We start from the raw sequence: 55,459 nt of genomic DNA on the forward strand, positions 1-55,459 counted from the left end.
GCTCCTCGACCTGGGCTCGAACCAGGGACCTACGGATTAACAGTCCGGCGCTCTACCGACTGAGCTATCGAGGAACAGCAGTACAACTTGATCTACATAAAAAAGCCCGTCTTGGTTAACGGGCCTTTGCAATTCTTGGCTCCTCGACCTGGGCTCGAACCAGGGACCTACGGATTAACAGTCCGGCGCTCTACCGACTGAGCTATCGAGGAACAGAACAACAACAGCAGAGAAACGGAATTGTAGGAGCAGCTTTCGCACCTGTCAATACTTCGCGTTCATCTCGATTTGGCTGAAACGGCCGCGTACCGACAGCGCCGCAACGCTCAGCGCACCAGCAGCGCGAGCTTTTCCTTGACGTCCTTGAACTCGTCGGCTTCCGGCAGCGGCGCCTTCGTCTTGGTGATGCTCGGCCAGTTCTTGGCGAGATCGGCATTCAACTCGATGAAGTTCTGCTGGTCGCCCGGCACGTCTTCCTCGGCGTAAATGGCGTTCACCGGGCACTCGGCCACGCACACAGCGCAGTCGATGCATTCATCGGGGTCGATCGCGAGGAAGTTGGGACCTTCGCGAAAGCAGTCCACCGGGCACACATCGACGCAGTCGGTATAGCGGCACTTGATGCAGCTTTCGGTCACAACGTGAGTCATTCAGGCAGCTCCTGCATGCGGAATCAGAAAGGCGCAAACGCCAAAAGCGCTATTGTAACGTAACGTCAAGAGGCGCATGCGGCATCACACAACGCCTTTTATATGTTTTCGTGATTAGTTTATTGCGCGCGAAAACAGTATCCCGCCGACGGCAAGCGCCGCCGCGCGGGCCGCGGCCGGGAGCCTGAAGGCCGGCGCATTCGGGTAACATGCGTCAAGCCGGTGCGCACGAGGCGCGCCGTATGCATGGGTTGAGTCACGCCTCCCGTACTTCGCAGTCCCGTTCGCACCATCATGATTATTACTTCGCTGCTCGACACCGATCTGTACAAGTTCACGATGATGCAGGTGGTCCTGCATCATTTTCCCGCGGCCAACGTCGAGTACCGCTTTCGTTGCCGCACGCCGAACGTCGACCTCGTGCCGTACATCGGCGAAATACGCGCGGAAGTGCGCAAGCTCTGCAAGCTGCGCTTCACCGACGAGGAACTCGACTACCTGCGGCGCATGCGTTTCATCAAGGGCGATTTCATCGAGTTTCTCGCGCTCTTTCATCTGAACGAGAAGTACATTTCGATCGAGCCTTCGCCGAAGAACAACGGCGAGATCGACATCGAGATCAAGGGTCCGTGGCTGCACACGATCCTGTTCGAGATTCCCATGCTCGCTATCGTCAACGAAGTCTATTTTCGCAACACGCAACAGGAACCGGACTACAGCGAGGGTCGCGGACGCCTCGTCGAGAAGATGAAACTTCTCGGCGCGCGGCCGGAATTCGCCGACTGCAAGATCGCCGACTACGGCACGCGCCGCCGCTTCTCGAAGCAATGGCACGAAGAAGTGATCCTCACGTTGAAGGACGGTCTCGGCGAGCAGTTCGCCGGCACGAGCAACGTCTTTTACGCGATGAAGCACAGCCTCACGCCGCTCGGCACGATGGCGCACGAGTACTTGCAGGCGTGCCAGGCGCTGGGTCCGCGGCTGCGCGATTCGCAGATCTTCGGCTTCGAAATGTGGGCGAAGGAATATCGCGGCGACCTGGGTATCGCGCTCTCCGACGTGTACGGCATGCAGGCGTTTTTGCGCGACTTCGACATGTACTTCTGCAAGCTGTTCGACGGCGCGCGTCACGACTCCGGCGATCCGTTCGATTGGGGCGAGCGCCTGCTCCAGCACTATGAAGCGAACCGTTGCGATCCGCGCACGAAGATCCTCGTGTTCTCCGACGCGCTCGACATTCCCAAAGTGCTGCAACTCTACGAGCGCTTCCGCGGACGGTGCAAGCTCGCGTTCGGCGTGGGCACGAATCTGACCAACGACCTCGGCTATAACCCGCTGCAGATCGTCATCAAGATGGTCCGCTGCAATGGGCAGCCGGTGGCGAAACTGTCGGATTCGCCGGGCAAGAACATGTGCGACGACAAGGCGTATCTCGCGTATCTGCGGCAGGTTTTCGGCATCGCGCAGCCCGAGGAAGAGCCCGCGAAGTAGCGGGTTTGTAGCGCGTTTGTCGCGTGTCCGATGTGTTCCTATGCCGTTTGGCCAGGGTGTTCGCGCGGAGGGTGGCCGGTATAATTCCTCGCATGCACGCCCCGCATCTCGCATGGCCATGCACACGAGGACTATCGAGGACTTTCGCATATGGACACATCGATTGCCCGCCGCAATATCCTGGCGCGCATCCGCGCGGCGCAAGGCCGTCAGCCCGAGCCGTCCGCGTCCGAACGCGAGGCCGCGGCGGATTATCTCGCGCGCCATCCGCCGGGTCCGCGCCCCGACATGCCTGCGGATCTCACCGCGCGCTTCATCGAAGAAGCGCAGAAATTGTCCACCACGATCGACACGGTCGAGTCGCTGAGCGACGTGCCGATCGCCGCACATCGCTATCTGGTTGAACATGCATTGCCGTTGCAGGCGATCGCGTGGCAGACGCTGCAGGATCTGCGTTGGAGCGACGCGGGCCTCACCGTCGAATTTCGCAAGCCGAAAGACGGCGACGTGGTCGGTCTCACCGGCTGCTTTTGCGCGACCGCCGAAACCGGCTCACTCGTGCTGCTGTCAGGGCCCGAGACTTATGCGTCGGCCGGCCTGCTTCCGGAAACGCACATTGCCATCGTGCCGGCTTCGCGCATCGTGGCGGGACATGAAGAAGCGTTCGCGCTGATTCGTAGCGAGCGGGGCGAGTTGCCGCGTGCGGTCAACTTCGTTTCGGGGCCTTCACGCACCGGCGATATCGAACAGACCATCGTGCTGGGCGCGCACGGGCCCTATCGGGTGCACGTGATCGTCGTACTCGGCGCCTGAGCGCGGCGGCGGCGATTCGCCGATGTACGCCGGCTTGCGCCGTCAGTTGCCATTTCAAAGAACCAGGGAATCTGTTGCATATGACTAGACGTGCCGCTCCGGCGAGCATGGTGCTCGCTGCTGCATTGACGTTAATGAGCTGGCCTCAACTTGCGTGCGCCGCGACATTGGATGGCGCAACGCTTTCCGCGCTATGGGGATTGCCGTTCGCCGGCGTGCTGCTTTCCATTGCCGTCTTTCCGCTCGTCGCGCCGGCTTTTTGGCATCACCATTTCGGCAAGATCGCGGCGGCGTGGGCGCTGGCGTTTCTGGCGCCGTTCGCGTTCGCATTCGGCGCAGACGTTGCCTTCGCCACGCTCATCCATGCGTTACTCGAAGAGTACATTCCGTTCATCGTGCTGCTTACCGCGCTCTACACGGTCGCGGGCGGTATTTGCGTGCGCGGCAATCTGCACGGCACGCCGCGGCTGAACGTGACGATCCTCGCGCTCGGCACCTTGCTCGCGAGCGTGATGGGCACGACCGGCGCGGCCATGCTGCTGATCCGGCCGTTGCTGCGCGCGAACGATAATCGGCGGCATGTCGTTCACGTCGTCGTGTTCTTCATCTTTCTGGTGGCGAATGCCGGCGGCTCTTTGTCGCCGCTGGGCGATCCGCCGCTGTTCCTCGGCTTCCTGCAGGGCGTCGACTTCTTCTGGACCACCACACATCTCGCGTTGCCGATGCTGTTCGTGTGCGCCGTGCTGCTCGTCGCGTTCTATTGTCTCGATTCGTATTATTTCCATCGACGGGAAGAGGAGCGCTCGCTCTTCCTCGATCCGACGCCGGATTCGCCTCGGCTCGGGATCGACGGCAAGATCAATTTTGTGCTGCTCGGCGCGGTGGTCGGCCTCGTCCTGATGAGCGGGCTATGGAAGCCGGGCGTGAGCTTCGACGTGTTCGGCACGCACGTGGCCCTGCAGAATGTCGTGCGCGACGTTGCGCTCATCGGCGTCACGGTGCTTTCGATTCTGTGGACGCCCCGTGCGGCTCGCGCAGGCAACGACTTCAACTGGGCGCCGATCGAAGAGGTCGCCAAGCTCTTTGCCGGCATCTTCGTGACGATTGCGCCGGTCATCACGATGCTCCGTGCGGGCGAAGCCGGCGCGTTTGCCGGCATCGTGCATCTGGTCAACGATTCCGCAGGCCAGCCGCACGACGCGATGTACTTCTGGGCGACGGGCCTGCTATCTTCGTTTCTCGACAACGCGCCCACCTATCTCGTGTTTTTCAACCTGGCCGGCGGCGACGCACAGTCGCTGATGACCACCGGCGCGACCACGCTGGCCGCGATCTCGGCGGGCGCGGTCTTCATGGGCGCGAACAGTTATATCGGCAACGCGCCGAACTTCATGGTGAAGTCCATCGCGGAGTCGCGCGGTGTGCGCATGCCGAGCTTTTTCGCTTATCTCGGCTGGTCAGGCGCGGTGTTGTTGCCGCTTTTTCTCGTCACCGGCTGGCTGTTTTTCTGACACCGGGCCTGCTGCCGAGGCCGTCTTACTCGATTCGCTACACGGAGAATTGCAATGCAGAAGATCCTCGTCGCCCGTCCGATTTTTCCTGACGTGATCGAACGGCTTCAACAGTATTTCGACGTCGACTGGAATCAGGGCGACGTGCTGCCGGCGGAAGAACTGAAGCGCCGCCTTGCCGACAAGGACGGCGCGCTGACTGCCGGCGACCCGATCGGCGCCGACGTTCTCGCGGCCGCGCCGCGTCTGCGCGTGGTGTCGAATATGGCGGTGGGCTACAACAACTTCGACATGGCCGCGTTCAACGCGGCGAACGTGCTCGGCACGAACACGCCGGACGTGCTGAACGAATCGACCGCCGACTTCGGCTGGGCGCTGATGATGGCCGCGGCCAGGCGCATCGCCGAATCGGAGCACTGGCTGCGCGCGGGCAAGTGGCAGAAGTGGTCATACGACGGCTTTCTCGGCGGCGACATCCACGGCTCGACGCTGGGCGTGATCGGCATGGGCCGTATCGGTCAGGCGCTCGCGCGGCGTGCGCGCGGGTTCAACATGCAGGTGATCTATCACAACCGTTCGCGCGTCGCGCGGGAAATCGAAGCTGAGCTGAACGCCGAATATGTGTCGAAGCAGGACCTGTTGCGGCGTGCCGATCATGTCGTGCTCGTTTTGCCGTACACGCAGGAAAACCATCACACGATCGGTGCGGCCGAACTCGCGCTCATGAAGCCGACCGCGACGCTGACGAATATCGCGCGCGGCGGTATCGTCGACGATGCGGCGCTCGTTCAGGCGCTGCGTGCAAAGCAGATCGCCGCAGCCGGTCTCGATGTGTTCGAAGGCGAGCCGAATCTGAACCCGGACCTGCTCACAGTGCCGAACATCGTGTTGACGCCGCACATCGCGAGCGCGACAGAAGCGACGCGCCGCGCGATGGCCAATCTCGCCGCGGACAACCTGATCGCCGGTCTTGGCGAAGGTCCGCGCGCGGGTCAGCCGCCTAATCCGATCAATGCCGAAGTCATCGGCCGGGCGCGTGCATGACGATGATTCTGATCGCGGCCGTCGCGGTGCTCGCGGTCGCTCTCGTGCTTGCTTTGGCGTTGCTGATGCGCGGCCGAGGCCGCGCCGGCGAACAGGAACAGTTCGACCTGCTGAACGAACGCATCGACGCGGCAGCCGATGCGCAGGCGCACGCGTATGAGCGCCTCGAGCGGCAATTGCGCAACGACATCACGGAGACCGCGCGCGTTTCGCGCACTGAGCAGAGCAGCGGCTTTGCGCATTTCCAGCAGACGCTGGCCGCGCAATTCAGCAGCATGACGACGGTGCAGGGCGGCAAGATCGACGGATTCGCGCAACAGCTCGACGCGGTACGCCACAGTCTGCAACAGCAGGCGCAGCAGGCGCGCGATGAACAGGGGCGCTCGCTCAAACAGTTCGGCGATACGCTCAGCCTGCAACTCGGGCACCTCACCGAGGCGAGCGACCGGCGCTTCGCCGAAGTTCGCGCGACCATCGAGCAGCGGCTGAAGGACATCGAGGCGAACAACGCGAGCAAGCTGGAAGAAATGCGCCGCACCGTCGACGAAAAACTGCACGCCACGCTCGAACAACGCCTGGGCGAATCGTTCAAGCTCGTGTCCGACCGGCTCGAGCAGGTGCATCGCGGCCTGGGCGAAATGCAGACGCTTGCGGCCGGCGTCGGCGATCTGAAGAAGGTGCTGACGAACGTCAAGACGCGTGGTACCTGGGGCGAAGTGCAACTCGAAGCATTGCTCGAGCAACTGCTCACCGCGGACCAGTACGCGAAGAACGTGGCGACGGTGCCGAAAAGCGCGGATCGGGTGGAGTTCGCGATTCGCTTGCCGGGGCGGGTGGAAGCAGGTGTGGCGGGCGCGGCCGGTGCCGCGGGCGGCGCGGCGGCGCCAGTGTGGCTACCAATCGACGCGAAATTTCCACGCGAAGACTACGAACGCCTGATCGACGCGCAGGAAAGAGCCGACCCGCTCGCGGTAGAAGAAGCGTCGCGCGCGCTCGAAGCGCGGATTCGCGCGGAGGCACGCAGCATCGCCGAGAAGTACGTGTCGCCGCCGCACACCACCGACTTCGCACTGCTGTTCCTGCCGACCGAAGGCCTGTACGCCGAAGTGCTGCGTCGGCCGGGGCTCTCGGATCTGCTGCAACGCGAGTATCGCGTGACGATTGCCGGTCCCACCACGCTGACCGCGTTGCTCAACAGTTTGCAGATGGGTTTTCGCACGCTTGCCATCGAACGGCGCTCGAGCGAGGTGTGGCAGGTGCTCGGCGCGGTCAAGACGGAGTTCGGCAAATTCGGCGATGTGCTCGCGAGGACGAAGGCGCAGCTCGAAACGGTCACGCGTTCCATCGAAGCGGCGGAGACGCGCACTCGCGTAATGAACCGCAAGCTGCGCGACGTGGAGGCGCTACCCGGCGAGGAGGCGAATGGTTTGATAGGCGGCGGTGCAGTGCCGGGCATCGAGCCCGATGAGCAGTGAGGTAACAAGAGGCTGACGCCACGCGTGGACATCGGCGGTCCGCGCCTGCTGCCCGACCGGGCCCGCGCTCGCGGGCTCGGCAGCAGTGACGCGGAACGCAGCGCGCGTCATGCTTCTTCGGGTGCGTCGGTCAACTGGATTTCAATGCCGCCGAAGCGCGACGCCACCCAGTTGTACGCGTGGCAGGCGATCCACAGCAGGATGAAGCCGAGAATCGCATTCAGCAGCAGCGCGCTGAACACCGTGCTCAATTCGACCGAACCGTAGCGCACGAACGCGACCAGCACGCCCAGCAGCACGATAGGCACGGAGAACGTCAGGTAGACGAGGATAAGTGCTTTGGCCGTTTGTCCCGGTGCAATGAACGAGATCTGTTTTTTCATGTAAGTCAAACCCGCATGTCGTAGTGGTAATGGGTAAAACAAATGTGCCGGTGATGACAGCGCCGGATCGCGAATATTCGACGAACCGTTAGATCAGGCCGTGGAACAGCATGATACTGACGCGCTCGCCCTCGGCAACGTCGCCGTCTTCATGGCCGAGCACGATGAAACAATTCGCCTCGCTCATCGAACTCAGCACGCCCGAGCTTTGCGACTCTGTCGGCGTGACCTGCCATTGGCCGTTTGCATGCTGGGCGGCGATGCCGCGCTGAAACTCCGTGCGTCCGGGGCGCTTGCGGATCGAGCGCAGGCTTGCCGCGTGGATCACCGGCAGCGGCTGCGGCGTGGCGCCCGACATGAGCAGCAGAACCTCGCGCACGATCTGATAGAACGTCACCATGACGGCCACCGGATTGCCCGGCAGACCGAAGAATAACGCAGGCAGTCCGACGCCCGGCCGCTCGCCGGACCAGATGCGGCCAAATGCGAGGGGGCGGCCGGGGCGCATGGCGAGACTCCAGAACGCGACGTCGCCGAATGTTTGCAACAAGCGCCTCGTCACATCCGCCTCGCCGACCGAGACGCCGCCCGAGGTCAGCACCACGTCCGCGCTCGCCGCGGCGCTGCGCAACGCGGCTTCGAGCGCGGCGGGTTCGTCGCGGATCACGCCGAGATCGAGCGTGTCCACGTTCAGGCGCCGCAGCATCGCAAAGAGCGTGTAGCGATTGCTGTCGTACACGGAGCCCGCTTCGAGCGGCTCGCCGAGCGAGCGCAACTCGTCGCCGGTCGAAAAGAACGCGACGCGCAAACGCCGCCGGACATTGATTTCGCCGATGCCGAGCGAAGCCAGCAAGCCTAAATCGGACGCGCGGATCACGCGGCCCGCGCGCAACGCCGCATGGCCGCGGGCGAGGTCCTCGCCGGCCAGGCGCCGGTTTGCGCCGGCCTGCACGGCGTCGGCTGCAAAACGGATCGACGCAGAATCGGCGCTGCGCTCGACCAGTTCCTGCGGCACGACCGTATCGCAACCGTCCGGAATGCAGGCGCCCGTCATCACGCGCACGCATTGCGCCGTTGCTTCGACGCGGCCCGCGAACGGATGGCCCGCCAAAGCCTTGCCGACCACCGCGAGTTCGACGGACGGCGCGCCGCTCGTCAATGCGGCGCGATTGAACGCATAGCCGTCCATCGCGGAATTGTCGTGCGAGGGAACGTCGATCGGCGAGACGATGTCTGCGGCGAGCACACGGTCGAGTGCATCGCGCAATGCCACGCGTTCGACCGCGGCGACGGGCGTGGCCCACTCGCGAGTAATCGCCTGAGCCGCCGAAACAGGCAGCGCATGAGGATCGTACTGCGCGACGCAGCGGGAAAATTCGTTTTGCGTGGTCATGAAGAAGCGGGACGTCGCGGCCGGCGGCGGGCGTGGCGCTTGCCGTGCGGCGGAGCGGGATTTCAGCCGGGACCCCGATGACGCTCGAGGTCGGCGAGTTCTTGTAAAGAATTGATATTGTAAAACGCGCGCTCGTCGGTAAAGGCGACTTCCACGGTCGTGTGGCGCGCGTACCACGCGCGGACCTTGCGCTCGCCGGCTTCGAGAAAATCCGCGAGGTCGTCGGCGAGACGGGTGCGCAGCAGCGCGAAGACAGGGTGGAGCGATACGTTGCCGCCGGCGTCCGAGGTCGTGACGGTGGCGATGTCGGCCGCGCTCGACTCGAGCGCTTCAGCGAGCCGTGCACCCAGATCCACGGGTAGCCACGGCGTGTCACACGGTGCGCTCAGCAGATAATCGCTTTGGGCCGAGCGCAAACCGGCGAGCAAACCGGCCAGTGGGCCAGGAAAGTCGGGCAGCGTGTCGGCGACGATCTTTGCGCCGAACGGCGCGCCGAGTGCGGCGTAAATGTCCGCGTGACGATTCGCGCTGATCAGCAGCGCGGCGGTTTGTGGCGCGAGGCGCTTCAACACATGCGCGGCGAGCGGTTCGCCGTGCAGTGGCTGCAAGCCTTTGTCGACGCCGCCCATGCGGGTGCCGCGCCCGCCCGCGAGCACGAGGCCGGTGATCCGTTCGCGTGTCGGCCGCCGGGTTGGCTCCATGCGCCGATCAGCCGCCGATGTACGACATTTCGACGCGGCGGGCATCCTGCGCGCCCGGGTCGGCCGCGTTGCTGCCGCGCAGTTGCGAGTAGCGGTCGCCGCGGCCTTGCCAGATTTCGGCGACGGCGGTCGCGATGTCGGCGTCGCTTGCTCCGGCGCGCAGTAGCGCGCGCAGGTCGTGGCCCGCCGATGCGAACAGGCACAGGTACAGCTTGCCCTCGGTCGAAAGGCGCGCCCGTGTGCAGCTTGCGCAGAACGCGCGCGTGACGCTGGAGATCACGCCGATCTCGCCGCTTCCGTCCGCGTAACCCCAGCGTTGCGCGGTTTCCGCGGCGCTATGCGCTTCGAGCGGCGCAAGCGGGAAATGCTCGGCGATGCGCGCGACGACGTCGGCGGAAGGCAGCACTTCGGTCATGTTCCATCCGTTCGACGTGCCGACGTCCATGTACTCGATGAACCGCAGCACCGTGCCCGAGCCTTTGAAATGGCGCGCCATCGGCACGATTTCGCTGTCGTTCGTGCCGCGCTTGACCACCATGTTGACCTTCACGGGCGCGAGTCCCACAGCCTGCGCGGCGGCAATGCCGTCGAGCACGTCGGCTACCGCGAAGTCCGCGTCGTTCATGCGGCGAAACAGCGTGTCGTCGAGCGCGTCGAGGCTGACCGTCACGCGAGTCAGGCCAGCGTCTTTCAGGCTGCGGGCTTTGCGCGCGAGAAGCGAGCCGTTGGTGGTCAGCGTCAGGTCGAGCGGCCGGCCGGCCGGCGTGGTGAGTTGCGCGAGCCGCTCGATCAGGAATTCGAGGTTCTTGCGCAGCAGCGGTTCGCCGCCCGTCAGACGAATTTTCTCGACACCATGCGCGACGAAGAGCCGCGCAAGCCGTTCGATTTCCTCGAAGGTCAGCAACGCGCTGTGTGGCAGGAACGCGTAGTCCTTGTCGAACACGGCGCGCGGCATGCAGTAGACGCAGCGGAAATTGCACCGGTCCGTCACCGAAATGCGCAGGTCGCGCAGCGGGCGCGCGAGCGTGTCATGCAGCGCGCCGCTAGGCGTTTGCAGCGGACCGGAGATGACCGGCGCCGCGCTGAGATCGGCAACAGGGATGATGCGTCGGGACATGGGTTGCTTGGGTTGCGCCAAACCGGGAAGGCGAGTTCTTCATTCTATCGGAAATGCATGTTCCAGCAGGGCGAGGGCGGGCGCCTTCGGGGTTTACGGGGATGGCTACTGGCTGCGGGCTGACTGCGGTTCTTCGGGCGAAAAAAAGCCCGCCGGTGAGGCGGGCTTTTCGAAAGCGGCATCGCAAACTTACTGCGGATGCCTGTTGGTTTCAACTTGCTGCATCGGCGCGCTGTCGGTCGGCGGTAACGGCTTGCGTTCGCGCACGACGCGCGGCGGCTTCACCGTCTGCGCGGCGGCTTCCTGCGCGGCGCGCAGCTTGTCGGCGTCCGTATTGACCCAGACGAGACCGGCTTTCTCCAGCACGGGCTTCAGCGCTTCCGCCGAAACCCCGCCGTTGAACGACGCCTGAGCCGGCCTGGCCGCATGCGACACCTCTGCTGCCTGCGTGGCTTGCACGGCTTGCGACGGCGCTGCAATCGCCGGCTCCACTGCCGGCGCGGATTCGTCCTCGGCCGGTTTCGGCTCGACGATTTCGGCTTGCGGCGCGGGCTCAGCGACCGGCGCGGCGACTACTTCGGCCGGAGCGGCGGGCTCGACGTGAGCCGGTGCTGCTTGCGCTTCAGCGGCGGGCACAACAGCCGGTGCCTCTTCATGAACGACCGGTTCTGCAGCCGGCGATACCGTTTCCGCAGCCGCGAGGACTGCCTGAGCCGGTTCGGCGGGCGCGGTGGGCGCGACCGGCGCTTCGGCAACCGGTTCGACGGCAGCCGGAGCAGCCGGCAGTTCCGCGACCGGCACGATCGTTTCGGTCTTCGCAGCCTTTTCGGCGGCGAGGGCCGGCGTTTCCGTGGCCGCGTGCAGTTCACTGACGACAGCCTTTTCGGTCGCGACAGCCGCAACGACGACTTCCACCGGCGCCACTTCATTCGCTTCGTTCGCTTCCGGCTTGCGTTCCACCGGCTGCTGGGCGACGCGCACGGGTGCGTCCTCGCTCACGTTGGCGTTGTCGCCTTCCGCTTCCGCGACGTCCGCAGCCAGATTGCCGTTGACGTCTTCCTCACGCTCACGACGACCGCCACGACGGCCGCGACGGCGACGACGACGCTCTTCGCCCTCACGCGCCACCGCTTCCTGATCGACCGGCGCAACGTTTTCAGTGAGGGCGGCCTGGTTTTGCGCCACGTCCTCTGCGATCTGGGTATCGGCTTGCGTCAACGCGTCCGCGGTTTCCGTCTGCGGCTTGCGACGCTCGCCGCGCTCAGTACGTTCGCCACGTTCACGACGCTCGCCGCGTTCCTGGCGTTCGCCACGCGGGGTGCTTTCGACTGCCTCGGCACGGTCGGCGCCGCGGGTGTCGCGGTCGCGGCCTTCACGGCCTTCGCGTGCTTCGCGCGGCTCACGGTTCTCACGCGGTTCGCGGTTGCCACGCGGTTCGCGTGCTTCCCGTGCCTCGCGCGGTTCACGGCCTTCGCGTGGTTCCCGAACCTCGCGTCCCTCGCGTGCTTCACGCGGTTCGCGTTCCTCACGACGCTGCGACGGCTGCTGGCCTTGACGGCCGCCGTTCGCACCTTCACCACGCGCTGCCACGTCACGGCCGCCCGCGCCGCCACGGCGATTGCGGTTACGATCGCCGCCGCGTTCGCCGGTACGCTCACCGCGCTCCGTGCGTTCGCCGCGCTGCGGACGGGCCTGCTTTTCTGTCGTAGCCGGCGCAACCGGTGCCGGCGCCGCCGGCTGTACGCCGAACAGATTCTTCAACCAGCCGATGAAGCCGCCGCTCGCCTGCGTCACCGCAACCGGAGCCGGTGCCGCGACCGGACGAACCGGCGCGCTCGGCGCCGGCTTCTCAGGCGTGATGCCCTTGACCGCCGCTTCCTGCTTCGGCTTCACTTCCTCGGTGCGCTTGCTGTAGCCGGTTTCCGACTCGAGCTCGCGAGCCGCTTCCTCGGCCATCTTCCAGGACGCGCGCGGCTCGTCGAGGCGGGCGTCGTCGTGACGCAGACGTTCCAGCTTGTAATGCGGCGTGTCCAGATGCTTGTTCGGCACCAGCACGACGTTGACCTTGAAGCGCGACTCGATCTTGTTGATTTCCGAGCGCTTTTCGTTCAGCAGGAAGGCGGTCACCTCGACCGGCACCTGGCAATGGATCGCCGCGGTGTTTTCCTTCATCGCTTCTTCCTGAATGATCCGCAGCACTTGCAGCGCGGACGATTCGGTATCGCGGATATGACCCGTGCCGTTACAGCGCGGGCAGGTCACGTGGCTGCCTTCCGACAGCGCCGGACGCAGACGCTGACGCGACAGTTCCATCAGGCCGAAGCGCGAAATCTTGCCCATCTGGACGCGCGCGCGGTCGTGCTTGAGCGCGTCTTTCAGGCGCTGTTCGACTTCGCGCTGGCTCTTGGCCGACTCCATGTCGATGAAGTCGATCACGATCAGGCCGCCCAGGTCGCGCAGACGCAACTGGCGCGCGACTTCGTCGGCGGCTTCGAGGTTGGTGCGCGCGGCCGTTTCCTCGATGTCGGCGCCCTTGGTGGCGCGGGCCGAGTTCACGTCGATGGCGACGAGTGCTTCCGTGTGGTCGATCACGATCGCGCCGCCCGACGGCAGCGGCACCGTGCGCGAGTACGCCGTTTCGATCTGATGCTCGATCTGGAAACGCGAGAAGAGCGGCACGTCGTCGTGGTAGCGCTTCACCTTGCTGACGTTGTCCGGCATCACGATGTCCATGAAGGCGCGCGCCTGGTCATGGATTTCGGTGGTGTCGATCAGAATTTCGCCGATATCCGGCTGGAAATAGTCGCGAATCGCGCGAATCACGAGGCTCGATTCGAGGTAAATCAGCATCGGCTGGCCGGCCGAACCGCTTTGCGACGCGGCTTCGATCGCGCGCCACAGCTGCATCAGGTAGTTCAGGTCCCACTGCAGTTCTTCGGCGCTGCGGCCAATGCCGGCCGTGCGCGCGATGATGCTCATGCCTTCCGGCAATTGCAGCTGCGCCATGGTTTCGCGCAGTTCCTGACGGTCGTCGCCTTCGATCCGGCGCGACACGCCGCCGCCGCGCGGGTTATTCGGCATCAGCACCAGATAACGGCCGGCGAGCGAGATGAACGTGGTCAGGGCCGCGCCCTTGTTGCCGCGCTCTTCTTTTTCGACCTGAACGATCAGTTCCTGACCTTCCTTGAGCGCGTCCTGGATGCGGGCGGAGCGCATGTCGACGCCGTCGCGGAAATACTGGCGGGCGACTTCCTTGAACGGCAGAAAACCGTGGCGGTCTTCGCCGTAGTTGACGAAACAGGCTTCGAGCGACGGCTCGATGCGGGTGATGATGCCCTTGTAAATGTTGCCTTTGCGCTGTTCGCGCCCGGCGGTTTCGATGTCGATGTCGATGAGTTTTTGCCCATCGACGATGGCGACGCGCAGTTCTTCCTGCTGCGTCGCATTGAACAACATGCGTTTCATTGAACGGCTCCAGAGCGGCTCGGCCGGCCTCCGCTCCGCGGTTGTCAGGCGCGAGAGCGGGAGGCAGCGGCATGCCGCGCCTTATTGTGTTTTCACAAGCACGCTGGAGCGGGAAGAATGGCGGGAGAATTGCCTGAGAGGGCCCGGCTCCACAAACAAAGGAGCGCGGTGCCGCAGGGCACATGCGAACACGGCTTCAAATAACGACCCGACACGCCGCGGGTTCTGCCGGCAGACCTTCATAAACCCACGTCCCCCTCGCCGGCGCGCCGACTGGGCGCGGGACCGGAGGGTCGAAGGCTGCGGTCATGCCGCAACGGGAAGTTCGCGCAAGAGGCGCGTCTTTTCCTGCTGGGGGTGTCTCGCCTCATTTTGACGTCGCCAAGTCTTGCACTTTCTACAAGACGCCACGGGCGCACGCCGTATTTTCGCAACCTGCAGCTTCGTACAGCCGGGCGTAACGCCGCCCGATACCGAAGCTGGAAGTTAAATTCTTTTTTACCAAAATTCCGTTACCGTCGAAGCCGACCTTGACCGAACGCGCCTGTGGGCGCCGTCCCTGCCGGGTACTGACTTCGTGCGTGCAACTTGTTGCATCTCATTTTCAGGGCGAGCAACCAGCCCCCGGCACAAGTAAAATAACGATTTACGCTTGCACCTGCGCAGTCCGCCCGAATTCCGGACACTGCGCCGGCCGCCGCAGACTGCTGGGCAAATTATATTCAGAATGAAAGAGTTAGGCAAAATATCCCAGAAATCGGTAACAAGCGCGGTCGCGAGCGACCAGGTCTCCGTCATCGAGATCGACGACAGTGCGGCCGGACAGCGCATCGACAACTTTTTGTTACGCGTCTGCAAAGGCGTGCCGAAAAGCCATATTTACCGCATCCTGCGCAGCGGGGAAGTGCGCGTCAACAAGGGCCGGATCGACGCGCAGTACCGGCTTGAACTCGGCGATCTGGTGCGCGTGCCGCCCATCCGCGTCGCGCAACATGACGAAACGGTGCCGTCAGCGCCGGTTCCGAGCGCCGAATTCAGGATCATTTTCGAAGACGAGCATCTTCTTGTCATCGACAAACCGGCCGGCGTCGCGGTGCACGGCGGAAGTGGCGTCGCCTTTGGCGTCATCGAGCAGATGCGCCAGTCGCGCCCGCAGGCGAAGTTCCTCGAGCTCGTGCATCGGCTGGATCGCGAGACGTCCGGCATCCTCATGCTCGCCAAGAAGCGTTCGGCGCTCGTCAATCTGCACGATCAGATCCGCGAGAACCGAATGGACAAGCGGTACTATGCGTGCGTCCACGGCGAATGGGCGAGCGACTGGGGCCGCCGTCGGGCGGTAAAGGAGCCGTTGCACAAATATCTGACCGCGGACGGCGAGCGGCGCGTGCGCGTGCAGGCCGACGGTCTGGCGTCGCACACGGTGTTCAACCTGATCGACCGCTGGCCGGACTACGCGCTGCTGGAGGCGGAGCTGAAGACGGGCCGCACCCATCAGATACGCGTGCATTTGCAGCATCTGGAGCTGCCGATCGTCGGCGATGCAAAATACGGCGACTTTGCGCTGAACAAGGCGCTCGCCCGCTCGAACGCGAAGCCGGGGCTCAAGCGCATGTTCCTGCACGCTTACCGCCTGAAGCTCACGCATCCGGCCACTGGCGCGCCGCTGCAACTGGAGGCGCCATTGCCGGCCGAGTGCCGCAATTTCATCGCGCAGCTCAACGAATTACGAAATGGGTCATACCCGGAGACGGCACCGCATGGCTAGAGAGCAATTTGACCTGATCGTCTTCGACTGGGACGGGACGCTGATGGATTCGACTGCGCACATCACGCGCAGCATTCAGGCGGCGTGCCGCGATCTCGGTTTGCCCGTGCCCGCGGACGAAGCGGCGAGCTATGTGATCGGCCTCGGCTTGCGCGACGCGCTGCAGATCGCGGCGCCCACGCTCGATCCGGCCGACTACCCGCGGCTCGCCGAGCGCTACCGGTTTCACTATCTGGTGAAGGATCAGACCACGGAGTTGTTCGCCGGCGTGCGCGAGATGCTCCAGGAGCTGCGCGATCAGGGTTATCTGCTGGCGGTCGCGACCGGCAAGAGCCGCGTCGGCCTGAATCGTGCGCTCGATCAGGTGCGGCTCACGAGCCTGTTCGACGGTACGCGCTGCGCGGACGAAACCTTCTCCAAGCCGCATCCGGCCATGTTGCACGAACTGACGCGTGAACTGGGGCAGGACCCGGTGCGCACGGTCATGGTCGGCGATACGACACATGACCTGCAGATGGCGATCAACGCGGGCGTCGCGGGTATCGGCGTGACCTACGGCGCGCATCCGGCGGACTCGCTGAGCGCGCTGTCGCCGAAATATATGGCGTCGAGCATCAGCGCGCTGTCGGGCTGGCTGAAGGACAACGCATGAGTTCGGCGGAAGAGCCCGGCGGGCGGGCAACCGAGGCGGCGCAGGCCGTGCGCGTGTGCCGTTCGGAGGAGTTGGTCGACGGCGGCAGCGGCGTTCGGCGTGCCGCGCGAGCCGGCGCCGAAGAAGTCGTGGTGTTTTTCGTCCGCTACGACGGCCGCGCTTACGGCTATCTGAACCGCTGCGCGCACGTGCCGATGGAGCTGGACTGGGCAGAGGGTCAGTTCTTCGAATCGTCGGGTTTATACTTGATGTGCGCCACCCACGGGGCAATTTACGCGCCGGACACCGGCAAATGCGTAGGCGGTCCGTGCCGCGGCGGGCGGCTGCGAGCGCTCCAGGTCGACGAACGCGATACCCCGGAAGGCCGCGCCGTTTTCTGGCTTCCCGACGGCGAACTGCGGCCCATCGAGTCCTGATCGGCGTCGCTCCGTCTCTCTCCCTTACTGAAAAGCCTGAATGTCCGACAACTTGACGCCTGAATCCAAAGAGCCGTCCACGAACGGCCGCGCTAACGCCGAACCCGGCTGGGAGCGCGCGGCGCTCGAGCGCATCGCGCTTGCCGCGGTCAATGAACAACGGGCCGCGCGCCGCTGGAAAATCTTTTTCCGTCTGCTTTTCCTGGCCCTGGTGGCTTTCGTCGTCTGGACCGTGTTCGATTTTTCCGGCGACAAGCTGGCGGCTTCCGGCCGTCACACGGCGTTGATAGCGCTCGAAGGCGAAATATCGGCGAATACGCGTGCGAACGCCGAAGATATCAGCGCCGCGCTGGAAAGCGCGTTCGAAGACTCCGGCACGGCGGGCGTCATTCTCCGCTGCGACAGCCCCGGTGGCAGCCCGGTCCAGGCGGGCATTATCTACGACCAGATGCGGCGTTTGCGCGCGAAACATCCGTCAATTCCGCTTTATGTGGTGGTCGGCGACATGTGCGCGTCGGGCGGGTACTACGCCGCGGCGGCGGGGGACAAGATTTATGTCGACAAGGCGAGCATCGTCGGCTCGATCGGCGTGCTGATGGACAGCTTCGGTTTCACCGGGCTGATGGACAAGCTCGGCATTCAGCGCAGGCTGCACACCTCGGGCGAGAACAAGGGTTTTTACGATCCGTTCTCGCCCGAAACGCCGAAGATGGACCAGCACGCGCAGGAAATGCTCGACCAGATCCACGCACAGTTCATCGAAGCAGTGCGTCAGGGCCGTGGCAAGCGTCTGCATGAGACGCCGGATATGTTCTCCGGCCTCTTCTGGACGGGCCAGAAGAGTGTCGAGCTCGGTCTCGCCGATGGTTTTGGCGACGCGAACTACGTGGCGCGCGAAATCATCAAGGCGCCGGATATCGTCGATTACACGGTCAAGGAGAGCATTACCGACCGCGTCGCGCGTAAATTCGGCGCGGCCGTGGGCAATGGCGCGGTGCACGCGTTGGCGCTTGGCGGGAAGCTGGGTTTGCGCTGAGGCGAGGCGGCCGGAAAGGCTTGTGGGGCTTGTGCCGCGCGCCGGGACTAGCCGCGCGGTCCCCGTCTTCACCCTTCAGCCGCCCTCATCTCACGCCGCCAATATCAGAAAAATGGCGGGCCGCTTGTGCAAGTCGAGCGCCGGTTTCTTCTTCCAGTCCGCCACCGTGTGGCTGCGGATGGTTTCGGTGTCCAGCGTCAGGTCGACTGCGACGCAAACCAGCGTCGAAGGCGCGCAGGTGGCGAGCAATGTGTCGAGCAGCGCCCGGTTGCGGTACGGCGTCTCGATAAAAATCTGCGTCTGCTTGCCCTTGCGCGATTGCATTTCAAGATCGCGCAGACGTTTTGCCCGCTCTGCCGCATCGACCGGCAAATAGCCGTGGAATGCAAAGCTTTGTCCATTGAGCCCCGAAGCCATCAGCGCCAGCAAAATCGAGCTAGGCCCGACGAGCGGCACCACCTTCACACCGCGCTCGTGCGCCCGACGCACCAGCAGCGCGCCGGGGTCCGCTACCGCCGGGCAGCCCGCTTCGGAGACGAGGCCCGCGTCGGTGCCGGCGAGTAGCGGCGCGAGCAGTTTGTCGATTTCGCCGGCCGGCGTGTTGACGTTCAGTTCGCGGATCTCGATGTTTTGAATCGGCCGCTCGGTGCCCACTTTCTTCAGGAACGCGCGCGTCGTCTTCGCGTTTTCGCCGATGTAATACTGCAGCGCCGCGGCGCGGGCGCGCACCGGAGCGGGCAGGACAGCGCCGAGCGCGTCCGCGTCGCCTTCGCCTAGCGTGTTCGGAATCAGATAGAGCGTGCCGCTCATCGTGCCCCCAATAGCGGATAGCCCACCGTCAACAGCATGCCCGACAGCGCGATCAGCGGCAGGCCGATGAGTGCGGTCGGATCGTCGGAATGGATTGCTTCGAGCAGCGCAATGCCGAGCCCCTCGGACTTCGCGCTGCCGGCGACGTCATACGGCGTTTCGGCGCGCAGATAGGCTTCGAGCGCCGCATCCGGCAGGTCGCGAAACTGCACGCGAGTGACGACGTCGACGGTCTGCGCGGCCCCCGAGCGGCTGTCGAACAGGCACAGCGCGCTATGGAACAGGACCTCGCGGCCCCGCATCGCCTGCAATTGGGCGAGCGCCTTGTCGTGCGTGCCGGGCTTGCCGATTTGCAGGCCGTCGTAAGTGGCGACCTGGTCGGAGCCGATCACGAGCACCGCCTGATCCGGCGAAAATGTCCGGGCCACGGCGCGTGCTTTCGCCTCGGCGAGCCGCAAAGCGGTGGCCTCGGGCGTTTCACCGGCATGCGGCGTTTCGTCGATCGCGGGCACGGCCACGTCGAATGGAACGCGCAGGCGTTCGAGCAACTCGCGGCGATACGGCGAACTCGACGCCAGAATCAGGCGTGGCGGGCTTTTTGGGGAATCTGGCATGGTCGATCAACGGCTTGAAGGGCGGGGCATACAGGGTTGCGCGAAGGCCACGCCGGTACGGGCTTAAGTGTTTGACTCGAAAAGACAAAACGGATATGATTTTGGGCTTTTCATCGGTATGCTTGCGTCAGGCGGGCTCGGTGCGTGCTGAAGCAGATCGAGAGCAAATCAAGAACTGCCGGGCACATTGCCGAAGTTACGCGGGCATTCTCGCAACTGATTTACCCCGCGATTTGGCGGCGCGAAACAAACAAACGTCGACCAACAGCAAAAAGCGGCGAAACCTTTGCCGACGCAGGAGCGCACATGACTCAACATCCTGGCAAACCTGCAGGTCTGTCCGACCCGCATGAACTCGATCTGTTCGAATTTGCGCGGAGCGGCCGGCAGGCCGCGGGTGTCGTGCGCGTCTCGCAACTGCCGCGCATGTTAAACGAAGTCCCGGCAGAAGCGCCAGACCGCGATACCGGGTTCACCTGGCAAGCCGAAGGGTCGACGCAGCCGGAATTGCAGGACGACGGCACCGAGGGTCCCCAGCCGTATTTGAGGCTGGCGATTCACGGCGCGGCATGGCTCGAATGTCAGCGGTGCATGACCCCGTACTCGCAGGCCTTCAATGTCGACGCGACCTACCGGATCGTCAGCACTGAGGCGGAAGCCGAAGAGTTTCCGCTCGACGAAGATGAAGTCGAAGTGATCGTGGGCTCGCGCCAGTTCGATCTCATCGACCTGATCGAGGAAGAGTTGCTGCTTTCCTTGCCGCTTGTGCCCAAGCACGAGGTTTGTCCCGAGGTGCACGAGAGTCTCGTCTCTGGTGCGGCCGGTGCCGAGGGCGAGGGCGACGAAGCCGCGCTGGACGAAGCTGGCGAGGGCGAAGAGCCCGAGCCGCCGAATCCGTTCGCGGCGCTCGAAAGTCTCAAGCGCGGTGAGCCGGGCGACAAGAAGCACTGAACAGTTGCATGGGAGCGCGAAGCGGGGCGCATAGGCCATTCGGCCAGTGGCGGACACCGTGTCGGGCTGTGTTAGAATTCGGAAAATTTTTAGGAGTTAGTCATGGCAGTTCAACAAAACAAGAAGTCGCCGTCGAAGCGCGGCATGCACCGTTCGCACGATTTCCTGACGGCAGCGCCGCTGGCCGTGGAACCGAGCACGGGCGAAGTGCATCTGCGTCACCACGTTAGCCCGAACGGCTACTATCGCGGCAAGAAAGTCGTCAAGACGAAGAACGACTAATCGTTTCACTGCGTTGCGCCCACTGGCGTTTCGCGTGGCGATCAGCTCGCTTGACATTTTCCCGGCTCGGCAAAAAGGCGGCATTCAATTGCCGCTTTTTTATGTCTGAAATTCGCCGCACTCCATGACAGTAAAGCTCACGATAGATTGCATGGGAGGCGACCACGGCCCGTCCGTGACCGTTCCCGCTGCCGTCAACTTCGTTCGCTCGCATCCCGACGCGCAGTTGCTGCTCGTCGGCATTGAAAGTGCGATTCGTGCGCAGCTGAAGAAGTTGAAGGCTCAGGACCTGTCGGCGTTGACGGTCGTTTCCGCTTCCGAGATCGTCGCGATGGACGATCCGGTCGAAGTCGCGCTGCGCAAGAAAAAAGATTCGTCCATGCGCGTGGCGCTGAATCGCGTCAAGGAAGGCGAGGCGCAAGCCTGCGTCTCCGCCGGCAACACCGGCGCGCTGATGGCTGTGTCGCGCTATGTGCTGAAAACGCTGTCGGGCATCGAGCGCCCGGCGATTGCGTCCGCCTTGCCGAACCCCAACGGCTACACGATGATGCTCGACCTGGGCGCCAACGTCGACTGCGAACCGCAGCATCTGCTGCAATTCGCGGAGATGGGGCACGCGCTCGTGTCCGCGCTCGAAGGCCGCGAGCGGCCCACCATCGGCCTTCTGAATATCGGCGAAGAAGTCATCAAGGGCAACGACACCATCAAGCGTGCCGGTGAACTGCTGCGCGCGAGTACACTGAACTTCCATGGCAACGTGGAAGGCAACGACATCTTCAAAGGCACGGTCGACGTGATCGTGTGCGACGGGTTCGTCGGAAACGTGGCGCTCAAGACGTCCGAAGGCCTCGCGCAGATGCTGTCGAATATCATCAAGGAAGAGTTCGGCCGTTCCTGGCTCACGCGAGTCATGGCGGTGCTCGCATTGCCCGTGTTGATGCGTTTCAAGAAGCGCGTCGATCATCGGCAATACAATGGTGCCGCGCTGCTCGGCCTGCGCGGACTGGTGATCAAAAGCCACGGTTCGGCAGACGCCTACGCGTTTGAGTGGGCTATCAAACGCGGGTATGATGCCGTCAAAAACGGCGTGCTGGAGCGCCTTGCGCAAGCGATGGAAGAGAACGCGGGTTCTCTTGAACAGGCGGCGCGCGACGCAAGCGGTGCGGGCCACGCAAGCCCCATCGCAGGCCAGCCGGCCGAGCCCTACGCTGCGCAATCCTCGAAGGCATAATGGCTCAATCGACAATTTATTCCCGCGTCCTCGGCACCGGCAGCTATCTGCCGCCCGCGCGCGTCACCAATCAGGACCTCGCCGAGCGTCTCGCGAAGCAGGGCGTCGAGACGAGCGACGAATGGATTGTGGCCCGCACGGGCATCCATGCGCGCCACTTCGCCGATCCGGACGTCACCACGAGCGACCTCGCGCAGTTCGCGTCGCAGCGCGCGATCGAAGCGGCGGACATCGACCCGCAAGCCATCGACCTGATCATCGTCGCGACTTCCACGCCTGACTTCGTGTTTCCGAGCACGGCGTGCCTGTTGCAGAACAAGCTCGGCATCAAGAATCACGGCGCGGCTTTCGACGTGCAGGCCGTCTGCTCGGGCTTCGCCTACGCAGTCGCGATGGCGGACAGCCTGATTCGCGGCGGCCAGCATCGCACGGCGCTCGTCGTCGGCGCGGAGACGTTCTCGCGCATTCTCGATTTCAACGACCGCACGACCTGCGTGCTGTTCGGCGACGGCGCGGGCGCGGTGATCCTGCAGGCATCGGCTGAGCCGGGTGTGTTGGCCAGCGCTTTGCACGCGGACGGCAGCCATTCGGGCATTCTCTGCACGCCGGGCAACGTGAACGGCGGCGTGGTGGCGGGCAGCGCGTTCCTGCACATGGACGGGCAAGCGGTCTTCAAGCTCGCCGTCAACGTGCTGGAAAAGGTCGCGGTCGAGGCGCTCGAGAAAGCGAACCTGTCGGCCGATCAGATCGACTGGCTGATTCCGCATCAGGCCAATATCCGCATCATGCAAAGCACTTGCCGCAAGCTCGGCTTGCCGCAGGAACGCATGGTCGTCACGGTGGGCGAGCACGGCAATACGTCGGCGGCGTCCATTCCGCTCGCACTCGACGTCGCGGTGCGCGACGGCCGCATCAAGCGCGGCCAGAACGTGCTGATCGAAGGCGTCGGCGGCGGCTTCACGTGGGGCGCGTCGGTCATCCGCTACTGATAACGGGCCGATTTCCGGCGGCGCCTTTCAGGGCGCCTTGCGCCGCGTCCGCGCGCTTTGAAGCCGCGCGCCTACATCTGACTAAATCGTTTTTGGGGACGATATGAAATTTGCGTTCGTTTTTCCCGGACAGGGTTCGCAATCGGTCGGCATGCTCAACGCGTTTGCCGATCACGCCATCGTGCGCGAGACGGTTCAGGAAGCCTCCGACGCGCTCAATCAGGACCTCGGCAAGCTGATCGCCGAAGGTCCCGCCGAAGATCTGAATCTCACCACCAACACACAGCCGGTCATGCTGACCGCGGCCTACGCGATCTATCGCGCGTGGCAGCAGGCGGGCGGCCCGGCGCCGGCGATCGTCGCGGGTCATAGCCTCGGCGAATACACGGCGCTCGTCGCGGCCGGTGCGATCGCGTTTCGCGATGCCGTGCCGCTCGTGCGCTTTCGCGCGCAGGCCATGCAAACGGCAGTGCCTGTCGGCGAAGGCGGCATGGCCGCGATTCTCGGTCTCGACGACGACACGGTGCGCGCGGTGTGCGCGGAAGCGTCGGTTGCAGGCGTCGTCGAAGCGGTCAATTTCAATGCGCCGGCGCAAGTCGTGATCGCGGGGCACAAGGCTGCTGTCGAGAAAGCGTGCGAAGTGGCGAAAGCGAAGGGCGCGAAGCGCGCGTTGCCGCTGCCGGTGTCTGCGCCGTTCCACTCGTCGTTGCTCAAGCCCGCTTCGGATCAACTGCGCGAGTACCTGGCGAGCGTCGACGTGAAGGTGCCGTCGATCCCCGTCATCAACAATGTCGACGTCGCGATCGTCAACGAGCCGGCGCAGATCAAAGACGCGCTGGTGCGTCAGGCGGCCGGTGCGGTGCGCTGGGTCGAGAGCGTGCAGGCAATGGCCGCGCAAGGCGTCACGCACGTCGTCGAATGCGGGCCGGGCAAGGTCCTTGCGGGCCTGACGAAGCGCATCGACAGCAATCTGGTCGGCGCTTCGGTGTTCGATCCGGCCTCGCTCGAGGAAACGCTCAAGCTCGTGACAGCAGGCTAAGCGCGACGCCGCACAGACGCGGCAACTCGTATCGGCAATCAATCAGCCCTGCGAAGGGCATTCGGATCGACAGATGGAAAAGAATCTCGACAAGCACATCGCAATCGTAACGGGCGCCTCGCGCGGCATCGGCCGCGCCATCGCCATGGAACTCGCGCGCCAGGGCGCCACCGTGATCGGCACGGCGACGAGCGAAAGCGGCGCGGCGGCCATCAGCGAAGCGTTCAATGCAGCCGGCGTGAGCGGTCGCGGCGCGGTGCTCGACGTGAACGACGCAGCGGCTGCGGAAGCGCTGATCGACGGCACGGTGAAGGAATTCGGCACGCTCAGCGTGCTCGTGAACAACGCCGGCATCACGCAGGATCAACTCGCCATGCGCATGAAAGACGACGACTGGGATGCGGTGATCGACACCAATCTGAAGTCGGTGTTCCGTCTGTCGCGCGCGGTGCTGCGTCCGATGATGAAGGCGAAGGGCGGGCGCATCATCAACATCACGTCGGTGGTCGGTTCGGCGGGCAACCCTGGGCAGATCAATTACGCCGCGGCGAAAGCAGGCGTGGCAGGTATGACGCGCGCGCTCGCACGCGAGATCGGCAGCCGCGGCATCACGGTGAATTGCGTGGCGCCTGGCTTCATCGATACCGACATGACGCGCACGTTGCCCGAAGAGCAGCAAACCGCGCTGAAAACGCAGATTCCGCTGGGCCGTCTCGGCAGCCCGGAAGACATCGCGCACGCTGTCGCATTCCTCGCGTCGCCGCAAGCCGGTTACATCACCGGCACGACGATGCATGTGAACGGCGGAATGTACATGTCGTAACCAAATTCGGTTACTATCCGCGCCTTGATGCGTTTGCGAATGCGTAAGGCGCATGCCTTGACAGCAACCTGATGCGCCGCTTTTTTGCCGGGTCAAACCTGATAAAATGCGCGCACCTGTATTTTTGAACTTCTTTCCCTTGGAGGGGTAATGGACAATATCGAACAGCGCGTCAAGAAGATCGTCGCAGAACAACTGGGCGTGGCCGAAGCTGAAATCAAGAACGAAGCTTCGTTCGTGAACGACCTCGGCGCCGACTCGCTGGACACGGTTGAACTCGTGATGGCCCTCGAAGACGAATTCGGCATGGAAATTCCGGATGAAGAAGCCGAGAAGATCACCACCGTTCAGCAAGCGATCGACTACGCTCGCGCAAACGTCAAGGCCTAAGGTCATTCGCGCCTGCGTTTCTGCGTTCGCGGCGCATGACGCCCTGCCGCGTCGGTTGCCGACGCTATCGGGGCTGGCGTGTTTTGCCACGCCGCTTGTCGCAAGAGTTGCCATGCAGGAGCCAGCGATGTTGACAGCGCAAGTTTCCGCGCGATTGCCGACTTAACAGCCACAGGGTACACAGGGCAGGTTCCTGTGGCCGCTGTGGCTTTTGCTTTTGTCATCTATGAAAAAGGGGTTACCGTGAGCCGCCGTCGTGTTGTTGTTACAGGCCTGGGGCTGATTTCGCCTGTTGGCAATAATGTTGCCGACGGCTGGGCCAATCTGGTCGCCGGCAAGTCGGGTATTGCCAATATCACGAAGTTCGACGCTACGAACTTCTCGACTCGTTTCGCCGGCGAGGTGAAGGGCTTCAATATCGAGGACTACATCCCCGGTAAGGAAGCGCGCCACATGGACACGTTCATCCATTACGGCGTGGCTGCCGGCATCCAGGCGATGCAGGACAGCGGCCTGGAAGTCACCGACGAGAATTCGGAGCGTATCGGCGTCGTGGTCGGCTCGGGCATCGGCGGTCTGCCGATGATCGAAGTCACGCAAACCGAATTGCTCAATCGCGGCCCGCGCCGCATTTCGCCGTTCTTCGTGCCGGCGTCGATCATCAACATGATCTCGGGTCATCTGTCGATCAAGTTCGGCATCAAGGGTCCGAATCTGGCGATCGTCACCGCGTGTACGACGGGTCTGCACTGTATCGGCGAGGCTTCGCGCCTGATCGAATACGGCGACGCCGACGTGATGATCGCGGGCGGCGCTGAATCGACCGTGTCGCCGCTCGGTATCGGCGGCTTCGCGGCGGCGCGCGCGCTGTCGCAGCGCAATGACGATCCGGCAACGGCGAGCCGTCCGTGGGACAAGGACCGCGACGGTTTCGTGCTCGGCGAAGGCGCCGGCGTGATGGTGCTGGAAGAGTACGAGCACGCGAAGGCGCGCGGCGCGAAGATCTACGCGGAAGTCGGCGGCTATGGGATGAGCGGCGACGCGTATCACATGACCGCACCGCTCGAAGACGGCGACGGCGCCCGTCGCTGCATGCTCGCGGCGATGAAGAACGCGGCCATCAACGCGGACCAGGTGAATTACCTGAACGCGCATGGCACGTCCACGCCGCTCGGCGATCTGGCTGAAACCACCGGCATCAAGCGCGCATTCGGCGACCACGCCAGGAACATCGTCGTGAATTCGACGAAGTCGATGACGGGTCACCTGCTCGGCGGCGCCGGCGGTCTCGAGTCCGTGTTCACTGTGCTCGCCGTGCATCATCAGGTGTCGCCGCCCACGATCAACATCTTCAACCAGGACCCCGAGTGCGACCTGGACTACTGCGCCAATACCGCGCGGGAGATGAAGATCGACGTCGCGCTGAAGAACTCGTTCGGGTTCGGCGGCACGAACGGCACGCTCGTGTTCAAACGCGCCTGACGCTCGTAGCCGGGTGACGCACCAGTCGACGGCGCCGGCCTCGCCGGCGCTTTGCCCTGAAACAACGGCTATGTCCGAAAGAGCGCCGCAGCGAATTGCGCTGCGGCGCTCTTTCGCGATGCGCGTTGCGTCGGCTGCTTTTGTAGCGACGGCGTCGGCGGCGGTTTATCGCTGCGTGTCGCCGTGGCTCGGCGCGTGGCAGGCAGTTCCGTTGACGCTTGCCGCGTTCGCGCTTCTCGCGCTTTGCGCGCTGAGGCACGACCGGGCGCAACCTGTGGCTCTGCAGATCGGCCGCGAGAATCTCACTGCGTGGGGGCGGGCCGGTATCCTGCTCGCACAAGGCCGCATAGCGGGCTGCGCGCACTGGGGCGACCGTTTGCTGGTGCTCATCCTGAAGCCGGGCGAGGGTGGCCGGCAAACGCTGCTGGTTCCCGCCGACACCGTCCCGCCAGCGGTCTTCCGCGAGTTGGCGGTGCGCGCCCGGCGCCGCGCCGGCGCGTGACTGTTACGACTGTAACCGCTGTTACCGCGCGGCATGACCTCCGTAACGTGCCTCGCCGAGGGGGACGCTACAATGGTGCCCCCGTCATGCGCCCTCAAGTTAACGGATTTATCAGGTGAGCGAAAAAGAAATTGATCAGGTGCTGGTCGAGCGCGTCCAGAAGGGCGACAAGGCCGCGTTCGAGCTTCTGGTCTCCAAATACCACCGCAAGATTCTCCGGCTGATTTCGCGCCTCGTGCGCGATCCCGCCGAAGTCGAAGACGTTGCACAAGACGCTTTCATCAAGGCGTACCGGGCGTTGCCGCAATTTCGCGGGGAATCCGCGTTTTATACGTGGTTGTACCGGATTGCGGTCAACACCGCGAAGAACTACCTTGCGACCCAGGGCCGGCGCGCACCCACATCGACCGAAGCAGATGCTGAAGAAGCTGAAACTTTCTCGGACGCCGACCAACTAAGGGATATCAACACGCCTGAGTCGATGTTGATGAGCAAGCAGATCGCCGAGACGGTCAATGCTGCGATGGCGGTTTTACCGGAAGAGCTGCGTACCGCCATTACTCTTCGTGAAATTGAAGGTTTGAGCTACGAGGAAATCGCTGAGATGATGGGCTGCCCAATCGGCACCGTCAGATCGCGAATTTTCCGCGCTCGCGAAGCCATTGCGGCAAAATTGCGTCCGTTGCTTGACACACCTGAAGGCAAGCGCTGGTAAGTCACTAGCGCGCCGAACGGGGCTCGGGTGCAATATCTGGATTAGTGGTGTCACTACGGGGTTTTCGTAAGATGGGGAGCATCATGGGGTCGGTCTCGATGCAATCGCAAGCCAGTTCGCGCGGCGAGCGTCTGTCAGCTTTTGTCGACGGCGAGCTGTTCGGTGAAGAGCATCTGAATGTGGACAAGTTTGTGTCCGAGCTGGACGGCGAAGATCGCGCCGCATGGTCCAGCTATCACCTGATCGGCGACGCATTGCGTTCCGACGATCTGGCGGTCGGTTCTGCGGCTAGCAACGCGTTCCTGAGCGGATTCGCTGCGCGCTTCGAAAGCGAGCCGCATCTGCTCGCGCCATCCGCTCAGCCGGTTACGCGCCGTCTGCTGGCGCTGCGTCGCCGGGTAGTGCCGGCTTTTGCAGTCGCTGCCGCGGCCGCCACGCTGACGTGGATCGTCGTGCCGCAACTGCAGGGCGTGCCGGGCGGCCCCGGTGCGACGCAGGTCGCCTCGGTGTCCTCGCATGGCGATGCGCTGCAAAAGGTCGCGATGGCGTCCGTGCCCTCGGCGAATGTGATGCCGGTCGCGCAAGACGCCAACATCATTCGCGACGCGAGCCTCGACCAGTATCTGGAAGCACATCAGCAATTCGCGCAGCAACCGGTCATGCCGGGTTCCATGCCGCTGATCCGCGCCGCCGCCGTTTCCACGCAAGGCCAATAGTTTGATGCAGACTCCGCGGTTCAATAAAACGACTATCTGGGGGCGGCTGCCGGCATTTCTCTTCTGCGCAGCCGTATTGTTGTCCGCGACACCGGGGGTCTTTGCACAAACCGACGATCCGCTCGTCGCCCGCCGCACGGCCGCCGATCTCCTCGATCGCATTCACCAGGCCGCGCAGCAGCAGAACTACGAGGGCGCGTTCGTTTATCAGCGCGGCAACTTCGTTCAAACGTCGCGCATCGCCCATTACGCGACCCGTGCCGACGGCGAATTCGAGCAACTTGAAAGCCTCGACGGCAAGCCGCGCAAGATGCTGCGTCATAACGACGAGCTCTACACGTTCGTGCCGGAACGCCACTTGTGCGTCGTTGAAAAACGCCAGAACAAAGACTCGTTCCCCGCGTTGCTGGCTGTGAGCGGCGAACAGGTTCTGTCCGTGTATGAGCCGAAACTGCTCGGCGACGATCGCGTTGCCGGCGTCGAAAGTCAGGTGATCGAACTCGATCCGAAAGACGCGTACCGCTTCGCTTACAAACTGTGGGCCGACAAGAAGACCGGCTTGCTGCTGCGCGCGCAGACGCTCGACCCGAACGGCCAGGTGCTCGAACAACTGTCGTTCTCCCAGATTCGCATCGGCGTGCCCGTCGACAAGACTGGCATTGTCAACGGCATTCGCAATACCGCCGGCTGGACCGTGGTGCGCCCGCCCATTGAACCGGTGGATATGGCTGCACAAGGCTGGCAGTTCGGGGCCTCGGTGCCGGGTTTTCGCAAGATCCGCGAATTGCGTCGTCCGATGGCGGCGCGCGAGGCGGGCCAGCCGACCATTCCGGTCGATCAGGCTGTGTTCTCGGACGGGCTCGCCGCGGTCTCGGTGTTCATCGAGCCGGTTGAGAACAACACGCGCAAGGAAGGCGCGGGCAGCAGCGGCGCGACGCACGTGCTGGTGAAGCGGCGCGGCGATTTCTGGATTACCCTGCTCGGCGAAGTGCCCCAGGCCACGTTGCAGCAATTTGCCTCTGCCATAGAATACAAGGCTCCGAAGTAATTCTCCGACTCCTGAATCCCTCGGCTTCCTACGATATGACGACTTTCTCGGTGCGCAAATTCCTCGCGGCCGCGGTGGTGGCGGCATGTTTGCCGTTCGCACCGCACACGGCGTCGGCCGCTTCCGCCGCCAATCTGCCCGACTTCACCGACCTTGTCGACAAGGTCGGTCCGGCGGTCGTCAACATTCGCACGACCACGCGCGCGACGAGCAGCGGCCCGCGCGGCGCGTTGCCGCCGGGTATGGACGACGGCGACATGTCGGAGTTCTTCCGGCGCTTTTTCGGCATTCCGATGCCGCAGTCGCCACAATCTCCGGGCGCGCCGCGCGGCGGCGATAACGGTGGCAGCGGCGGCAGTGGCGGCGGTCAGGACACGCCCGACAGCAACGACCCCGAACAGAACAGCGGCGTCGGCTCGGGCTTCATCCTGTCGGCTGACGGCTACGTGATGACCAACGCGCACGTCATCGACGACGCGGACACCATCTACGTCACGCTGACCGACAAGCGCGAATTCAAGGCTAAGCTCATCGGCGTGGACGATCGAACCGACGTCGCAGTCGTGAAGATCAGCGCCGCGAATCTGCCGACCATCACCATCGGCGATTCGAACAAGGTTCGCGTGGGCGAGTGGGTCGTCGCGATCGGTTCGCCGTTCGGCCTCGAGAACACGGTGACGGCCGGCATCGTCAGCGCGAAGGGGCGCGACACCGGCGACTATCTTCCCTTCATCCAGACCGACGTGGCCGTCAATCCGGGTAACTCGGGCGGACCGCTCATCAACATGCAGGGCGAGGTGATCGGCATCAACTCGCAGATCTACAGCCGCACCGGCGGTTTCATGGGCATTTCGTTCGCGATTCCGATCGACGAAGCGATGCGCGTCGCCGATCAGCTGAAGGCGTCGGGCAAGGTCGTGCGCGGCCGGATCGCCGTGGCAATCGGCGAAGTGACCAAAGACGTTGCCGATTCGCTCGGCTTGCCGAAGGCGCAGGGCGCGCTCGTCAGCAGTGTCGAGCCGGGCGGCCCGGCGGACAAGGCCGGTGTGCAGCCGGGCGACATCATCCTGAAGTTCAACGGCCATTCGGTCGATACCGCGACGGACCTGCCGCGCATGGTCGGCGACACGAAGCCGGGCACGAAGGCCACCATCACCGTGTGGCGCAAGGGCCAGACGCGCGACCTGCCGGTGACCATCGCCGAAATGCAGCCGGACAAGACCGCCAAGGCCGACCAGAAGAAGCCGCAGCCGCCGAAGCAGCGCGCCACGAACGTCCTGGGCGTCGCCGTCAGCGACATTCCGGCCGATCAGTTGCGCGCGCTCAAACTGCGCAACGGCGTGCAGATCGACGCAGTGGACGGTCCCGCTGCGCGAGTCGGATTGCAGAAGGGCGACATCATTTTGCGCGTCGGCGATACCGACATCACGAGCGCAAAGCAGTTCGACGAACTGAGCTCGCATCTGGATTCGCAAAAGATGGTCGCGCTGCTGGTTCGCCGCGGCGAGAACACGCAGTTCGTGCCGATTCGTCCGCGCGGCGTTCAAAAATGACGGAGAGGGCGCCGCTCACGCTCTACGGGCGCGCGTGGTGCCACCTGTGCGACGACATGCGCGCCGCACTCGAGCCCTTGCTGGCCGAGTTCGGCGCGCAGGTCGAAGTTGTCGACGTCGACAGCGATCCGTTGCTCGAAGCCCGCTACAACGAACTTGTGCCGGTTTTGCTGTGCGACGGCGTCGAGCTGTGTCATTACCATCTGGACGAATCGCGGGTGCGCGCTGCGCTCATGGCGCGCGCTAAGGCCGCATCGGCGGCCACACGTTGAGAGCGGCCGCGCTCTCGTCATCAGGCGCTGGCACGCGCTTTCAGCTCTGGCGGCGGTCGAATCGCGCGTGTTGCGCCGTTCGTCTCGCCGTCCCACCCTCGCAAGATCCGCCGGGCACCTGCCTTTTCGGCTAAAATAGACAGGTTTTTCACCTACTTACAAGGCGTGCTCCGCTATTGTCCGAGCGCGCCTTTTTTGCTTGATCGGCACTGAATGGATCATATTCGTAACTTCTCGATCATTGCGCACATCGACCACGGCAAGTCGACGCTTGCCGATCGCATCATCCAGATTTGCGGCGGCTTGTCCGACCGCGAGATGGAAGCCCAGGTGCTCGACTCGATGGACCTCGAGCGCGAGCGCGGCATCACCATCAAGGCGCAAACCGCGGCGCTGGCGTATCGCGCGCGCGACGGCAAGGTCTACAACCTCAACATGATCGACACGCCGGGCCACGTCGACTTCTCGTACGAAGTCAGCCGCTCGCTGTCCGCGTGCGAAGGCGCGCTGCTGGTTGTCGACGCGAGCCAGGGCGTCGAGGCGCAAACGGTCGCGAACTGCTACACGGCAATCGAACTCGGCGTCGACGTCATTCCGGTGCTCAACAAGATCGATTTGCCGGCCGCCAACCCCGAGAACGCGATCGCCGAAATCGAAGACGTAATCGGCATCGACGCAACGGACGCCACGCATTGCAGCGCGAAGACCGGCCAGGGCGTCGAAGACGTGCTCGAAGCGCTGATCGCGAAAGTGCCGCCGCCGAAGGGCGATCCCGAAGCGCCGCTGCAGGCGTTGATCATCGACTCGTGGTTCGACAACTACGTCGGCGTCGTCATGCTGGTGCGTATCGTCAACGGCACGCTGCGTCCGAAAGACAGAATTCGCATGATGGCCACCGGCGCCCAATATCCGGTCGAGCATGTCGGCGTGTTCACGCCGAAGTCGAAGAATCTGGAATCGCTGTCGGCGGGGCAAGTGGGCTTCATCATCGCCGGCATCAAGGAATTGGCCGCGGCGAAAGTGGGCGATACTGTCACGCTGCTGAATCGTCCGGCTGCCGAGCCGCTGCCGGGCTTCAAGGAAGTGAAGCCGCAGGTGTTCGCCGGTCTCTATCCGGTCGAAGCAAACCAGTACGACGCGCTGCGCGACTCGCTCGAAAAGCTGAAGCTCAACGACGCGTCGCTGCAATACGAGCCGGAAGTTTCGCAAGCGCTTGGCTTCGGTTTCCGCTGCGGCTTCCTGGGGCTGCTGCATATGGAGATCGTGCAGGAACGTCTCGAGCGCGAGTTCGATATGGACCTGATCACCACGGCGCCCACGGTGGTCTACGAAGTCGTGCAACGCGACGGCACGACCATCATGGTCGAGAATCCGGCCAAGATGCCGGAGCCGTCGAAGATCGAGGAAGTGCGCGAGCCGATCGTCACGGTGAATCTGTACATGCCGCAAGACTACGTCGGCCCGGTGATCACGTTGTGCACGCAAAAGCGCGGCACGCAGATCAACATGCAATATCACGGCCGCCAGGTGCAGCTGACCTACGAAATTCCGATGGGCGAAGTCGTGCTCGACTTCTTCGACCGCCTGAAGTCCATTTCGCGCGGCTATGCGTCGATGGATTACGAGTTCAAGGAATACCGCGCGTCGGATGTCGTGAAGGTCGACATGCTGATCAACGGCGACAAGGTGGACGCGCTGTCGGTCATCGTGCACCGTTCGCAAAGCCAGTATCGCGGCCGCGAAGTCGCGGCGAAAATGCGCGAGCTGATTCCGCGGCAAATGTACGACGTCGCGGTTCAGGCCACCATCGGCTCGAACATCATCGCGCGTGAAAACATTAAAGCGTTGCGTAAGAACGTGCTGGCAAAATGCTACGGCGGCGACATTTCTCGTAAAAAGAAGCTGCTGGAAAAGCAGAAGGCAGGCAAGAAGCGAATGAAGCAAGTGGGGTCCGTCGAGATTCCGCAAGAGGCTTTCCTCGCCATCCTGCGTGTCGAAGACAAATAAGACGAACAACGGAACCCTATGAATTTTGCGCTGATTCTTTTTGTGCTCGTCGTTTTGACGGGCGTCGCATGGGTCGCAGACAAACTGGTGTTTATGCCGCAACGGCGGCGCGCGGCAGATGCCGTGGTCGCCGAGTTCGACCGTCAGCAGGAACGCGTGGGCGAGCGTTTCGCCGACGAAAACGCCGCGCAAACGCGCGCGCGTCTGCGAGACGACAAGCTGCGCCAGCCCTGGTGGCTCGAGTATTCGGCGAGCTTTTTCCCCGTCATTCTGGTGGTTTTCGTGGTGCGCTCGTTCGTTGTCGAGCCGTTCAAGATTCCGTCTGGTTCGATGGTGCCGACGCTGCTGGTGGGCGATTTCATCCTCGTCAATAAATTCGATTACGGCCTGCGTCTGCCGATCGTCAACACGAAAATCACCGAAGGCCGTCCGCTTCAGCGCGGCGACGTCGTCGTGTTCCGCTACCCGAAAGACGAGTCGGTCGACTACATCAAGCGCGTGATCGGCTTGCCCGGCGACACCGTTGCCTATCAGGACAAGCAGCTGACCATCAACGGCAAGCCGGTGCCCGAAACGCCGCTGCCCGATTATCTCGACGAAGAGCGTCTCGGCTATGCGAAGCAGTTCGAAGAAAATCTCGACGGCCGCAAGAACGGGATTCTGAACAATCCCGCGGTGCCGCCGTTTATCGTCGGCGCCGAAGATTATCCGTATCGCGATAACTGCAGCTACAACGCGCGCGGCGTGATCTGCAAGGTGCCGCCGGGCAATTACTTCATGATGGGCGATAACCGCGATAACAGTGCGGACAGCCGCTATTGGGGCTTTGCGCCGGACAAGAATATCGTCGGCCGCGCGTTTTTCATCTGGATGAACTTCAGCAATCTCAAGCGCATCGGTTCGTTCCAGTGAGCGATCACGCGCGCTCCTGTGAGTGGCAACGTGTTATCACGCCACTTTAAGAAAGTCCGGTAACGTCGCTTCACCACGCTTTTTCCGCTGGCCGTACCGCGTTTTCGCCCGGTACGGCGCCCGCGTTATACTCTGCCCATGCCCTCATCTCCGTTGGAAAGCCGTCTGCGCTATGAATTTCGCAATGCGGAATTGTTGCGCCAGGCTTTAACGCACCGCAGTCACAGTTCCACGCATAACGAACGGCTCGAATTTCTTGGCGACTCCGTTCTGAACTGCGCGGTGGCTGCGCTTTTGTTCCAACGTTTCGGGAAGCTGGACGAAGGCGATCTGTCGCGCGTCCGTGCAAATCTGGTCAAGCAGCAATCGCTGTACGAAATCGCTCAGGCCCTGAATATTTCCGAAGGTCTTCGCCTCGGCGAGGGCGAACTGCGCAGCGGCGGCTTCCGTCGGCCGTCGATTCTCGCCGATACGCTCGAAGCCGTGCTGGGCGCGGTGTTCCTCGACGGCGGCTTTGACGCCGCGCAGACGGTCATCAAGCGTCTTTATGTGCCGATTCTCGATCACATCGACCCGCGCACGCTCGGCAAGGACGCCAAGACGCTCCTTCAGGAATATCTGCAGGGACACAAGATCGCGCTGCCGACATACACCGTCGTCGCGACGCATGGTGCGGCGCACAATCAGCAGTTCGAAGTCGAATGCACCGTGCCGAAGCTGGACGTGAAGGTGTCCGGCTCGGGCGCGAGCCGCCGCGCGGCAGAGCAAGCCGCGGCGAAGAAGGCGCTCGACGAAGTCATGGCCGCGGCGCCGGCTGTCGTCTCCAAGTCGAAGCGGTCGAAGGGCGCGCGCGCGGCGAAAAAGGCCGAGGCGGAGATCGTGCCGGGCGTGACTGGCGTGCAGGCGGCGCTGGATCTGCGCAGTCCCGACCGCAAGAACGAACGCGCGGCGGCGCGCGGCGAAACGCGGACGGCGCCGGCCGCTGAACCGATACCGGAACGCACGGCGATCGCGGTGGCGGCCGTCGCTGCGCCGCTCGCGGTGATTCGCGCCGCGCATGTCGAGTACAGCGCGCCCGAGAAATCCGAGCGCACGGACAGGGTCGAAAGGGGCGAAAAGGCGGATAAAGCCGACAAGCTAGACAAGCCCGCCGCCGAAGCGAAGATGGCCGAAGCCAGGCCCGCCGAAGTCAGGCCCACCGACCCAAAACCCGCCGAACCCGCCGCCCGCACAACCGACAAGCCGCACCGCACTCGCGACGCCGCGGCTAGTGCGGCGGCCAGTGCAGCGACCAATGCGGCGGCCAGCTCCGCATCGCCCGCAACGAACGCGGCGGCGCCCACCGAACACGAACCCGGCGTAGCCGACGCGGTACAAACGCGCGTCGCCGACGCGGGCCATTGATTGCCCCGGCGCGCGACTTCCGCGCGTCCCCGAACCTGCCGTAGCCCGAATATGAACGCTCCCACTCCCACTGGTTTTCGCTGCGGCATGGTCGCGATCGTCGGCCGTCCGAACGTCGGCAAATCGACGCTGATGAACGCGCTGGTCGGCCAGAAAGTCAGCATCACGTCGCGCAAGGCGCAGACTACGCGCCATCGCATCACCGGCATTCACACGCTCGAAGACGTCCAGTACATTTTCGTCGACACACCCGGCTTTCAGACCAAGCACAGCGGCGCGCTGAACCGTTCGCTGAACCGCGCGGTGACGTCCACGCTGACTTCCGTCGATGCGATCCTGTTCGTGATCGAAGCCGGCCGTTTCGGCCCGGACGACCAGAAGGTGCTCGACCTGATTCCGCCGTCGGTGCCCACGCTGCTGATCGCGAACAAGCTCGATCGCGTGTCGGATAAGGATTCGCTGTTCCCGTTCATGCAGCAGATGAGCGCGCTGCGTCCGTTCAACGAGATCGTGCCGCTGTCGGCCAAGAACCCCGACGACATCAAGCGTCTGATGGCGACCATCAAACCGTATCTGCCGGAAGGCGCGCCGATCTACGGCGAAGACGATCTCACCGATCGCAGCGAACGCTTTCTGGCGGCCGAAATCCTGCGTGAAAAAGTGTTTCGCTGGACCGGCGACGAACTGCCGTACACGAGCACCGTGCTGATCGACAAGTTCGAAACCGAAGGGCGCCTGCGCCGAATCTTCGCGACGATTCTCGTCGAACGCGATACGCACAAGGCAATGATCATCGGCCAGAAAGGCGCGAAGCTGAAGCAGATCAGCACCGAGGCGCGCCTCGACATGGAAAGACTGTTCGACGGCCCGATATATCTCGAAACCTTCATCAAGGTGAAGAGCGGCTGGGCCGACAACGAAGCAGGACTTCGTGCGTATGGGTACGAATGACGCGTGGGTCACGCTGAATTCCGGCACCGACCCGGACGACTCCGAGTCGGCCGAGCCGTCGCGCGGCCGCTCGAAATCCGTTCGCTCTAGCCGCCAAACTTCCACCAGAAAGACCTCCAGCGCCGATGCCGGCGCTGCCGGCGACGAGCCGCGCAAGACGCCGGCTCGCAAGTCGTCGCGCTCGGGCTCCGCTTCCGAATACCGGATCGCCGAGCAGCCCGCATTCGTTCTGCACAGCTATCCGTATCGCGAGACGAGTCTGATCATCGACGTGTTGTCGCGCGATCATGGCCGCCTCGCGCTCGTCGCGAAGGGCGCGAAGCGTCCGCACTCGGCGTTGCGCGGCGTGTTGCAGACCTTCCAGCCGCTCGCGCTGTCGTGGTCGGGCAAGTCGGAAGTGCGCACGCTGACCGGCGCCGAATGGGTCGGCGGCATGTTGCCTTTGACGGGCGACGCGCTGCTGTGCGGCTTCTACGTGAACGAGCTGCTCGTGAAGTTCTGCGCGCGCGAAGATCCGCATCCGCAACTGTTCCATCACTACGTCGTCACGATGACACGCCTCGCGCATGACGAGCCGCCCGTGCAGGTGCTGCGCTCATTCGAGCGCGTGCTTTTGCGCGAGACCGGTTACGCGATGTCGCTCGATCGGACGGTCACGCGCAAAGCGGTCGATGCCGGCAAGCGCTACGTGTTCGACCCCGAGCGCGGCGTGCGCGAAGCGTCCGACGACTTGCCCGCGCAATGGCCCGTGGTCGCGGGCCAAACCTTGCTCGATATGGAACAGGACGATTACCATCGAGCGCAGACCGTGGCGCAAAGCAAAACGCTGATGCGCTTTCTGCTCAATACTTACCTTGGCGGCACGCCGCTCGCGACGCGCCAGATCCTGATCGACTTGCAGAACTTATGAGCTTCTTTCTAACGTCGCCGAATGTGATCGATCTCGGCGTGAATATCGATCACGTCGCCACGCTGCGCAACGCGCGCGGCACGTCGTACCCCGACCCGATCCGCGCCGCGTTGATGGCGGAGGAGGCCGGCGCCGACGCCATCACGTTGCACCTGCGCGAGGACCGCCGCCATATCGTCGACGCCGACGTGCGCGCGCTGCGTCCGCTGCTGAAGACGCGGATGAATCTGGAATGCGCGGTCACGCAGGAAATGCTCGACATCGCTTGCGACGTGCAGCCGCACGACGTCTGCCTCGTGCCGGAAAAGCGCCAGGAGCTGACGACCGAAGGCGGGCTCGACGTGGCCGGCCAGTTCGAGGCTGTGCGCGCCGCATGCAGGCAGCTCGCGGACGCGAACTCGCGCGTGTCGCTTTTCATCGATCCTGACGAGACGCAGATTCGCGCGGCGCACGAAGCGGGCGCGCCGGTGATCGAGCTGCATACCGGCCGCTACGCCGAAGCGCACGATCCCGCGGAACAGCAGCGCGAATACGAGCGCGTGGTCCGCGCGGTCGAGTTCGGCGCGACGCTCGGCATCAAGGTCAATGCGGGCCACGGCCTGCACTACACGAACGTCCAGCAGATCGCGGCGATCGACGGCATCGTCGAACTGAACATCGGTCATGCGATCGTCGCGCACGCGATCTTCGCGGGCTGGGACAACGCGGTGCGCGAGATGAAGGCGATCATGGTCGCCGCGCGTCTCGGCGCACGCGCCTGATGCCGTCGCCGGGACGGTCGCGCCTATGACGATCTACGGTATCGGCACGGACATCGTGCAAGTGAGCCGCGTCGCCGCGGTGATGACGCGCACCAACGGCCGCTTTGCCGAGAAGGTGCTCGGCCCCGACGAACTGCGCGTCTATCACGCACGCAATGCGCGGTCCGCGGCGCGCGGGCTCGCGTTTCTGGCCACGCGCTTCTCGGCGAAGGAAGCCTTCTCGAAGGCGATCGGCCTCGGCATGCACTGGCCGATGACATGGCGCGCGCTGCAAACGCTCAACAAGCGGAGCGGCGAGCCGATGGTGGTCGCGTCGGGCGAACTCGCCGAATGGCTCGACGCGCGCGGCATCACCGCGCGCGTCACGATCAGCGACGAGCGCGATTACGCGGTGTCGTTTGTGATCGCCGAAAGCGCTGAGCCGTCATCCCGCGTTGAATAGACACCACTCCGAATGCGGCCGAAACGGCCGCGTCTGTCCTTGCACGCAATCTTCCAACGGAATTCGATGAAAACCATTCCCGGACCGGTGATGCTCGACGTCGTCGGCAAAACGCTGAACGACGACGACAAGCGCCGCCTTGCTCACCCGATGACCGGCGGCGTGATCCTGTTCGCGCGCCACTACGAGAGCCGCGCGCAACTCATCGCGCTGACCGATTCGATCCGCGCGATTCGCGACGATCTGCTGATCGCGGTCGATCACGAAGGCGGCCGCGTGCAACGTTTTCGCACCGACGGTTTCACCGTGCTTCCGGCGATGGGCAAGCTCGGCGCGCTGTGGGACAGCGACGTTCTGCACGCCACCAAGGTCACGACCGCGGTCGGCTATATCCTCGCTTCCGAGCTGCGCGCGTGCGGCGTCGACATGAGCTTCACGCCGGTGCTCGATCTGAACTACGGGCAGTCGCAGGTGATCGGCGATCGCGCGTTTCATAGCGATCCGCGCGTGGTGACGCTGCTTGCCAAGAGCCTCAACCACGGTCTCGCGCTGGCCGGCATGAGCAACTGCGGCAAGCATTTTCCGGGGCACGGTTTTGCCCATGCCGATTCGCACGTCGCGATGCCCGTCGACGATCGTTCGCTCGACGAAATTCTGCGCGACGACGTCGCGCCGTACGATTGGCTCGGTTTGTCGCTGGGCTCGGTGATTCCCGCGCACGTCGTCTATCCGCAAGTCGACTCGAAGCCGGCGGGTTTCTCGCGCGTGTGGCTGCAGGAGATTCTGCGCGGCAAGCTGCGCTTCGAAGGCGCGATTTTCAGCGACGACCTGTCGATGGAAGCCGCGCGGCAGGGCGGCACGCTGACCGAAGGCGCGACCGCGGCGCTGCAGGCCGGCTGCGACATGGTGCTGATCTGCAATCAGCCGGAACAGGCCGAAAAGGTGCTGGACGAGTTGCGCTTCACGCCGTCGAAGGAATCGCAGCAGCGGCTTAAGCGCATGCGCCCGCGCGGCAAGGCGCTCAAGTGGAGCAAGCTGGTCGCGCAGCCGCAGTATCTGCAAGCGCAGACGTTGCTGCGCAGCGCGTTCGCCTGAGCGGCGAGCGGAGGCAACAAGAAAACGGCGCCTTGTTCACAAGGCGCCGTTTTTCATTGCACGTTCGCGCGTGTCAGTTCAGCCGCATCCGCTGCAGCTTGTTATAGAGCGTCTTGGGACTGATACCGAGCAGCGACGCCGCCCGATGACGCGTGCCACCGACCGCATCGAGCGTCGCGCGAATCAGCATCTCTTCGACATCCGCGAGCGGCGTGCCGACCGTGACCTGCACGCGGCTGCCGTTCAGATCGCGGCCGTTGACCGAGCCCGCTTCGTCGGCGCGCAGCGATTCGAGCACATCGCCCGACGCGAGATAGGCGCGCCGCACGCGGTCCTCCAGCTCACGCACGTTGCCCGGCCATTCGTAGCTCAGACATTCGCGCAGGAAATTCGGCCCGACCTGTTTCGCGACATCCGACGCGCCGCGCGCAGCGGCGTCCTGATTCAGTTCGTCGACGATGGCCTGCGCGATCAGCGCCGGGTCCTCGCCGCGCTCGCGCAACGGCGGCAGCGTCACGGCGGCGGCTTCGAGGCGCAGCGCGAGATCTTCGTGCAGGCTGCCGTCGGCGACCGCGGCGCGCGGCGCCTTGCGCGTCGACGCGATCAGGCGGAAATCGGTCACCACCTGGCTCGTTCCGCCGACGCGCATGAAGGTCTGCGAATCGAGCGCGCGCAGCAGCGCCTCCTGCTGGGCGCGCGGCAACTCCGCGATTTCGTCGATGAAAAGCGTTCCGCCGCTCGCCTGCTCGAAGAGACCAGGCTCGCGCTGCTCCGCGCCGCTGAACGCGCCGCGTTCGTGGCCGAACAGAATGCTATCGAGCGAACGGAGCGCCGCCGTGCCGCCCGCGCTGCGGCAGTCGAGCGTCACGAAAGGACCTTTGCGGCGCCGGCTCATGTCGTGCATCGTGCGCGCGGCGACCTGCTTGCCGGTGCCGGCTTCGCCTGAAATCAGCACGGCCGCTTCCGTCGGCGCGATATGTTCGATGGTGTCGTAGACGTGCTGCATCGCGCCGCTGCGGCCGAGCATCGAGCCGAAGCGGCCCAGTTGGCGCAGCGACGTACGCAGCGTCTGAACTTCCTCGGTCAGCTCGTACGGCCGCGGAATGCGCGCGAGCAGACTGCGCAGCCGCGGAATGTTGACGGGCTTCAGCAGATAGTCCCAGATGCCGTGCCGCAAGCCCTCGATCGCGCTTTCGACGGTCGCGTTGCCCGTCATGACGATGACCGGCAACGCGCCGCCTGGCGGGTGCGCGGGCAGATGCTGCAACAGGTCGAGCCCGCTGCCGTCCGGGAGGTTCAGGTCGACCAGCACGACATCGGGGATGAAGCGTGTGAGCGCGGCCCGTGCCTCGGCGATGGTCGTCGCCGTGTCGACGGAAAAGCCGTCGGCAGCAAGAATGGCGGACAGACCAGACAGGCTATTGGGATCGTCTTCAACAATCAGGGCGTGTGGCATGGCGAGCGCAACTTTTTAAATGAATGGAATATCCGTTGCCGCGCTGCAATTGCTGCGCGTGGCGGGGGCACGATGGCTGGCCGGTACTGTCGGTCGGATGCGTCGCCACGCGCGCAGCCTCAGCCGAGGCGGCGTAGCAGCGGCCTTCCAGTCGGCATGAGCGCGGTATCCGGCGCGCAGGGCGCCGGGCGAAGCGGACGGCGAGTCGACTCACGTAGTTCGGGTCCTTTGCTGTAGCAAAAGGGCGGTTCGTGACGCACCGATGCACGTCGCGCTGCCCCCGGTCCAAATCCGCCGGCATCCTTGCGGCCACGGCGTGGCCGGCAAGGGCGCCGGTATTTACGTCGGTTCTGCTGTCAAAAATCGCGGTTGCTGTCGAAAAAGCGGCGCACTTCGCGCTCGGCGTCTTCGCGGCTCTTGCCGTAGCGTTCTTGGATCAGCCCGGCGAGACGGTCGGCGCGGCCTTCGGCCTGCGTCAATTCGTCGTCGGTGAGCTCGCCCCACGCCGCCTTGGCCTTGCCAACGAGCTGCTTCCACTTGCCTTCAGCGATGTCGTTGTTCATCTCGCATCTCCGGTCGACAAACATAAGGTAAGTGCTGACTAGCATGACTTGTGCCAATGCGCTTTGATTCGCTAGATCAAGGGCTTACATCGGCGCGGGCGGCAAGATCGGGCAACGCGACCGGCAATTTGGACAAAATTGCCGGTAAAGTTTTCCTCAACGATACTCGGCGGCACAAAAAAGAAAAAGCGCCCATTTGGGCGCTTTCGTATTTTTTCTCAGCGCGCGATGCATTGCGCTGAGATCAGGTTGCCGGCGTTTAGGCGCGGCTGCGGTACTCGTGCGTGCGCGTGTCGATTTCGATCTTGTCGCCGATGTTGCAGAAAAGCGGCACTTGCAGCTCGAAACCGGTGTTCAGCTTGGCGTTCTTCAGCACCTTGCCCGACGACGTATCGCCCTTGACAGCCGGTTCCGTGTAGATGATTTCGCGAACCAGCGTGGTCGGCAGTTCGACCGAGATGGCCTTCTCGTTGTAGAACACGACTTCGCAAGCCATGCCGTCTTCGAGGTAGTTCATCGCGTCACCCATCATTTCGGCTTCGACTTCATACTGGTTGTAGTCGGCGTCCATGAACACGTACATCGGGTCGGCGAAGTACGAGTACGTCACTTCCTTGCGCTCGAGCACGACGACGTCGAACTTGTCGTCTGCCTTGTAGACGCTTTCCATGCCTGCGCCGGTCAGCAGATTCTTGAACTTCATTTTGACGACGGCGGAGTTGCGGCCCGATTTGTTGTACTCGGCCTTTTGCACGACCATTGCGTCTGTGCCGATCATCACGACGTTGCCGGTGCGGAGTTCCTGTGCGGTCTTCATAAAACTGTCCTGTACGAAATTAATAGCTTCAACTTGTGCTCAACGGCATACGGCGCAAGCGGCTTCGACGTTTCCTGCGCTTTGCGCCGCGCCGCGACGAGGCGGCATGACGGGAGGCGTTGCACGAAGCGTGGTTGGCTTGCCGCGGGATTCACGAGTGGCGCCGCTCGGCAGCATGGTCCTGACGCGGGTTATTCCGACTCTGCCTCGCCTTTGCGACCGTTTCAGGTCGGAAAAGAGCTCGGACGAAACCGGAAACACCAGGATTTTTTGCTGCGATCGGACCGCGCTTGCGTCGTCGGCCGTTGGATAACCGCTTATTTTAACTGAGTTTTTGTGAACAAGGCGAGATTTCCGGCGAGGTCGCCGACTTGCGCCAGCTCGCCGGCCCATTCGAGCGCGCGCCGCCGCAGCGCCGGGTAGTGGCGGCGCAGCGCTGCCCAGTCGGGCGCGCCGGCGCCGTTCCATGCATGCCAGAAGCCGGCGAGCGCAGAGGCGGCATCGGCGGGAAGCGTGCGGGCGTAGTGCGCGAGCGCCGCGTCGAGCTTCGGCAGATGGGCGTCGTCGGCTTGCGGGTAGATGTGCCAGACAAAGGGCTTCGCTGCCCACTGCGCGCGCACGAACGAATCTTCGCCACGCACGAAGTTGACGTCGCTTGCCCACAGCAGCGCGTCGTATCCGGATTGTTCGGTGAATGCGAGGCCGTGCGCGTTCAGCGCGCCGCGTTCTGCGTGCGCGCCCGCGCCGAACGAAGCCAGCCCGAAAAAGCGCGCCAGCGCGCCGGAAATGCGGCCCTCCGGCGCGAGTAGCACGATCGGCTCGTCGCCGTCGCGCCATTGTTCGAGCAGACTGTCGACGGCGGGATTTTCGTAGGCGAACAGCGAGACGACCGTGGCGCCGACCGGCGGCGCGCGGCCCACGGTTTTCCGCCACCACGCGTCGCGCGCAGCGGGCGACGCTTCGAACGCGGCGCGCGCTGCCTCCAGATGGTTCTCCTTCAGCACGCCGCCGGTGCCCGGGCCGAGTCCCGGAAAGAAGAACGTCTTGACGAGCGGATAGCGAGGATGCGGCGACGGCCGCAGATGAAAATCCGCGACCCAGTCTTCGGCGCTCAGATATTCAAGGTTGATCCACACGGGCGCGCGCTCGCGCTGCGCCATCGCCGCCACGTAGACGGGCGGCAGCTCGCAGGCAAATGCTTCGATGACGACGTCGGCGATTTCGAGCGTGTCGCCCGCGTGCGCGGGCGTGTGCCAATGCTCCACGACGATCCCGTCCACCGTCTGCCGCGCGCGATCCAGCGCGAGCGACGGGCACAGTCTCTGGAACGCATGCAGATCGTCGACGAAGACGCGCACCTGCCAGCCGTGTTCGCTCGCGAGTTGCCGCGCGAGGCGCCAGCACACGCCGATGTCGCCGAAATTGTCGATCACCGCGCAGAAAATATCGCAGGCGATCGCTACGGGCGTCGCTGCGGGCGATTCGATAGACGAGCCGGCAGACGGGCCGGCAAGCGGCGCAGTGGAGGACATCGCAGGGCTCCGGCGGACGCGGAATGTTCTAAACTGGCGATTCTAAAGCACTCGCACGAAGAAGCACCCGTCGGATTTTCTTGCGCCGGCGCTCATGCGGCGCGCGGCCCACGGCGCGCCGCTTCGCAAGACAGTTCCACCAGCCGATCCTGCATGACCGAACCCGAAGCAAGCATCGAATTCGAGCCCAAGAAAGTGCTCGCCCAGTTGCCGCATCTGCCAGGCGTCTATCGCTATTACGATACGCACGGCGCCGTGCTGTACGTCGGCAAGGCGCGCGACCTGAAAAAGCGCGTGTCGAGCTATTTCACGAAGACGCAACTGTCGCCGCGCATCGCGATGATGGTGACGCGCATCGCGCGCATTGAGACGACCGTGACGCGCTCCGAGGCCGAGGCGCTGCTGCTCGAAAACAATCTGATCAAGGCGCTCGCGCCGCGCTACAATATTCTGTTTCGCGACGACAAGTCGTATCCGTATCTGAAGCTGACCGGTCACAAGTTTCCGCGCATGGCGTATTACCGCGGCTCGGTGGATCGCAAGAACCAGTACTTCGGGCCGTTTCCGAGCGCGTGGGCCGTGCGCGAGAGCATCCAGATCCTGCAGCGCGTGTTCCAGTTGCGTACCTGCGAGGACTCCGTCTTCAACAACCGCACGCGGCCGTGTCTGCTGCATCAGATCGGCCGCTGCACGGCGCCGTGCGTCGGCAACATCAACGAAGAAGACTACGCACGCGATGTCGCGAACGCGTCGCGCTTTCTGCTCGGCCGCCAGGGCGAAGTGATGAAGGAGCTCGAGCAGAAGATGCATGCGTTCGCGAGCGAGCTGAAGTTCGAGCAGGCCGCGGCGGTGCGCAACCAGATGAGTTCGCTGTCGACGGTGCTGCATCAGCAGGCGATCGAGGTCGGCAGCGACAGCGACGTCGATATTCTCGCCGTGGTCGCGCTGGGCGGGCGCGTCTGCGTGAATCTCGCGATGGTGCGCGGCGGCCGGCATCTCGGCGACAAGGCGTATTTCCCTGCGCACGTCGAAAGTGCGTTGACCGCGGACGAGGGCGGGCTGGAAGACGCAAGCGATGAGGGCGCGCTTACTGATGTTGCGTTGGATGCGGGGTCGTCAGTTGAAGAGAGCGCGGGCAACGAGGCTGGGTCGCTCGATGCGGACGCGCTCGCGATCGCACAGGAGTTGCCGCCCGAAGAAGACGAGGCGGGCGAAGCCGACGCCGAAGCCGAAGCCGATTCCGCCGCCACCCAGGAGCCCGCGAAACAACCCAAACCCCGCGCCGCAGCCGGCATCGAATCCGAAGTGCTCGAGGCGTTCATCGCCCAGCATTATCTCGGCAACCGGGTGCCGCCGGTCCTCGTGGTCAGCCACGCGCCGGCCACGCGCGAACTCGTCGACGTATTGATCGAGCAGGCCGGGCATAAGGTCACGGTGCTGCGTCAGCCGCAAGGCCAACGACGCGCGTGGCTCGCGATGGCCGAGCAGAACGCGCGGCTCGCGCTCGCGCGGCTCCTGTCGGAGCAGGGCTCGCAGCAGGCCCGCACGCGCGCGCTTATCGACACGCTCGGCATGGAGTGCGACGACCTCGCGCATGTGCGCATCGAGTGCTTCGACATCAGCCATACGATGGGCGAGGCGACGCAGGCGTCGTGCGTCGTGTATCACCATCACAAGATGCAGTCGTCGGAATATCGCCGCTACAACATCACCGGCATCACGCCCGGCGACGACTACGCGGCGATGCGCCAGGTTCTCACGCGCCGCTACGAGAAGATGGTCGAGCAGGCCGCCGCGAATGCCGTCGACGAAGCCACCGACTTGCAAAGCGACGCCGCCGACAATCCGCCGTTGACGCAGCAGGCCGGCGAACCGGTCGCGTCGGGCGGAATCTTGCCGAGCATCGTGTTGATCGACGGCGGCAAGGGCCAGGTCGAAATCGCGCGGCAGGTGTTCGCGGAGCTGGGGCTGGACACCGGCATGCTGGTCGGCGTCGCGAAGGGCGAGGGGCGCAAGGTCGGCCTCGAAACCCTGATTTTCGCCGACGGCCGCGCGCCGCTCGAACTCGGCAAGGAAAGCGCGGCACTGATGCTGGTCGCGCAGATCCGCGATGAAGCGCACCGCTTCGCCATCACAGGAATGCGCGCGAAGCGCGGCAAGACGCGCCAGACGTCGCGGCTCGAAGAACTCGAAGGCGTGGGCGCGAAACGGCGTCAGCGGCTGCTGGCGCGCTTTGGAGGATTACGCGGCGTGGTCGCGGCGAGCGTCGAGGACCTGGCGAGCGTCGAGGGCATTTCGCAGGCGCTCGCCGAGCAGATCTACCGGCAATTGCACTGATTCGCCGCGCGCGCGGGATGGCGTCGTTCGACTGGAAAGTGGCTACGAAGTGGCTACGTCTTGCGAAACGCGCGCGGACGCCGCCCGCGAGCCTGGCGCCGATTCCCGGCGCCGACGCCTCGCTTCCGGGCCGCTTTGCTTGTGGCAGGCACGGTGACACGGCACAATTGCAACTCTCCCGTCAGACGCTGCGCCTGCCCATGCCGTTCAATTTCCCGATTTTCCTGACCTGGCTGCGGATCGTTCTGATTCCGCTCGTCGTCGGCGTGTTTTATTTGCCCGACATGATGATGAGCCCCGCGCACCGCAATCTCGCGGCGGCGACCATCTTCGTGCTGGCCGCGCTGACCGACTGGTTCGACGGCTACCTCGCGCGCAAGTGGAATCAGACGTCGGCGTTCGGCGCGTTTCTCGATCCGGTCGCCGACAAGCTGATGGTGACCGCCGCGTTGCTCGTGCTCGTGCAGCTCGCGCGAATCGACTCGGCGATTGCGCTCGTGATCGTCGGGCGGGAGATCGCCATTTCGGCGCTGCGCGAATGGATGGCGCAGATCGGTGCGTCGAAGAGCGTCGCCGTGAATTCGCTCGGCAAGTTCAAGACCGCTTGCCAGATGGTCGCGATTCCGATGCTGCTGTTCAACGGCGTGTTGCCGTTCGGCGGCGGCGTGGCGATCGACACGCGCACGTGGGGTCTGTGGCTCATCTATCTCGCGGCTTTCCTGACCATCTGGTCGATGCTCTATTACATGAAGCTCGCGTGGCCGCAAATTCGCGAGCGGGGCGGGGCCGTCTGAGTGCGTTCGCTCGCTTGCGTGGCGGTCGCGTGTCGGTCGCATGCCGGCGACAGACGGAGAGACACGGCCACGTCGTGAGTGAAATCTGTTCAGTTAAAGAGATTCGCTAAAGGGGTTGACACGTTTCAGTCGTTTCTCCATAATCTCGTTTCTCCGATGCACGCGGTTTCAAACATCGGGTGCAGTAGAGCGTAGTACGCAGCAGTAAGCAGTCAATACGCGGGAGTAGCTCAGTTGGTAGAGCGCAACCTTGCCAAGGTTGAGGTCGCGAGTTCGAGCCTCGTCTCCCGCTCCAGATTTTTGAAGCAGCGCGTTGTAGGTTTGGCGAATTAAGTTTTGCGAAGTAAGAGTGCAAGGCGTTGCGAAGCAGTGCAATGCGGGAGTAGCTCAGTTGGTAGAGCGCAACCTTGCCAAGGTTGAGGTCGCGAGTTCGAGCCTCGTCTCCCGCTCCATACATCAGGGGAAGCAACGCTTCCCTTTTTGTTTGGTGGACTTGAAGCTTGTCCACGAGACAAATCAGCGAATCTGCAGCTAGATTCCGATCCGCTTGCGGCGCGATAGCAAAGCGGTTATGCAGCGGCCTGCAAAGCCGTTTAGGCCGGTTCGACTCCGGCTCGCGCCTCCAGTAGTTGAAGTGCAGAAAAGCCCCGCCATGTCGGGGCTTTTCTTTTTTGCGCGTTCACAATCTCTTTGCCTTGCGTGTTGAGTGCAACGCGCATCGCCGGCTACGCGACGCGCGCACGATCTGGCGCACAATGCGGCTTTCGTCCTCGTCATCAACGCGCATGTATCTACACATCCCCGGCACTAACGTGCGCCTGCTTGGCTCCATGCATCTCTTTCCCGCATCGAGCCGCAGAACGCCGCCCTGGATCGAAGAAGCCTATGACTGGGCCGAAACGCTGGTCTTCGAATCCGATCCGCCGACGATCCTGCCGTTCCTCAAAGCCGATACACAAGCCGGCGCACAAGCTCTGCAATCGCTCGTTCCCGCCGACGCCTGGACTCGTCTGCAAGCCGCCTGGCCCACGGAAGGTCCGTTGGCGCCGCTCGCGGATCTTCGTCCGTGGGCCACGCTGATCGTTGCGCCGACACTTTTCCAGCAGCTTGTCGACGGCGTCGAGCCGCGCATGCTGCGGTGGGCGAATGCGCATGGCAAACCGTATCGGTATCTGGAGACGGCGAGCGAGGTCGCCGACGCGCTCGAGTCCATTCCGCTCGACACCGTCGCTGCCGCGCTCTCACTGCTGATGTCCGATACCGGCGAGCCGCAGCGCACGCTCGAGCGCATGCATGCTGCATGGCTCGAAGGAGATCTGCCGGCCGTGGCTCGCATCGCCGATGAATCGCCGATCTTCACGTTGCCCGCGATCCGTCACGCGATTCTCGATGCGCGCAATCGTCTGTGGGCGCAGCGCGTGCGCGACCTGTTGCCGCAAGCGCAACGAACGCTGGTGGTGGTCGGCGCGCTGCATCTATGCGGGCCGGGCAACCTTGTCGAATGCCTCGGGCGGCCCGCACAACCTATACTCGACGACGAGTAACGACGACGAGTAGGCCGACGAGCAACGACGACGAGCAACGACGACGAGCAACGACGACGAGCAACGACGACGAGTAACGACGACGCTTCCGGGAACTTGTCCAGATGCGCAAAATCGCACGATTGACACAGCCCGGATTGCCCACATTGCCACTGCCTCGCGCAAGATGGTCTCAGGGGACACGCCATGCATACACCACCGATTCCCAGCAACGAAAGCACGCGGCTCGACACGCTACGCGCACTGCATATTCTCGACACGCCGCCCGAAGAGCGCTTCGACCGCCTCACCCGGCTTGCGAAGCGTCTGTTCGGCGTGCCGATCGCGCTCGTCAGTCTCGTAGACGCGAACCGGCAATGGTTCAAGTCATGCGTCGGCCTTACAGCGAGCGAGACTTCGCGCGACGTCTCTTTCTGCGCGCATGCGATCCTCGGCGATGACATCCTCGCCGTGCCCGACACGCTCGCCGACGAGCGCTTCCACGACAATCCGCTCGTGACCGAGGCGCCGAATATTCGCTTCTATGCCGGCTGTCCGCTGACCGTGCCAAACGGCAGCAGGCTCGGCACGCTATGCCTGATCGACGTGAAGCCGCGCGAGCTCGACGACGAAGAGCGCGAACTGCTGCGCGATCTCGCACGCATGGCCGAGCAGGAACTCGCGGCCGTGCAACTCGCCACGCTGGACGACCTGACGCTGCTGTCTAACCGGCGTGGTTTTTCCGCGCTCGCGCAGCATGCGCTGAATGTCTGCAAGCGGCTCGACAGGCCCGCGTCGCTGCTGTTCTTCGATCTCAACGATTTCAAGCAGATCAACGACACGTTCGGTCACGCGGAAGGCGATCGCGCGCTGAAGACTTTTGCCGACGTGCTGCGCGGCACGCTCCGCGAGAGCGACGTGATCGGGCGGCTGGGCGGCGACGAGTTCGTCGTCCTGCTCAGCGACACGGACGCCGCCGCCACGCAGGAAGTGACCGAGCGGCTCACGCATTCACTCGACGAGCGCAATGCGCAGGCGCAACGCGGTTACAGCATTCGCTTCAGCGTGGGCCAGATCGAGTACGACGCGGCGCGGCACGGTTCCATCGCCGAATTGCTGTCCGCTGCCGATGCCGCGATGTACAGCCACAAACAGGCGTCGAAGGCGCGGGCCGCGCGCGAGGCGTGAGTATCCAATGGGTCGCGCTTGAACTGCGCTTCATTGCAAGTGGTTGCACACCGCCGCGCGCGGCATAATTGCGCGATCGCCGCTGTGATGCGGTCATCACGCCGCACCATCAAACGGCGCACCTTTTTCTTTTAGCAAAGCTCTCATGACTGAACCGCAGCACACTGCCGCCGCCCGCGTCGCGGCACTCGACTGGCGCTGGAAAGCGTTCGACGAACTGACGAGCGCGGAGGTCTACGCGATGCTCGCCGCGCGTAGCGCTGTCTTCGTGATCGAGCAGAACTGCCTGTATGGCGATATCGACGGACTCGATCTCGACGCATGGCACCTGCTCGCGTTCGGCCCGGCTGCGGATGCGTCCGCGCAAGCGCTCACGGGTGCCGCGCGTCCGCCGCTCGCCGGCTATCTGCGCGTGCTTCTTCCCGACGCCGACGACGCCGATATTCGCATCGGCCGTGTGCTGACGACCGCGGCATTTCGCGGCATCGGTCTTGGCAACGCGATGCTGGATCGTGCGATCGCGCATATTCGCAAGCAGTGGCCCGGCACGCCGATTCGCCTGCATGCGCAGGCCCATCTGCAAGGTTTCTATGGCGCGTTTGGTTTTGAGCCGGTGTCCGAGATTCACGAGGAAGACGGCATTCCGCACGTGTGGATGCGTTCGGCGTGATGGAGACTCGGCTGCGATGAGCGCACGCCCGAGCGGCGTGGGATAAGTAAGACCGCGCAAGCCGCGAGCAAGGCGCAGCCGTGCGTTAGCCGCGCATCAGCAGCAAAGCCGACCACGGCAGCGCATTATAGCCCCGCCTCAGCGCTGCCCCGCGTCGCTCGTCGAAACCGCCTTCGCGGTGAGTGTTCCGCTCGTAGGCCTGCTCGCATTAGCCACCACCACCGCACGCCGTTCCCCGCGCACGCGTCCGCGAGCCGACAGACGCATCCAGTGGCGCAACGCCAGCAGCGCACCTATCACGCTCATCATCGAACCGGGGATCCACAGCAGCAGCCCGCCGATCTGTTGATCGCGCATCGGACTAAGCCAGGTGAACGCGCGGCCGCAGATCGAATAGATCGGATACAGCTCGCGCGGCGTGAAGAAGATGAACGCGCCGAGGACGATCTGCGGCGGAATCGCGGCGATCACCACCAGCACGCGCTTGCCGGGCGACAAACGCGCGGGCGGCGCCGGACGCGGATCGAGCACGAGCCACCAGAACAGCAGGCCGTCGATCACCATGCTCCAGTTCATCACGCGATAAAGCCGCCAGTCGAGCATCGCGACAAAATGGATCGGCGACATCAGCCAGAAGTAGATCAGTCCGACGAACAACGTCACCGCGACGACCGGATGCATCACGACGTCGATCAGCTTGCGCACGAACGGCATGGCGAGCGCGGGCCGCACGAAACGCTGGCGCCAGCCGAACGGAATGCCGGCGCGCAATGCCGCGCCCGGATACGACAGCGCGATAAAGAACGGTCCGAGATGATGCAGCACCAGATGCTGCGCGCGATGCATGAAAAACTCATGCTCGAAGAAATAGTCGAGCCGCGTGTGCAACGCGACGTACAACGCCACGAGCCCGAACCAGAAGGAAATGTGCCGCGCCACCGACACCTTCGCCTTGCGCGCGCCGCGCACGAACAGGACGGCGGGCAGCAGCAGAGCGACGACGACCGTCGGCGAAAATTCCCAGGGATCGAGCCAGTACAGCAGGTCCATTGCCGCGAATCGCTCCGCTTACTTCGTTTGCGCGGGCGACTTGACCGCGAAGGGCGTATCGAGCGTCGCGCCGTCGGAGAACTTCAGCTTCAGGTGCACGGTGTCGCCCGGCGCGATCTTGTGCTTCGCGTCTTCGAGCATCACGTGATAGCCGCCGGGCGCGATCGCGACCTGTCCGTGCGCGGGCACCGTGAGCTTGTCGACCATCACCATCTTCTGCGACGAACCGTTCGAGACCGTTTGATGCAGCATCGCGTCGCCGTAATCGCTGCTCGAAATATCGACGAGATCGAGCGGCTTGTCGCCCGCATTGACGAGCGTCACGTAGCCGGCCGCCGGCAGATTGTTCGGCAGCCAGCGCACCCATGCGTCTTTGGCGGTGATCGCTTGCGCGCCGGCGGCGTGGGCGGCGCTCGCGAAGGCGAGCGAAAGGGCGAGGGCGCCGGCAACAGCGGACAGCGTTCTGGTTTTACGGATGACGTGCGTGACGTGGTTGATCTTTGTCATGGCTGAAGGTCAGGAGCGTTGATCGACGATGCGTCGCAAGTCTTGGGCGATCGCATCGGGCGTGTCGTTATCGGTCGCGAGCAGGCGCGCGCGGCCTTCTGCGTCGAATACATAGACGGCGGAACTGTGCGTGACTTCGTAGCTGCCGTTTGGGTCGCGCTTTTCCATCTGATAAGCAACGCGGTAGCGCTTCGCGAGCGACTCGATCTGCCGGTCGGTGCCGGTCAGCCCCTCGGCATGCTTCGAGTCGAATGCGCCGACATAGTCGTGCAGGGCTTGCGGCGTGTCGCGCGCCGGATCGACGGTGACGAACAGGATGCGCACCTTCTGCGCGTCGGGTCCGAGCTTGTCGAGCACCTGCATCAGCCGTCCCATCGTTTCGGGGCAGACGTCCGGGCAATGCGTGTAGCCGAAATAGACGAGCGATGTGCGGCCTTTGAACGACGCGCCCGTGACGGGCCGGCCGTCGTCGCCCGTCAGCGAGAAATCGAGGTCGGGCAAATGGCCGCTCACGTTCGTCAAATGCCACGGCTCCGCGCGATTGGTGCAGCCGGCCAGCGCGATCATGGTGACGAGCGCGCAGGCTTTGGCCGTCGACATCGATGCGTGCGCGAGTCCGGCGCGAAGCGATGACGCGTGAGCAGGTTGCAGCCGTCGCAGTGAGATGATCGGGAACAAAGCAGGTATCAATGACTCGATTGTAGAGCGGCGCATTGCCGCCGCGCGCCCCGCGCTAGCTCGCACCCCGGGCGTGCGTGCGTTGAGGCGGACGGTTCGCGATCATGGACAAAAATCGTCGTAACGCCAAAGTCTCGTGTGGCTGCGACTGTATCGCAAAATGACGGAAGGCGTCGCTCGCAGCCCACGGGCGCACGGCTTGCGAGGCAATTTGACGCACATGGCTGAAAGCGCGCTGAAGCCGGATCGTTTCCGTTTTGAATGCAATTCGACTGGGCGCGGCATGATCGCGCCGCCGCACCTTGCGTTCGCGCTTGCCGCGCGGCCTGGTTTCTCGAAAAATTGATGGATGCGCGGTAAGATGCGCACACTTTTCCGGCTGCACAAGGCCGAAAGGCAAATTAACCCGATGCAAGCACTTCCGGCTTCCCTGTCTCCGAGCGAGACCGCGTTTTTCTTCGATTTCGACGGCACGCTCGTCGAACTCGCGCCCACGCCGGATGGCGTGCAGGTGCAACCTCGCGTCATTGAACTGCTTGGCGAACTGCGACGTTTGACGAACGGCGCGGTCGCCGTGGTGTCGGGGCGTGGTATCGACAGCATCGACGCTTTTCTCGGCATGCCCGATCTGCCGATTGCCGGTTTGCACGGCGCCGAGCGGCGCGACGCGAACGGCGACACGCAGCGCATCGGCTTTCACGACGAGCGGCTCTTGCGCATGGAGCAGGTGCTCGCCGAAGTCGTCAACGCGAACCCCGGCATGCTGCTCGAGATCAAGGGCGCGGCGCTCGCGCTGCACTATCGCAACGCGCCCGATCGCGAGACCGCTGCGCGCGAGGCGACGGAGCGGCTGGTCGCGGATTACCCGAACTCGTATGTGCTGCAGCCGGGCAAGATGGTCTACGAAATCAAGCCGAAGGATGTGGACAAAGGCCGCGCGCTGCGTGCGTTCCTCGACGAGCCGCCGTTTGTCGGACGCAAGCCGCTTTTTGCCGGCGACGATCTCACCGACGAGAAAGGCTTCGCGGTCGTCAACGAACGCAACGGACTGTCGATCAAGGTCGGCGCGGGCGACACGACGGCGCAAGCGCGCGTGGAGTCGGTGACCGCGCTGCTCGACTGGCTCGCGACAGTGGTCGCGGCCGCGCGTGGCGCATGACGCTCGCATCGCGCGCGCTGCAACGCATACAACGCGCACGACATAGCGCGACAACAACGTATTACATCGGGGACAGCGCTTCATGAGCCGACTCATTATCGTTTCGAACCGGGTCGCGCCGATCTCGGAGGGCGGCCCGGCGGCGGGCGGTCTCGCGGTCGGCGTGTACGACGCGCTGAAGGAAACGGGCGGCATGTGGTTCGGCTGGAGCGGCGAGGTGCTGAGCTCCGGCCAGCCCCAGATCAAGCTCGAAGAGCGCGGTCCGGTGACCTTCGCGACCATCGCGCTGATGCGCCGCGATTACGACCAGTACTACCGCGGCTTCTCGAACGCCACGCTGTGGCCGGCTTTCCACTATCGGGCCGATCTGGTGCAATACGACCGGCACGATTTCGGCGGCTACTGCCGCGTGAATGCATGGCTCGCCCAACAACTCGTGCCGCTCTTGCGCGACGACGACGTCATCTGGGTGCACGACTATCACCTGATCCCGTTTGCCGAGGCGTTGCGCGCCGCGGGCGTGAAGAACCGCATCGGCTTTTTCCTGCACATTCCGTTTCCCGCTTCGCAAGTGCTGCTCGCCGTGCCGCCGCATCGCGAACTGGTGCAAGCGCTGTGTTCGTTCGATCTGCTCGGTTTCCAGACGGCGCCGGATTTGCGCGCGTTCTGCGATTACATCGTCAACGAGGCGAACGGCACCGTCGACGCGTCGTCCGACGGCCCGCTCTCGATCCATGCGTTTGGCCGCACGCTGCGCGCCGCCGCTTACCCGATCGGCGTCTATCCCGACGAGATCGCCGAACTTGCGAAAGCGGGCGAGCGCGGCAAGCCGGTACGCACGATGAAAGCGACGCTGCATTCGCGCAAGCTCATCATGAGCGTCGATCGCCTCGATTATTCGAAGGGACTCGTCGAGAGGTTCCGCGCGTTCGAGCGTCTGCTGGAACACGCGGCGGCGCAGCGCAACAAGGTGTCGTTCCTGCAGATCGCGCCGCCCACGCGCGCCGACATGCACGCGTATCAGGACATCCGTCTGCAACTGGAAGGGGAGTCGGGCCGCATCAACGGACGTTTCGCCGAACTCGACTGGACGCCGATTCTCTACATCCACAAGCAATATGAGCGCTCGGTGCTCGCCGCGCTGTTTCGCACCGCGCACGTCGGCTACGTGACGCCTTTGCGCGACGGCATGAACCTCGTCGCGAAGGAATACGTATCGGCGCAGGACCCGGAGAATCCGGGCGTGCTCGTGCTGTCCCGCTTTGCCGGCGCCGCGCAGGAACTGGACGGCGCGCTGATCGTGAATCCTGTCGATATCGACGGCATGGCGGACGCGCTCGCGACGGCGCTCGAGATGCCGCTCGCGGAGCGCCA

Annotated in this window: 54 protein-coding genes and 5 tRNA genes (1 of these 59 only partly in view); 42 read left to right on the forward strand and 17 right to left on the reverse strand. The window is 63.9% G+C overall.

Annotated elements, in window-relative coordinates; all coding sequences use genetic code 11:
- Position 1 precedes the first annotated feature (1 nt).
- The 3 genes from AB6809_RS05295 to fdxA all read right to left on the reverse strand — a co-directional run bounded on the left by AB6809_RS05295 (position 2) and on the right by fdxA (position 650).
- A tRNA-Asn gene (locus AB6809_RS05295) sits at positions 2-74 on the reverse strand.
- Positions 75-136: 62 nt separating this feature from the next.
- A tRNA-Asn gene (locus tag AB6809_RS05300) sits at positions 137-212 on the reverse strand.
- Positions 213-326: 114 nt separating this feature from the next.
- The gene (gene fdxA, locus AB6809_RS05305; protein ID WP_006052862.1) at positions 327-650 is read right to left on the reverse strand and encodes a ferredoxin FdxA; all 324 of its coding nucleotides are present in this window, start codon (positions 648-650) and stop codon (positions 327-329) included.
- Between the two features lie 294 nt (positions 651-944).
- Here fdxA and pncB point away from each other — a divergent pair, with 294 nt between their 5' ends.
- The 5 genes from pncB (at position 945) to AB6809_RS05330 (ending at position 6,984) form a co-directional block, all read left to right on the forward strand.
- Complete coding sequence (gene pncB, locus AB6809_RS05310; protein WP_006052863.1) at positions 945-2,141, forward strand: nicotinate phosphoribosyltransferase; 1,197 nt, start codon at positions 945-947, stop codon at positions 2,139-2,141.
- A gap of 150 nt (positions 2,142-2,291) precedes the next feature.
- Positions 2,292-2,954 carry a lactate utilization protein C gene (locus tag AB6809_RS05315; RefSeq protein WP_029967813.1) on the forward strand — a complete coding sequence of 221 codons (663 nt, stop codon included), beginning with the start codon at positions 2,292-2,294 and terminating at the stop codon, positions 2,952-2,954.
- Positions 2,955-3,034: 80 nt separating this feature from the next.
- A complete protein-coding gene (locus AB6809_RS05320) occupies positions 3,035-4,465 on the forward strand; it encodes a sodium:proton antiporter (protein WP_029967811.1) in 1,431 nt (476 codons plus the stop codon).
- A 54-nt stretch (positions 4,466-4,519) separates the two neighbouring features.
- A complete protein-coding gene (locus AB6809_RS05325; protein ID WP_029967810.1) occupies positions 4,520-5,509 on the forward strand; it encodes a D-glycerate dehydrogenase in 990 nt (329 codons plus the stop codon).
- Positions 5,506-6,984, forward strand: coding sequence for a DNA recombination protein RmuC (locus AB6809_RS05330; protein ID WP_029967809.1), 1,479 nt, complete (start codon positions 5,506-5,508; stop codon positions 6,982-6,984). Before AB6809_RS05325 ends, AB6809_RS05330 begins: the two co-directional genes overlap by 4 nt.
- A 107-nt stretch (positions 6,985-7,091) precedes the next feature.
- Here the strand turns inward: AB6809_RS05330 and AB6809_RS05335 are convergent, their stop codons facing one another.
- From AB6809_RS05335 to AB6809_RS05355, 5 genes are all read right to left on the reverse strand, one after another.
- Complete coding sequence (locus AB6809_RS05335) at positions 7,092-7,367, reverse strand: hypothetical protein (RefSeq protein WP_006053283.1); 276 nt, start codon at positions 7,365-7,367, stop codon at positions 7,092-7,094.
- An 88-nt stretch (positions 7,368-7,455) separates the two neighbouring features.
- Entirely contained in the window at positions 7,456-8,760 is a 1,305-nt protein-coding gene (gene glp / locus AB6809_RS05340) for a gephyrin-like molybdotransferase Glp (protein ID WP_029967808.1), read from the reverse strand.
- Positions 8,761-8,822: 62 nt separating this feature from the next.
- Positions 8,823-9,461 (reverse strand): molybdenum cofactor guanylyltransferase MobA, encoded by a 639-nt coding sequence (gene mobA, locus AB6809_RS05345; protein ID WP_029967807.1) that lies wholly within the window; start codon positions 9,459-9,461, stop codon positions 8,823-8,825.
- Between the two features lie 7 nt (positions 9,462-9,468).
- Positions 9,469-10,578: a GTP 3',8-cyclase MoaA gene (gene moaA, locus AB6809_RS05350; RefSeq protein ID WP_006053286.1), complete on the reverse strand. Its 1,110-nt coding sequence runs from the start codon at positions 10,576-10,578 to the stop codon at positions 9,469-9,471.
- Positions 10,579-10,767: 189 nt separating this feature from the next.
- On the reverse strand, positions 10,768-14,043 hold the full coding sequence (locus tag AB6809_RS05355) for an Rne/Rng family ribonuclease (protein WP_371026060.1): 3,276 nt from the start codon (positions 14,041-14,043) through the stop codon (positions 10,768-10,770).
- A 727-nt stretch (positions 14,044-14,770) separates the two neighbouring features.
- On the opposite strand from AB6809_RS05355, the gene AB6809_RS05360 reads away from it, so the two are divergent.
- Genes AB6809_RS05360 through AB6809_RS05375 form a run of 4 tightly spaced genes read left to right on the forward strand, consistent with a single transcriptional unit; the run spans position 14,771 to position 17,912 of the window.
- Entirely contained in the window at positions 14,771-15,808 is a 1,038-nt protein-coding gene (locus tag AB6809_RS05360) for an RluA family pseudouridine synthase (protein WP_006051925.1), read from the forward strand.
- A complete protein-coding gene (locus AB6809_RS05365; RefSeq protein ID WP_006051926.1) occupies positions 15,801-16,460 on the forward strand; it encodes an HAD-IIIA family hydrolase in 660 nt (219 codons plus the stop codon). The genes AB6809_RS05360 and AB6809_RS05365 overlap by 8 nt, the downstream gene beginning before the upstream one ends.
- Entirely contained in the window at positions 16,457-16,876 is a 420-nt protein-coding gene (locus tag AB6809_RS05370) for a Rieske 2Fe-2S domain-containing protein (RefSeq protein ID WP_029967804.1), read from the forward strand. Before AB6809_RS05365 ends, AB6809_RS05370 begins: the two co-directional genes overlap by 4 nt.
- Before the next feature lie 40 nt (positions 16,877-16,916).
- On the forward strand, positions 16,917-17,912 hold the full coding sequence (locus AB6809_RS05375) for a S49 family peptidase (protein WP_029967802.1): 996 nt from the start codon (positions 16,917-16,919) through the stop codon (positions 17,910-17,912).
- Positions 17,913-18,002: 90 nt separating this feature from the next.
- On the opposite strand, the gene AB6809_RS05380 is transcribed toward AB6809_RS05375, so the two are convergent.
- Together AB6809_RS05380 and AB6809_RS05385 are read right to left on the reverse strand one after the other, a co-directional pair.
- Positions 18,003-18,722: an SAM-dependent methyltransferase gene (locus AB6809_RS05380; RefSeq protein WP_029967801.1), complete on the reverse strand. Its 720-nt coding sequence runs from the start codon at positions 18,720-18,722 to the stop codon at positions 18,003-18,005.
- Entirely contained in the window at positions 18,719-19,336 is a 618-nt protein-coding gene (locus AB6809_RS05385; RefSeq protein ID WP_029967798.1) for a Maf-like protein, read from the reverse strand. Before AB6809_RS05385 ends, AB6809_RS05380 begins: the two co-directional genes overlap by 4 nt.
- A 306-nt stretch (positions 19,337-19,642) precedes the next feature.
- On the opposite strand from AB6809_RS05385, the gene AB6809_RS05390 reads away from it, so the two are divergent.
- The 22 genes from AB6809_RS05390 (at position 19,643) to nagZ (ending at position 39,811) form a co-directional block, all read left to right on the forward strand.
- A complete protein-coding gene (locus tag AB6809_RS05390) occupies positions 19,643-20,287 on the forward strand; it encodes a DUF177 domain-containing protein (RefSeq protein WP_371026161.1) in 645 nt (214 codons plus the stop codon).
- Positions 20,288-20,389: 102 nt separating this feature from the next.
- Positions 20,390-20,569, forward strand: a complete 180-nt coding sequence (rpmF, locus tag AB6809_RS05395; protein ID WP_006051932.1) for a 50S ribosomal protein L32 — start codon at positions 20,390-20,392, stop codon at positions 20,567-20,569.
- A gap of 124 nt (positions 20,570-20,693) precedes the next feature.
- Complete coding sequence (gene plsX, locus AB6809_RS05400; protein ID WP_006051933.1) at positions 20,694-21,800, forward strand: phosphate acyltransferase PlsX; 1,107 nt, start codon at positions 20,694-20,696, stop codon at positions 21,798-21,800.
- Positions 21,800-22,789 carry a beta-ketoacyl-ACP synthase III gene (locus tag AB6809_RS05405; protein WP_006051934.1) on the forward strand — a complete coding sequence of 330 codons (990 nt, stop codon included), beginning with the start codon at positions 21,800-21,802 and terminating at the stop codon, positions 22,787-22,789. The genes plsX and AB6809_RS05405 overlap by 1 nt, the downstream gene beginning before the upstream one ends.
- A gap of 103 nt (positions 22,790-22,892) precedes the next feature.
- The gene (gene fabD, locus AB6809_RS05410; protein ID WP_029967793.1) at positions 22,893-23,828 is read left to right on the forward strand and encodes an ACP S-malonyltransferase; all 936 of its coding nucleotides are present in this window, start codon (positions 22,893-22,895) and stop codon (positions 23,826-23,828) included.
- A gap of 73 nt (positions 23,829-23,901) precedes the next feature.
- Positions 23,902-24,651, forward strand: coding sequence for a 3-oxoacyl-ACP reductase FabG (gene fabG / locus AB6809_RS05415; protein WP_006051936.1), 750 nt, complete (start codon positions 23,902-23,904; stop codon positions 24,649-24,651).
- Positions 24,652-24,801: 150 nt separating this feature from the next.
- Entirely contained in the window at positions 24,802-25,041 is a 240-nt protein-coding gene (gene acpP, locus AB6809_RS05420) for an acyl carrier protein (protein WP_004197638.1), read from the forward strand.
- A gap of 243 nt (positions 25,042-25,284) precedes the next feature.
- Positions 25,285-26,523 carry a beta-ketoacyl-ACP synthase II gene (fabF, locus tag AB6809_RS05425; RefSeq protein ID WP_029967791.1) on the forward strand — a complete coding sequence of 413 codons (1,239 nt, stop codon included), beginning with the start codon at positions 25,285-25,287 and terminating at the stop codon, positions 26,521-26,523.
- 118 nt (positions 26,524-26,641) lie between these two features.
- Positions 26,642-27,025, forward strand: coding sequence for a protein YgfX (locus AB6809_RS05430; protein WP_029967789.1), 384 nt, complete (start codon positions 26,642-26,644; stop codon positions 27,023-27,025).
- A gap of 115 nt (positions 27,026-27,140) precedes the next feature.
- On the forward strand, positions 27,141-27,740 hold the full coding sequence (rpoE, locus tag AB6809_RS05435; RefSeq protein WP_006051939.1) for an RNA polymerase sigma factor RpoE: 600 nt from the start codon (positions 27,141-27,143) through the stop codon (positions 27,738-27,740).
- An 83-nt stretch (positions 27,741-27,823) separates the two neighbouring features.
- Positions 27,824-28,456 (forward strand): sigma-E factor negative regulatory protein, encoded by a 633-nt coding sequence (locus AB6809_RS05440; protein ID WP_006051940.1) that lies wholly within the window; start codon positions 27,824-27,826, stop codon positions 28,454-28,456.
- Positions 28,457-28,460: 4 nt separating this feature from the next.
- Positions 28,461-29,504, forward strand: a complete 1,044-nt coding sequence (locus AB6809_RS05445; protein WP_029967788.1) for a MucB/RseB C-terminal domain-containing protein — start codon at positions 28,461-28,463, stop codon at positions 29,502-29,504.
- Between the two features lie 35 nt (positions 29,505-29,539).
- Complete coding sequence (locus tag AB6809_RS05450) at positions 29,540-31,057, forward strand: DegQ family serine endoprotease (RefSeq protein WP_053858554.1); 1,518 nt, start codon at positions 29,540-29,542, stop codon at positions 31,055-31,057.
- On the forward strand, positions 31,054-31,329 hold the full coding sequence (locus tag AB6809_RS05455; RefSeq protein WP_029967786.1) for a glutaredoxin family protein: 276 nt from the start codon (positions 31,054-31,056) through the stop codon (positions 31,327-31,329). Before AB6809_RS05450 ends, AB6809_RS05455 begins: the two co-directional genes overlap by 4 nt.
- Positions 31,330-31,542: 213 nt before the next feature.
- Positions 31,543-33,336, forward strand: a complete 1,794-nt coding sequence (gene lepA, locus AB6809_RS05460) for a translation elongation factor 4 (RefSeq protein ID WP_006051944.1) — start codon at positions 31,543-31,545, stop codon at positions 33,334-33,336.
- Between the two features lie 18 nt (positions 33,337-33,354).
- The gene (gene lepB, locus AB6809_RS05465; RefSeq protein WP_371026062.1) at positions 33,355-34,248 is read left to right on the forward strand and encodes a signal peptidase I; all 894 of its coding nucleotides are present in this window, start codon (positions 33,355-33,357) and stop codon (positions 34,246-34,248) included.
- A gap of 138 nt (positions 34,249-34,386) precedes the next feature.
- On the forward strand, positions 34,387-35,652 hold the full coding sequence (rnc, locus tag AB6809_RS05470) for a ribonuclease III (protein ID WP_029967784.1): 1,266 nt from the start codon (positions 34,387-34,389) through the stop codon (positions 35,650-35,652).
- 51 nt (positions 35,653-35,703) lie between these two features.
- Positions 35,704-36,603 (forward strand): GTPase Era, encoded by a 900-nt coding sequence (gene era, locus AB6809_RS05475; RefSeq protein WP_029967782.1) that lies wholly within the window; start codon positions 35,704-35,706, stop codon positions 36,601-36,603.
- Complete coding sequence (recO, locus tag AB6809_RS05480; protein WP_029967780.1) at positions 36,590-37,513, forward strand: DNA repair protein RecO; 924 nt, start codon at positions 36,590-36,592, stop codon at positions 37,511-37,513. The genes era and recO overlap by 14 nt, the downstream gene beginning before the upstream one ends.
- On the forward strand, positions 37,510-38,274 hold the full coding sequence (pdxJ, locus tag AB6809_RS05485) for a pyridoxine 5'-phosphate synthase (RefSeq protein ID WP_006051949.1): 765 nt from the start codon (positions 37,510-37,512) through the stop codon (positions 38,272-38,274). Before recO ends, pdxJ begins: the two co-directional genes overlap by 4 nt.
- A gap of 25 nt (positions 38,275-38,299) precedes the next feature.
- Entirely contained in the window at positions 38,300-38,716 is a 417-nt protein-coding gene (gene acpS, locus AB6809_RS05490; protein WP_371026063.1) for a holo-ACP synthase, read from the forward strand.
- A gap of 66 nt (positions 38,717-38,782) precedes the next feature.
- Positions 38,783-39,811, forward strand: a complete 1,029-nt coding sequence (gene nagZ, locus AB6809_RS05495) for a beta-N-acetylhexosaminidase (protein WP_029967778.1) — start codon at positions 38,783-38,785, stop codon at positions 39,809-39,811.
- A gap of 73 nt (positions 39,812-39,884) precedes the next feature.
- On the opposite strand, the gene AB6809_RS05500 is transcribed toward nagZ, so the two are convergent.
- Positions 39,885-41,267, reverse strand: a complete 1,383-nt coding sequence (locus tag AB6809_RS05500; protein WP_006051952.1) for a sigma-54 dependent transcriptional regulator — start codon at positions 41,265-41,267, stop codon at positions 39,885-39,887.
- 356 nt (positions 41,268-41,623) lie between these two features.
- Positions 41,624-41,830 carry a CsbD family protein gene (locus AB6809_RS05505; RefSeq protein WP_029967776.1) on the reverse strand — a complete coding sequence of 69 codons (207 nt, stop codon included), beginning with the start codon at positions 41,828-41,830 and terminating at the stop codon, positions 41,624-41,626.
- Positions 41,831-41,886: 56 nt separating this feature from the next.
- Between AB6809_RS05505 and AB6809_RS05510 the strand changes: the two genes are divergently transcribed.
- Positions 41,887-42,072, forward strand: coding sequence for a hypothetical protein (locus AB6809_RS05510; RefSeq protein ID WP_157140683.1), 186 nt, complete (start codon positions 41,887-41,889; stop codon positions 42,070-42,072).
- Positions 42,073-42,089: 17 nt separating this feature from the next.
- Here AB6809_RS05510 and efp read toward each other — a convergent pair whose 3' ends face one another.
- Complete coding sequence (efp, locus tag AB6809_RS05515; protein WP_006051954.1) at positions 42,090-42,647, reverse strand: elongation factor P; 558 nt, start codon at positions 42,645-42,647, stop codon at positions 42,090-42,092.
- Positions 42,648-42,964: 317 nt separating this feature from the next.
- Positions 42,965-44,179, reverse strand: a complete 1,215-nt coding sequence (gene earP, locus AB6809_RS05520) for an elongation factor P maturation arginine rhamnosyltransferase EarP (RefSeq protein WP_029967774.1) — start codon at positions 44,177-44,179, stop codon at positions 42,965-42,967.
- Between the two features lie 153 nt (positions 44,180-44,332).
- Between earP and uvrC the strand changes: the two genes are divergently transcribed.
- The 8 genes from uvrC (at position 44,333) to AB6809_RS05560 (ending at position 50,691) form a co-directional block, all read left to right on the forward strand.
- A complete protein-coding gene (gene uvrC, locus AB6809_RS05525) occupies positions 44,333-46,516 on the forward strand; it encodes an excinuclease ABC subunit UvrC (RefSeq protein WP_029967773.1) in 2,184 nt (727 codons plus the stop codon).
- Positions 46,517-46,716: 200 nt separating this feature from the next.
- Positions 46,717-47,310 (forward strand): CDP-diacylglycerol--glycerol-3-phosphate 3-phosphatidyltransferase, encoded by a 594-nt coding sequence (gene pgsA, locus AB6809_RS05530; RefSeq protein ID WP_029967771.1) that lies wholly within the window; start codon positions 46,717-46,719, stop codon positions 47,308-47,310.
- 219 nt (positions 47,311-47,529) lie between these two features.
- Positions 47,530-47,605, forward strand: a tRNA-Gly gene (locus tag AB6809_RS05535).
- Between the two features lie 81 nt (positions 47,606-47,686).
- Positions 47,687-47,762, forward strand: a tRNA-Gly gene (locus AB6809_RS05540).
- A 99-nt stretch (positions 47,763-47,861) separates the two neighbouring features.
- Positions 47,862-47,935 (forward strand) — tRNA-Cys (locus AB6809_RS05545).
- 160 nt (positions 47,936-48,095) lie between these two features.
- Complete coding sequence (locus AB6809_RS05550; protein WP_371026064.1) at positions 48,096-48,854, forward strand: TraB/GumN family protein; 759 nt, start codon at positions 48,096-48,098, stop codon at positions 48,852-48,854.
- Positions 48,855-49,040: 186 nt separating this feature from the next.
- Positions 49,041-50,021, forward strand: a complete 981-nt coding sequence (locus tag AB6809_RS05555; protein WP_029967767.1) for a sensor domain-containing diguanylate cyclase — start codon at positions 49,041-49,043, stop codon at positions 50,019-50,021.
- Between the two features lie 145 nt (positions 50,022-50,166).
- Positions 50,167-50,691 (forward strand): GNAT family N-acetyltransferase, encoded by a 525-nt coding sequence (locus AB6809_RS05560; RefSeq protein ID WP_029967765.1) that lies wholly within the window; start codon positions 50,167-50,169, stop codon positions 50,689-50,691.
- Between the two features lie 138 nt (positions 50,692-50,829).
- On the opposite strand, the gene AB6809_RS05565 is transcribed toward AB6809_RS05560, so the two are convergent.
- Genes AB6809_RS05565 through AB6809_RS05575 form a run of 3 tightly spaced genes read right to left on the reverse strand, consistent with a single transcriptional unit; the run spans position 50,830 to position 52,962 of the window.
- Positions 50,830-51,741, reverse strand: coding sequence for a cytochrome c oxidase assembly protein (locus AB6809_RS05565; protein WP_029967764.1), 912 nt, complete (start codon positions 51,739-51,741; stop codon positions 50,830-50,832).
- Between the two features lie 18 nt (positions 51,742-51,759).
- A complete protein-coding gene (locus tag AB6809_RS05570) occupies positions 51,760-52,248 on the reverse strand; it encodes a copper chaperone PCu(A)C (protein WP_051153917.1) in 489 nt (162 codons plus the stop codon).
- A gap of 9 nt (positions 52,249-52,257) precedes the next feature.
- A complete protein-coding gene (locus tag AB6809_RS05575) occupies positions 52,258-52,962 on the reverse strand; it encodes an SCO family protein (protein WP_370882116.1) in 705 nt (234 codons plus the stop codon).
- Positions 52,963-53,335: 373 nt separating this feature from the next.
- On the opposite strand from AB6809_RS05575, the gene otsB reads away from it, so the two are divergent.
- Both otsB and otsA read left to right on the forward strand, forming a co-directional pair.
- On the forward strand, positions 53,336-54,085 hold the full coding sequence (otsB, locus tag AB6809_RS05580; RefSeq protein WP_029967758.1) for a trehalose-phosphatase: 750 nt from the start codon (positions 53,336-53,338) through the stop codon (positions 54,083-54,085).
- 82 nt (positions 54,086-54,167) lie between these two features.
- Positions 54,168-55,459, forward strand: partial view of an alpha,alpha-trehalose-phosphate synthase (UDP-forming) gene (gene otsA, locus AB6809_RS05585; protein WP_029967756.1) — the 5' portion only. 169 nt of this gene lie beyond the right edge of the window; 1,292 of the gene's 1,461 nt are visible here — the first part of the coding sequence; it begins with the start codon at positions 54,168-54,170; its stop codon lies beyond the right edge, outside the window.

Source organism: Paraburkholderia sp. RCC_158 (genome assembly GCF_041355255.1).
GTDB classification, from domain to species: domain Bacteria; phylum Pseudomonadota; class Gammaproteobacteria; order Burkholderiales; family Burkholderiaceae; genus Paraburkholderia; species Paraburkholderia graminis.

Bases quoted from the DNA above. Each gene is read 5' to 3' on its own strand.
- fdxA (WP_006052862.1), bottom strand. From the start codon at position 650: ATGACTCACGTTGTGACCGAAAGCTGCATCAAGTGCCGCTATACCGAC.
- pncB (WP_006052863.1), top strand. From the start codon at position 945: ATGATTATTACTTCGCTGCTCGACACCGATCTGTACAAGTTCACGATG.
- AB6809_RS05315 (WP_029967813.1), top strand. From the start codon at position 2,292: ATGGACACATCGATTGCCCGCCGCAATATCCTGGCGCGCATCCGCGCG.
- AB6809_RS05320 (WP_029967811.1), top strand. From the start codon at position 3,035: ATGACTAGACGTGCCGCTCCGGCGAGCATGGTGCTCGCTGCTGCATTG.
- AB6809_RS05325 (WP_029967810.1), top strand. From the start codon at position 4,520: ATGCAGAAGATCCTCGTCGCCCGTCCGATTTTTCCTGACGTGATCGAA.
- AB6809_RS05330 (WP_029967809.1), top strand. From the start codon at position 5,506: ATGACGATGATTCTGATCGCGGCCGTCGCGGTGCTCGCGGTCGCTCTC.
- AB6809_RS05335 (WP_006053283.1), bottom strand. From the start codon at position 7,367: ATGAAAAAACAGATCTCGTTCATTGCACCGGGACAAACGGCCAAAGCA.
- glp (WP_029967808.1), bottom strand. From the start codon at position 8,760: ATGACCACGCAAAACGAATTTTCCCGCTGCGTCGCGCAGTACGATCCT.
- mobA (WP_029967807.1), bottom strand. From the start codon at position 9,461: ATGGAGCCAACCCGGCGGCCGACACGCGAACGGATCACCGGCCTCGTG.
- moaA (WP_006053286.1), bottom strand. From the start codon at position 10,578: ATGTCCCGACGCATCATCCCTGTTGCCGATCTCAGCGCGGCGCCGGTC.
- AB6809_RS05355 (WP_371026060.1), bottom strand. From the start codon at position 14,043: ATGAAACGCATGTTGTTCAATGCGACGCAGCAGGAAGAACTGCGCGTC.
- AB6809_RS05360 (WP_006051925.1), top strand. From the start codon at position 14,771: ATGAAAGAGTTAGGCAAAATATCCCAGAAATCGGTAACAAGCGCGGTC.
- AB6809_RS05365 (WP_006051926.1), top strand. From the start codon at position 15,801: ATGGCTAGAGAGCAATTTGACCTGATCGTCTTCGACTGGGACGGGACG.
- AB6809_RS05370 (WP_029967804.1), top strand. From the start codon at position 16,457: ATGAGTTCGGCGGAAGAGCCCGGCGGGCGGGCAACCGAGGCGGCGCAG.
- AB6809_RS05375 (WP_029967802.1), top strand. From the start codon at position 16,917: ATGTCCGACAACTTGACGCCTGAATCCAAAGAGCCGTCCACGAACGGC.
- AB6809_RS05380 (WP_029967801.1), bottom strand. From the start codon at position 18,722: ATGAGCGGCACGCTCTATCTGATTCCGAACACGCTAGGCGAAGGCGAC.
- AB6809_RS05385 (WP_029967798.1), bottom strand. From the start codon at position 19,336: ATGCCAGATTCCCCAAAAAGCCCGCCACGCCTGATTCTGGCGTCGAGT.
- AB6809_RS05390 (WP_371026161.1), top strand. From the start codon at position 19,643: ATGACTCAACATCCTGGCAAACCTGCAGGTCTGTCCGACCCGCATGAA.
- rpmF (WP_006051932.1), top strand. From the start codon at position 20,390: ATGGCAGTTCAACAAAACAAGAAGTCGCCGTCGAAGCGCGGCATGCAC.
- plsX (WP_006051933.1), top strand. From the start codon at position 20,694: ATGACAGTAAAGCTCACGATAGATTGCATGGGAGGCGACCACGGCCCG.
- AB6809_RS05405 (WP_006051934.1), top strand. From the start codon at position 21,800: ATGGCTCAATCGACAATTTATTCCCGCGTCCTCGGCACCGGCAGCTAT.
- fabD (WP_029967793.1), top strand. From the start codon at position 22,893: ATGAAATTTGCGTTCGTTTTTCCCGGACAGGGTTCGCAATCGGTCGGC.
- fabG (WP_006051936.1), top strand. From the start codon at position 23,902: ATGGAAAAGAATCTCGACAAGCACATCGCAATCGTAACGGGCGCCTCG.
- acpP (WP_004197638.1), top strand. From the start codon at position 24,802: ATGGACAATATCGAACAGCGCGTCAAGAAGATCGTCGCAGAACAACTG.
- AB6809_RS05430 (WP_029967789.1), top strand. From the start codon at position 26,642: ATGCGCGTTGCGTCGGCTGCTTTTGTAGCGACGGCGTCGGCGGCGGTT.
- AB6809_RS05440 (WP_006051940.1), top strand. From the start codon at position 27,824: ATGGGGTCGGTCTCGATGCAATCGCAAGCCAGTTCGCGCGGCGAGCGT.
- AB6809_RS05445 (WP_029967788.1), top strand. From the start codon at position 28,461: ATGCAGACTCCGCGGTTCAATAAAACGACTATCTGGGGGCGGCTGCCG.
- AB6809_RS05450 (WP_053858554.1), top strand. From the start codon at position 29,540: ATGACGACTTTCTCGGTGCGCAAATTCCTCGCGGCCGCGGTGGTGGCG.
- AB6809_RS05455 (WP_029967786.1), top strand. From the start codon at position 31,054: ATGACGGAGAGGGCGCCGCTCACGCTCTACGGGCGCGCGTGGTGCCAC.
- lepA (WP_006051944.1), top strand. From the start codon at position 31,543: ATGGATCATATTCGTAACTTCTCGATCATTGCGCACATCGACCACGGC.
- lepB (WP_371026062.1), top strand. From the start codon at position 33,355: ATGAATTTTGCGCTGATTCTTTTTGTGCTCGTCGTTTTGACGGGCGTC.
- rnc (WP_029967784.1), top strand. From the start codon at position 34,387: ATGCCCTCATCTCCGTTGGAAAGCCGTCTGCGCTATGAATTTCGCAAT.
- era (WP_029967782.1), top strand. From the start codon at position 35,704: ATGAACGCTCCCACTCCCACTGGTTTTCGCTGCGGCATGGTCGCGATC.
- recO (WP_029967780.1), top strand. From the start codon at position 36,590: ATGGGTACGAATGACGCGTGGGTCACGCTGAATTCCGGCACCGACCCG.
- pdxJ (WP_006051949.1), top strand. From the start codon at position 37,510: ATGAGCTTCTTTCTAACGTCGCCGAATGTGATCGATCTCGGCGTGAAT.
- acpS (WP_371026063.1), top strand. From the start codon at position 38,300: ATGACGATCTACGGTATCGGCACGGACATCGTGCAAGTGAGCCGCGTC.
- nagZ (WP_029967778.1), top strand. From the start codon at position 38,783: ATGAAAACCATTCCCGGACCGGTGATGCTCGACGTCGTCGGCAAAACG.
- AB6809_RS05500 (WP_006051952.1), bottom strand. From the start codon at position 41,267: ATGCCACACGCCCTGATTGTTGAAGACGATCCCAATAGCCTGTCTGGT.
- AB6809_RS05505 (WP_029967776.1), bottom strand. From the start codon at position 41,830: ATGAACAACGACATCGCTGAAGGCAAGTGGAAGCAGCTCGTTGGCAAG.
- AB6809_RS05510 (WP_157140683.1), top strand. From the start codon at position 41,887: ATGCGCTTTGATTCGCTAGATCAAGGGCTTACATCGGCGCGGGCGGCA.
- efp (WP_006051954.1), bottom strand. From the start codon at position 42,647: ATGAAGACCGCACAGGAACTCCGCACCGGCAACGTCGTGATGATCGGC.
- earP (WP_029967774.1), bottom strand. From the start codon at position 44,179: ATGTCCTCCACTGCGCCGCTTGCCGGCCCGTCTGCCGGCTCGTCTATC.
- uvrC (WP_029967773.1), top strand. From the start codon at position 44,333: ATGACCGAACCCGAAGCAAGCATCGAATTCGAGCCCAAGAAAGTGCTC.
- pgsA (WP_029967771.1), top strand. From the start codon at position 46,717: ATGCCGTTCAATTTCCCGATTTTCCTGACCTGGCTGCGGATCGTTCTG.
- AB6809_RS05550 (WP_371026064.1), top strand. From the start codon at position 48,096: ATGTATCTACACATCCCCGGCACTAACGTGCGCCTGCTTGGCTCCATG.
- AB6809_RS05555 (WP_029967767.1), top strand. From the start codon at position 49,041: ATGCATACACCACCGATTCCCAGCAACGAAAGCACGCGGCTCGACACG.
- AB6809_RS05560 (WP_029967765.1), top strand. From the start codon at position 50,167: ATGACTGAACCGCAGCACACTGCCGCCGCCCGCGTCGCGGCACTCGAC.
- AB6809_RS05565 (WP_029967764.1), bottom strand. From the start codon at position 51,741: ATGGACCTGCTGTACTGGCTCGATCCCTGGGAATTTTCGCCGACGGTC.
- AB6809_RS05570 (WP_051153917.1), bottom strand. From the start codon at position 52,248: ATGACAAAGATCAACCACGTCACGCACGTCATCCGTAAAACCAGAACG.
- AB6809_RS05575 (WP_370882116.1), bottom strand. From the start codon at position 52,962: ATGCGCCGCTCTACAATCGAGTCATTGATACCTGCTTTGTTCCCGATC.
- otsB (WP_029967758.1), top strand. From the start codon at position 53,336: ATGCAAGCACTTCCGGCTTCCCTGTCTCCGAGCGAGACCGCGTTTTTC.